The sequence below is a fragment of the Staphylococcus sp. Marseille-Q1834 genome (assembly GCF_916858875.1).
GTDB classification, from domain to species: Bacteria; Bacillota; Bacilli; order Staphylococcales; family Staphylococcaceae; genus Staphylococcus; species Staphylococcus pragensis.
The window spans coordinates 1,441,787-1,499,457 of sequence record NZ_CAKASN010000001.1 but is presented as its reverse complement, the minus strand read 5'-3'; the positions used below and the strand labels follow the sequence as shown (position 1 = coordinate 1,499,457).

General features: G+C 32.2%; 53 protein-coding genes and 3 pseudogenes (2 of these 56 running past the window's edge). 15 read left to right on the top strand and 41 right to left on the bottom strand.

Translation table 11 applies throughout. The features are described from left to right. A protein-coding gene (mqo, locus tag LIX58_RS07320; RefSeq protein WP_154837825.1) for a malate dehydrogenase (quinone) crosses the window boundary here: on the bottom strand, positions 1 to 368 show its 5' end (the start). 1,111 nt of this gene lie to the left of the window's left edge; only the first 368 of its 1,479 coding nucleotides appear in the window; the start codon lies at positions 366 to 368; its stop codon lies beyond the left edge, outside the window. Positions 369 to 694: 326 nt separating this feature from the next. Between mqo and LIX58_RS07315 the strand changes: the two genes are divergently transcribed. Further along, complete coding sequence (locus LIX58_RS07315) at positions 695 to 1,840, top strand: glycosyltransferase family 4 protein (protein WP_226386221.1); 1,146 nt, start codon at positions 695 to 697, stop codon at positions 1,838 to 1,840. A gap of 70 nt (positions 1,841 to 1,910) precedes the next feature. Here LIX58_RS07315 and LIX58_RS07310 read toward each other — a convergent pair whose 3' ends face one another. After that, positions 1,911 to 3,512, bottom strand: a complete 1,602-nt coding sequence (locus LIX58_RS07310) for an L-lactate permease (protein WP_154838434.1) — start codon at positions 3,510 to 3,512, stop codon at positions 1,911 to 1,913. Between the two features lie 401 nt (positions 3,513 to 3,913). Here LIX58_RS07310 and LIX58_RS07305 point away from each other — a divergent pair, with 401 nt between their 5' ends. Continuing rightward, positions 3,914 to 5,605, top strand: a complete 1,692-nt coding sequence (locus LIX58_RS07305) for a CDP-glycerol glycerophosphotransferase family protein (protein WP_154838435.1) — start codon at positions 3,914 to 3,916, stop codon at positions 5,603 to 5,605. Between the two features lie 67 nt (positions 5,606 to 5,672). On the opposite strand, the gene LIX58_RS07300 is transcribed toward LIX58_RS07305, so the two are convergent. Continuing rightward, entirely contained in the window at positions 5,673 to 6,188 is a 516-nt protein-coding gene (locus LIX58_RS07300) for a GNAT family N-acetyltransferase (RefSeq protein WP_154838436.1), read from the bottom strand. Between the two features lie 187 nt (positions 6,189 to 6,375). On the opposite strand from LIX58_RS07300, the gene LIX58_RS07295 reads away from it, so the two are divergent. Continuing rightward, positions 6,376 to 6,600: a twin-arginine translocase TatA/TatE family subunit gene (locus LIX58_RS07295; protein ID WP_103297060.1), complete on the top strand. Its 225-nt coding sequence runs from the start codon at positions 6,376 to 6,378 to the stop codon at positions 6,598 to 6,600. Further along, positions 6,545 to 7,297: a twin-arginine translocase subunit TatC gene (gene tatC, locus LIX58_RS07290; protein WP_226386220.1), complete on the top strand. Its 753-nt coding sequence runs from the start codon at positions 6,545 to 6,547 to the stop codon at positions 7,295 to 7,297. Before LIX58_RS07295 ends, tatC begins: the two co-directional genes overlap by 56 nt. 88 nt (positions 7,298 to 7,385) lie before the next feature. On the opposite strand, the gene LIX58_RS07285 is transcribed toward tatC, so the two are convergent. The 3 genes and pseudogenes from LIX58_RS07285 to efeO form a co-directional block, all read right to left on the bottom strand. Beyond that, entirely contained in the window at positions 7,386 to 9,116 is a 1,731-nt protein-coding gene (locus tag LIX58_RS07285) for an FTR1 family protein (protein ID WP_226386219.1), read from the bottom strand. After that, a pseudogene (gene efeB, locus LIX58_RS07280) lies at positions 9,097 to 10,323 on the bottom strand (iron uptake transporter deferrochelatase/peroxidase subunit). Before efeB ends, LIX58_RS07285 begins: the two are co-directional and overlap by 20 nt. After that, positions 10,320 to 11,189 (bottom strand): iron uptake system protein EfeO, encoded by an 870-nt coding sequence (gene efeO / locus LIX58_RS07275; protein WP_126565631.1) that lies wholly within the window; start codon positions 11,187 to 11,189, stop codon positions 10,320 to 10,322. The pseudogene efeB and the gene efeO overlap by 4 nt, the downstream one beginning before the upstream one ends. 346 nt (positions 11,190 to 11,535) lie before the next feature. On the opposite strand from efeO, the gene LIX58_RS07270 reads away from it, so the two are divergent. Next, entirely contained in the window at positions 11,536 to 12,534 is a 999-nt protein-coding gene (locus tag LIX58_RS07270; protein ID WP_154838439.1) for an acryloyl-CoA reductase, read from the top strand. A gap of 61 nt (positions 12,535 to 12,595) precedes the next feature. On the opposite strand, the gene LIX58_RS07265 is transcribed toward LIX58_RS07270, so the two are convergent. The 8 genes and pseudogenes from LIX58_RS07265 to LIX58_RS07230 form a co-directional block, all read right to left on the bottom strand. Then, positions 12,596 to 12,997, bottom strand: a complete 402-nt coding sequence (locus LIX58_RS07265; protein ID WP_154838440.1) for a GNAT family N-acetyltransferase — start codon at positions 12,995 to 12,997, stop codon at positions 12,596 to 12,598. Positions 12,998 to 13,017: 20 nt separating this feature from the next. After that, on the bottom strand, positions 13,018 to 14,049 hold the full coding sequence (locus tag LIX58_RS07260; RefSeq protein ID WP_154838441.1) for an NAD(P)/FAD-dependent oxidoreductase: 1,032 nt from the start codon (positions 14,047 to 14,049) through the stop codon (positions 13,018 to 13,020). Between the two features lie 199 nt (positions 14,050 to 14,248). Then, the gene (locus tag LIX58_RS07255) at positions 14,249 to 14,665 is read right to left on the bottom strand and encodes a DUF2871 domain-containing protein (protein ID WP_154838442.1); all 417 of its coding nucleotides are present in this window, start codon (positions 14,663 to 14,665) and stop codon (positions 14,249 to 14,251) included. A 151-nt stretch (positions 14,666 to 14,816) separates the two neighbouring features. After that, positions 14,817 to 15,434 carry a YcnI family protein gene (locus LIX58_RS07250; protein WP_226386218.1) on the bottom strand — a complete coding sequence of 206 codons (618 nt, stop codon included), beginning with the start codon at positions 15,432 to 15,434 and terminating at the stop codon, positions 14,817 to 14,819. Between the two features lie 15 nt (positions 15,435 to 15,449). Continuing rightward, positions 15,450 to 16,697: a copper resistance CopC/CopD family protein gene (locus tag LIX58_RS07245; RefSeq protein ID WP_154838453.1), complete on the bottom strand. Its 1,248-nt coding sequence runs from the start codon at positions 16,695 to 16,697 to the stop codon at positions 15,450 to 15,452. Between the two features lie 225 nt (positions 16,698 to 16,922). Next, entirely contained in the window at positions 16,923 to 18,278 is a 1,356-nt protein-coding gene (locus LIX58_RS07240; RefSeq protein WP_154838444.1) for an MATE family efflux transporter, read from the bottom strand. A 95-nt stretch (positions 18,279 to 18,373) separates the two neighbouring features. Continuing rightward, a complete protein-coding gene (locus LIX58_RS07235) occupies positions 18,374 to 18,802 on the bottom strand; it encodes a MarR family winged helix-turn-helix transcriptional regulator (RefSeq protein WP_126565624.1) in 429 nt (142 codons plus the stop codon). Between the two features lie 161 nt (positions 18,803 to 18,963). Then, positions 18,964 to 20,246 (bottom strand): annotated as a pseudogene (locus tag LIX58_RS07230) (ABC transporter permease). A gap of 163 nt (positions 20,247 to 20,409) precedes the next feature. Here LIX58_RS07230 and LIX58_RS07225 point away from each other — a divergent pair. Further along, complete coding sequence (locus tag LIX58_RS07225; protein WP_154838445.1) at positions 20,410 to 21,024, top strand: TetR/AcrR family transcriptional regulator; 615 nt, start codon at positions 20,410 to 20,412, stop codon at positions 21,022 to 21,024. Positions 21,025 to 21,054: 30 nt separating this feature from the next. Next, entirely contained in the window at positions 21,055 to 21,999 is a 945-nt protein-coding gene (locus LIX58_RS07220; protein ID WP_126565621.1) for a magnesium transporter CorA family protein, read from the top strand. Between the two features lie 61 nt (positions 22,000 to 22,060). On the opposite strand, the gene LIX58_RS07215 is transcribed toward LIX58_RS07220, so the two are convergent. After that, positions 22,061 to 23,503, bottom strand: coding sequence for a sucrose-specific PTS transporter subunit IIBC (locus tag LIX58_RS07215; protein ID WP_126565620.1), 1,443 nt, complete (start codon positions 23,501 to 23,503; stop codon positions 22,061 to 22,063). 194 nt (positions 23,504 to 23,697) lie between these two features. Here LIX58_RS07215 and LIX58_RS07210 point away from each other — a divergent pair, with 194 nt between their 5' ends. From LIX58_RS07210 to LIX58_RS07195, 4 genes are all read left to right on the top strand, one after another. Next, on the top strand, positions 23,698 to 24,072 hold the full coding sequence (locus LIX58_RS07210) for a YbgA family protein (RefSeq protein ID WP_154838446.1): 375 nt from the start codon (positions 23,698 to 23,700) through the stop codon (positions 24,070 to 24,072). 924 nt (positions 24,073 to 24,996) lie between these two features. Continuing rightward, positions 24,997 to 27,102: an AraC family transcriptional regulator Rsp gene (rsp, locus tag LIX58_RS07205; protein ID WP_154838447.1), complete on the top strand. Its 2,106-nt coding sequence runs from the start codon at positions 24,997 to 24,999 to the stop codon at positions 27,100 to 27,102. A 68-nt stretch (positions 27,103 to 27,170) separates the two neighbouring features. Then, the gene (locus tag LIX58_RS07200; protein ID WP_154838448.1) at positions 27,171 to 27,593 is read left to right on the top strand and encodes a pyridoxamine 5'-phosphate oxidase family protein; all 423 of its coding nucleotides are present in this window, start codon (positions 27,171 to 27,173) and stop codon (positions 27,591 to 27,593) included. Between the two features lie 171 nt (positions 27,594 to 27,764). Then, positions 27,765 to 28,118: a DUF4889 domain-containing protein gene (locus LIX58_RS07195; RefSeq protein WP_154838449.1), complete on the top strand. Its 354-nt coding sequence runs from the start codon at positions 27,765 to 27,767 to the stop codon at positions 28,116 to 28,118. A gap of 133 nt (positions 28,119 to 28,251) precedes the next feature. On the opposite strand, the gene LIX58_RS07190 is transcribed toward LIX58_RS07195, so the two are convergent. Together LIX58_RS07190 and LIX58_RS07185 are read right to left on the bottom strand one after the other, a co-directional pair. Then, positions 28,252 to 29,529, bottom strand: coding sequence for a cation:dicarboxylate symporter family transporter (locus LIX58_RS07190; protein ID WP_126565615.1), 1,278 nt, complete (start codon positions 29,527 to 29,529; stop codon positions 28,252 to 28,254). A gap of 180 nt (positions 29,530 to 29,709) precedes the next feature. Continuing rightward, a complete protein-coding gene (locus LIX58_RS07185) occupies positions 29,710 to 30,069 on the bottom strand; it encodes a DUF3139 domain-containing protein (protein WP_154838450.1) in 360 nt (119 codons plus the stop codon). Between the two features lie 280 nt (positions 30,070 to 30,349). On the opposite strand from LIX58_RS07185, the gene LIX58_RS07180 reads away from it, so the two are divergent. Next, on the top strand, positions 30,350 to 30,793 hold the full coding sequence (locus tag LIX58_RS07180) for a MarR family winged helix-turn-helix transcriptional regulator (protein ID WP_154838451.1): 444 nt from the start codon (positions 30,350 to 30,352) through the stop codon (positions 30,791 to 30,793). 230 nt (positions 30,794 to 31,023) lie between these two features. Beyond that, the gene (locus tag LIX58_RS07175; RefSeq protein ID WP_154838452.1) at positions 31,024 to 31,440 is read left to right on the top strand and encodes an Hsp20/alpha crystallin family protein; all 417 of its coding nucleotides are present in this window, start codon (positions 31,024 to 31,026) and stop codon (positions 31,438 to 31,440) included. Positions 31,441 to 31,512: 72 nt separating this feature from the next. On the opposite strand, the gene LIX58_RS07170 is transcribed toward LIX58_RS07175, so the two are convergent. The 19 genes from LIX58_RS07170 to LIX58_RS07080 all read right to left on the bottom strand — a co-directional run bounded on the left by LIX58_RS07170 (position 31,513) and on the right by LIX58_RS07080 (position 51,758). Next, positions 31,513 to 32,688, bottom strand: coding sequence for a nitrate/nitrite transporter (locus LIX58_RS07170; protein WP_154837141.1), 1,176 nt, complete (start codon positions 32,686 to 32,688; stop codon positions 31,513 to 31,515). A gap of 261 nt (positions 32,689 to 32,949) precedes the next feature. Next, on the bottom strand, positions 32,950 to 33,603 hold the full coding sequence (gene nreC, locus LIX58_RS07165; protein ID WP_103366357.1) for a nitrate respiration regulation response regulator NreC: 654 nt from the start codon (positions 33,601 to 33,603) through the stop codon (positions 32,950 to 32,952). 21 nt (positions 33,604 to 33,624) lie between these two features. Next, positions 33,625 to 34,647, bottom strand: a complete 1,023-nt coding sequence (nreB, locus tag LIX58_RS07160; protein WP_154837143.1) for a nitrate respiration regulation sensor histidine kinase NreB — start codon at positions 34,645 to 34,647, stop codon at positions 33,625 to 33,627. A gap of 9 nt (positions 34,648 to 34,656) precedes the next feature. Next, on the bottom strand, positions 34,657 to 35,106 hold the full coding sequence (nreA, locus tag LIX58_RS07155) for a nitrate respiration regulation accessory nitrate sensor NreA (protein WP_154837145.1): 450 nt from the start codon (positions 35,104 to 35,106) through the stop codon (positions 34,657 to 34,659). A gap of 20 nt (positions 35,107 to 35,126) precedes the next feature. Next, complete coding sequence (gene narI, locus LIX58_RS07150) at positions 35,127 to 35,810, bottom strand: respiratory nitrate reductase subunit gamma (RefSeq protein ID WP_226386217.1); 684 nt, start codon at positions 35,808 to 35,810, stop codon at positions 35,127 to 35,129. Then, positions 35,803 to 36,378: a nitrate reductase molybdenum cofactor assembly chaperone gene (narJ, locus tag LIX58_RS07145; protein ID WP_413470805.1), complete on the bottom strand. Its 576-nt coding sequence runs from the start codon at positions 36,376 to 36,378 to the stop codon at positions 35,803 to 35,805. The genes narI and narJ overlap by 8 nt, the downstream gene beginning before the upstream one ends. After that, the gene (narH, locus tag LIX58_RS07140; RefSeq protein WP_226386215.1) at positions 36,371 to 37,924 is read right to left on the bottom strand and encodes a nitrate reductase subunit beta; all 1,554 of its coding nucleotides are present in this window, start codon (positions 37,922 to 37,924) and stop codon (positions 36,371 to 36,373) included. The genes narJ and narH overlap by 8 nt, the downstream gene beginning before the upstream one ends. Then, positions 37,914 to 41,597, bottom strand: coding sequence for a nitrate reductase subunit alpha (locus LIX58_RS07135; protein WP_226386214.1), 3,684 nt, complete (start codon positions 41,595 to 41,597; stop codon positions 37,914 to 37,916). Before LIX58_RS07135 ends, narH begins: the two co-directional genes overlap by 11 nt. Before the next feature lie 250 nt (positions 41,598 to 41,847). Next, complete coding sequence (gene cobA, locus LIX58_RS07130) at positions 41,848 to 42,792, bottom strand: uroporphyrinogen-III C-methyltransferase (RefSeq protein ID WP_154837152.1); 945 nt, start codon at positions 42,790 to 42,792, stop codon at positions 41,848 to 41,850. Then, entirely contained in the window at positions 42,783 to 43,097 is a 315-nt protein-coding gene (nirD, locus tag LIX58_RS07125; protein ID WP_126565604.1) for a nitrite reductase small subunit NirD, read from the bottom strand. The genes cobA and nirD overlap by 10 nt, the downstream gene beginning before the upstream one ends. Positions 43,098 to 43,100: 3 nt before the next feature. Further along, the gene (gene nirB / locus LIX58_RS07120; protein ID WP_154837154.1) at positions 43,101 to 45,512 is read right to left on the bottom strand and encodes a nitrite reductase large subunit NirB; all 2,412 of its coding nucleotides are present in this window, start codon (positions 45,510 to 45,512) and stop codon (positions 43,101 to 43,103) included. Between the two features lie 234 nt (positions 45,513 to 45,746). Beyond that, positions 45,747 to 46,460, bottom strand: coding sequence for a sirohydrochlorin chelatase (locus tag LIX58_RS07115; RefSeq protein WP_186805188.1), 714 nt, complete (start codon positions 46,458 to 46,460; stop codon positions 45,747 to 45,749). Positions 46,461 to 46,625: 165 nt separating this feature from the next. After that, positions 46,626 to 47,447 carry a formate/nitrite transporter family protein gene (locus LIX58_RS07110; RefSeq protein WP_226386213.1) on the bottom strand — a complete coding sequence of 274 codons (822 nt, stop codon included), beginning with the start codon at positions 47,445 to 47,447 and terminating at the stop codon, positions 46,626 to 46,628. Positions 47,448 to 47,588: 141 nt separating this feature from the next. Next, a complete protein-coding gene (locus LIX58_RS07105; protein ID WP_154837158.1) occupies positions 47,589 to 47,771 on the bottom strand; it encodes a hypothetical protein in 183 nt (60 codons plus the stop codon). 70 nt (positions 47,772 to 47,841) lie between these two features. Further along, a complete protein-coding gene (locus LIX58_RS07100; protein ID WP_154837160.1) occupies positions 47,842 to 48,309 on the bottom strand; it encodes an SRPBCC family protein in 468 nt (155 codons plus the stop codon). A gap of 133 nt (positions 48,310 to 48,442) precedes the next feature. Next, positions 48,443 to 48,958: a YceI family protein gene (locus LIX58_RS07095; RefSeq protein ID WP_126565599.1), complete on the bottom strand. Its 516-nt coding sequence runs from the start codon at positions 48,956 to 48,958 to the stop codon at positions 48,443 to 48,445. A gap of 122 nt (positions 48,959 to 49,080) precedes the next feature. Then, complete coding sequence (gene adcA / locus LIX58_RS07090; RefSeq protein WP_154837162.1) at positions 49,081 to 50,640, bottom strand: zinc ABC transporter substrate-binding lipoprotein AdcA; 1,560 nt, start codon at positions 50,638 to 50,640, stop codon at positions 49,081 to 49,083. A 139-nt stretch (positions 50,641 to 50,779) separates the two neighbouring features. After that, positions 50,780 to 51,376, bottom strand: a complete 597-nt coding sequence (locus tag LIX58_RS07085; protein WP_126565597.1) for a thioredoxin domain-containing protein — start codon at positions 51,374 to 51,376, stop codon at positions 50,780 to 50,782. A 22-nt stretch (positions 51,377 to 51,398) separates the two neighbouring features. Next, positions 51,399 to 51,758 (bottom strand): DUF4467 domain-containing protein, encoded by a 360-nt coding sequence (locus LIX58_RS07080; RefSeq protein WP_126565596.1) that lies wholly within the window; start codon positions 51,756 to 51,758, stop codon positions 51,399 to 51,401. Between the two features lie 263 nt (positions 51,759 to 52,021). Between LIX58_RS07080 and LIX58_RS07075 the strand changes: the two genes are divergently transcribed. After that, complete coding sequence (locus tag LIX58_RS07075; protein ID WP_226386212.1) at positions 52,022 to 53,269, top strand: aminoacyltransferase; 1,248 nt, start codon at positions 52,022 to 52,024, stop codon at positions 53,267 to 53,269. Between the two features lie 76 nt (positions 53,270 to 53,345). Here the strand turns inward: LIX58_RS07075 and LIX58_RS07070 are convergent, their stop codons facing one another. From LIX58_RS07070 to LIX58_RS07055, 4 genes are all read right to left on the bottom strand, one after another. Beyond that, the gene (locus LIX58_RS07070; RefSeq protein ID WP_154837167.1) at positions 53,346 to 54,077 is read right to left on the bottom strand and encodes an amino acid ABC transporter ATP-binding protein; all 732 of its coding nucleotides are present in this window, start codon (positions 54,075 to 54,077) and stop codon (positions 53,346 to 53,348) included. Further along, the gene (locus tag LIX58_RS07065) at positions 54,074 to 54,793 is read right to left on the bottom strand and encodes an amino acid ABC transporter permease (protein ID WP_154837422.1); all 720 of its coding nucleotides are present in this window, start codon (positions 54,791 to 54,793) and stop codon (positions 54,074 to 54,076) included. The genes LIX58_RS07070 and LIX58_RS07065 overlap by 4 nt, the downstream gene beginning before the upstream one ends. After that, on the bottom strand, positions 54,774 to 55,574 hold the full coding sequence (locus LIX58_RS07060; protein WP_126565592.1) for a transporter substrate-binding domain-containing protein: 801 nt from the start codon (positions 55,572 to 55,574) through the stop codon (positions 54,774 to 54,776). The genes LIX58_RS07065 and LIX58_RS07060 overlap by 20 nt, the downstream gene beginning before the upstream one ends. 139 nt (positions 55,575 to 55,713) lie before the next feature. Further along, on the bottom strand, positions 55,714 to 57,159 hold the full coding sequence (locus LIX58_RS07055) for an MDR family MFS transporter (protein ID WP_126565591.1): 1,446 nt from the start codon (positions 57,157 to 57,159) through the stop codon (positions 55,714 to 55,716). 163 nt (positions 57,160 to 57,322) lie between these two features. On the opposite strand from LIX58_RS07055, the gene LIX58_RS07050 reads away from it, so the two are divergent. Further along, entirely contained in the window at positions 57,323 to 57,424 is a 102-nt protein-coding gene (locus LIX58_RS07050; protein ID WP_103298466.1) for a putative metal homeostasis protein, read from the top strand. 157 nt (positions 57,425 to 57,581) lie between these two features. Here the strand turns inward: LIX58_RS07050 and LIX58_RS07045 are convergent. Continuing rightward, positions 57,582 to 57,671: pseudogene (locus LIX58_RS07045) on the bottom strand (2,3-diphosphoglycerate-dependent phosphoglycerate mutase) (it continues 597 nt past the right edge of the window).

The following is a 57,671-nucleotide window of genomic DNA, read 5'->3' as shown; positions in this document are numbered from 1 at the left end:
ATACCTTTTACGAAACTCATATGTGGCACAGATTGAATAAAATTACCTGGGTTGTCTAATTGGCCTGTTCTTACTAAATGTGCCCAAAACTGTTTTGATACTTGGAATTGTTCATTAATCTTAATGGCTTTATTAATGTCTACAGAGCCATCTTTACCTTCTTTAGTATAGTTTAATTCGCATAATGCTGAATGTCCTGTACCAGCATTATTCCATACGTTAGAACTTTCTTCTCCTGATTGTTCTAACTTTTCAAAGATTTTGATTTCTTTGTCTGGAGATAATTCTTTTAACAATGTACCTAATGTTGCGCTCATAATTCCGCCACCAATTAAGATGACATCTGTTTTGCTATGTTGTGAACTCATAACAACACAGTCCCCCTTTTATAATCACATCTTTAGTCGATAAGTTAAGACCCTGGCCTAATTAATTAAAACGCTTTCTTTTTCTTATAAAAATTTTTAATATTAATTTTACGTAAAAACGTAAATCGACTTTTTAATAACTACTCTAATTATATACATAATTTCTCATTGAAAAAAGTGTTTATACTAATTATTACATTATTTAAGTTACTGTTTCCTATTTACACTAAATTTACTTTTATTAAGCAATGCGCTATTTAATAGCTATTACTCAGGAAGTCACACATGCTATAATCTTTTTAAATTAAGAAATTTGAGGTGTAACCATGAAATCATTTACTTTTTTAATGCATAATATTTATGCTTTAGGCGGTACTGTTAAAGCAGTGACTGAACTTGCTAATACACTATCAAATAAAGGACATCATGTAGAAATCATTTCTATCTTTAGGGCTGCAGATAAGCCTTACTTTGAATTAGATGACGCAATTCATGTTAAAACGCTAATCGATTATCGCTTGAAACCTCAAAATGTCGGCTCGATAGTAATGAATCGTTTAAATCGTTATACACCTTTTTTCAAGCCAACTCGGCTATCAAAATATGAGCCCGGCTTGAATCAATTTTCAAGCTATATAGAACGTAAGATAATCAAAGCGATTAAGCAGGTTAATACCGATGTGTTAGTTGGTACGAGAGCGAGTTTTAATATATTAATTGCCCAATACCATTCTGCAAATATTACGACTGTTGGTATGGAACATATGAATTTAGAGGCATATCCGAAAGCGTATCAAAGTGAAATTATCAGTGCTTATAACCAATTAGATGTGATTACTACCTTAACTGCAAATGATCAACAAAAATATAAAGAGCTTATAACTACGCCAGTTTTTACTGTACCTAATATTATTAATGTTCAATCACTTCCCATTGTCAAAGAAAATATTATTATGAGTGCTGGAAGATTAGAGTATGAAAAAGGCTTTGACATTTTAATAGAAAGTATTCAACGAATTCAAAATACAGTGCGTCAATCTCACTTTAAAGTTGAATTATATGGAGATGGTCAAGAACGTGCGAAGCTTCAACAATTAATTGATAATTATAAACTCACTGATATTATTACACTTCATCCTGCTACTCAACAGTTAAATGAGAAATTAGCACAAAGTAAAATCACTGTCGTACCTTCACGAAACGAAGGATTTGGGATGGTCATTTTAGAAGCGATGGCACAGGACAATATTGTGATTAGTTTCAAAGATACTTTAGGTCCTGCTAGTTTAATTAATCATGGCGTAAATGGTTATTTAGCTGATTATGCAGATGTTAATTCTCTAGCGAAATATATAGACCTTACAATCAACCATCTCGACCTTAATGACAATGTGATAACAGAAGGCCATCATACAGTTGAACAATATTCATCAGACAAAGTTTATGCCAAATTCGTATCTGCTATTTCATAAAAAATTTAAATTAAGACATAAAAAAATTGTAATTTGAGCAACATCGCTCAAATTACAATTTTTATTATGCTTATAAGAATAATGAAAGTAGGAATGTCCAAATACAGATAAAGATTAATAATCCAATACTATAACGTAAAGTCATTTTAAGTAATTCTGATTCTTTACCTACTTCTTTAACGGCTGCTGTAGCAATTGCAATTGATTGTGGTGAGATTAATTTAGCAGCTACCCCACCAACTGTATTAGAAGCTACAAGTAATGAACCGCTAGTACCAATTTGTTGCGCTACTGACGCTTGAATTGGAGCAAATAATGAGTTGTTATTTACTACTGATCCTGTCATAAATACGCCAATCCAACCTAAGATTGGTGATAATACTGGGAAGACATTTCCTGCTTTGGCAATACCTTGACCCATTGCAGCACTTAAACCACCGTATGTTGTAATTTTAGAGATAGCTAAGATGAAACAAATTGTAAGAACTGGTAACCATAATTCTTTAAATGTAACGCCAAATAAACGACCTGCATCACCAAAGCTTACTTTTTTCGCCATTAATACTGTAATGATAATAGTTAATAAGATCGCTGTACCAGTTTGACCAATAAAGTTAAATGTTAAGATAATTGGTTTATGTGCAACTTGGCTAAATGTACCTGGTAAATTAAAGTTGAACACTAATGAAGAAAGTGCGCCATTTGGTAAGAATAATTTTTTAAAGAATGAAGCACTCCAAATCATAACAATAACAGTTAAAATTATGAATGGACTCCATGCGTACATAATTTCTTTTACACTATGATGTTTAACCGGTTCAGGTTCGACATCTTTTTGTACACGATAAATATTTTTTGGTTGGAATTTTCTAGAGAATAAAGCTAAAGCTCCCATTGTAACTAAAGGTGGGATAATATCAGCTAATTCTGGACCACTGAATACTGTTAATAAACCTTGTAAAACTGTGTATGTGACTGAAACAACTAAGATAGCTGGTAATGTTTCTTTAATACCTTTAAAACCATCAATAATAAAAATTAATAAGAATGGAATAAAGAAGTTAATAATGGCTAAAGTTAATGTAGATGTTTGAGAAACGCCCATCGCATGTACACTACCTGGTAAATGTAAAGTATCAACTACACCTACTGGAATACCAATAGCACCAAAAGCCCCAGAAGCTGCGTTAGCAACTAAGCAAAGCATCGCTGCTTGTAATGGTCTAAATCCTAGTTGTGATAATAACAATGCACAGATAGCAATTGGTACACCAAATCCTGCTGCACCTTCTAAAAATGCGTTAAATGCAAAACCAATAAGTAAAAGTTGAATACGTTGGTCTTGTGAAATACTAGTAATACTATCTTGAATTGTATTAAATTGTCCTGATTCTTGAGTGATTTTGTATAATAGTACGGCCATCATAACAATGTAACCAATTGGAATGATACCTTGATAGAAACCTTCTACAACTGCTCCAGAAGCAATACCTACTGGTAATTTGAAGAATGGCACAGCAATAAGTAATGTCACTACTAAAGTAGTAATAGCAGCATAAATACCTTTCATTTTAAAAACAGTTAAACATAATAAGAATAAAATAATAGGAATTGCTGCAATTAAGCTAGATAACACTAAGTTATCGAAGGGGTTGAATGTTTGAACTAACATAATTTTGACTCTTCTTTCCTTATTTTTTTAATGAATCATCTAGAGCGTTCAGCTGGAAGAGGTCTGGACGTCCACTACGACTATTTCAACCTCGTACAGTTCACTACATAATTAATATTTTGTCGACAAATTAATCATGCTAGATTTCACAATTTTTATATTGTGAACTTTTTCACAATTAGAATATAACACCTTTTTATTTAATTGACAATACTATATAGCGTTTTTAACTAAAATTTTGTGATTTTTTTAACAAATACAATAAAATTAAAATTTTTCATTGATTTAAGTATTAGATGAATTACAACCATTCTCTTTTGCATGTCTTTGTAACTATGATTTTTTTTAATGCACGTGGTAAAATATATATATGAAATTTACGAGCAAAAGGATAATGTATGATGATTAAACAAATAAACATTTCTAATATGGCACATCTTGAGCTACAACTTAATAAAGCGAAATCGGCAGGGTTTTCACATTTTATTCCATATTCTAATGAAATTAAAATCAATCAAGATATGCTTGAAGCCGTGGCTTTATCAAATCACTCTATTGCAGTGGATTATACAATTGACGGCTTATATTTAAACGATTGTCGATATTTTGGTGACGATAAACTTACGTTTTTATCTTGGATGAAAAATATTAATCATTATCCCAATTTTATTTATAATATCGATGCAACACTTTTACACTTAGCTAAATATGATATTCACTCTATTATGGATTTAGCGGTTATTACTGCTTTGAAGAATGAAGTAGATATAGATGGTCATGTTGTTTTTGACTTCAACGATGAAATGCCAACTAGCAAAGCATTTTGGAAATCTTTAGATACGCGTGAAGTTAAATTGATTAATCATTTTGACTTAAATAAATTAGCTTATATACATGGCCATTCAGTTCCATTTAATAAATTTAGATTTCCTGGCAAAGAAGATGAAATGCGTTTTGCTGAAAGTTGGTTAGTGACTACTAAATTTAAATTACCTAAATGGATGTATCATAAAATGCATCAACGTGCTGTTAAAAATCATCGTAATTTGAGCTATGTTTATCAAAAAGATAAATCTCAAGTGAAAGATCATGTTGTTTTCTTAGGCTTTGATTATGGTTACAGAGGAAATTCAAAGTATTTATTTAATTATTTCGTTAAACGTAACCCTACTACTGAAGCATACTTTATAACGAACGATCGTCGTGGTCCTTATTTCGTACCTCCTGAAGCGGAAGGAAATAAAGAATTAATTGAGAGTGCTAAAATCGTAGTCATTGAGAGTTATATACCTGACGACTATAAACCAAATGGTACAGTTATCCAATTATGGCATGGCACGCCTATTAAAAAGCTATTTTTAGATAGTCATGAACCAGATCAAAATAAAAATATTTATAACTATAAAGCGCGTAAATATAATAAGTGGTTACAACAAGATTACTTTTTATTAGATTCTGCTAACTCACAAGGCTTGTTTGAAACAGCTTTTCCAAATCAAAATACGCAATTTATTACATATGGCTATCCAAGAATCAGTCACTTATTACATAATCTTAATGATCAAAGTCATCATAAAAAGGTCAAAGATGAACTTGGTATAGAACGTACAAAACCAGTATTATTATATGCGCCTACGTGGCATGCAACTGACAGAGAAGAGGCTACTTTGACAATTACACCTGAGCTACTAGAACAATATGATGTAGTTTATAAAGGTCATGTTGAAAGTAAGGCCCAAGTGCCAGAAGAAGTGATTGAAGCGCCTAGTCATATTGAAACTCAAGATTTATTATTAATTGCTGATGTAGTCTTAACAGATTATTCTTCAATTATTTTTGATGCTTTAACGATTGGGAAAAAGGTTTGCTTGTTCACACCTAATCATGAAGCTTACGAAGATGAACGCGGGGTATATGAGGATGTGATGCACAGTTTATCTAATGTATGGTATACAGATGAAGAGGCATTACTTAACGATTTAATTAATCACACGTTAGCTGATATCACTCACCACCCATTAGTGAATGAGAATAACCAATCTTTAAAAAAATTAACACAACTTATGCGTGATATTTTAAATGACGTTCACTAATAAAAAACGTTAAGATTCTAACTTACGAATCTTAACGTTTTTTTAGTTAACTATATCAAATACACCTTTAAACATTTCGTTCCATAATAAGGTCTGTATCTATAATATCGCCATTCACAAAATCATGCTCACCAGTCACTTCAAAGCCATGTCGTTTGTAAAATGCTAATGCATTATCATTGTATTCCCATACCCCTAACCATATTTTGGACTTGTGATGTTCATATGCTTTCTCAAGTGCTAATTTAATAAAAGCATTACCTCTTCCCCCACCTTGATGACCTTTATAAAAGTAGATACGTTGTATTTCTAAATAGTCAGCACCTTTGGGTTCAGTTTGAGCGTCATTAATATTTAACTTTAAATATCCAGCTATTTCGTTATCTACTTTATAAAAATAATGAAATGAATTGGGGTTATCTAATTCAGATAGTAATATTTCTTCATTATAAGTTTCCTCAAAGAATTTTTGAAAATTTTCTTGTGAATACTCTCCTTTAAACGTTTCGTAAAATGTCGTTTCTGCTATACGTCTTAACTCAGTTACTTCATTTTTGTGTATCTCTTCAATGTGTTCATTCATATTACTACGCCCTTTCCCCATCTATATTAGCTTTACAAGCATTGAAACACGACGTGCCTTGCACGCTGATTTTAATAAGAATAAATTATAATTAATTTGTGAACGTCTTAAATTACTATTGATAATATTTATCAATGAGTATAAAGTATAGTTGATATAAGTATAAATTAGAGTGAGGTTTTTTCAAATGTTTCAAGATTTATTTGTAGTAGGTATCACTGGACCAACAAGTCTAGTCGTTATCAGTATTATCGCTTTGATTATTTTTGGACCTAAAAAATTACCACAATTTGGGAGAGCAATTGGAAGCACTTTAAAAGAATTTAAATCTGCTGCTGAAAATTTAGATTCAGATGATGTACACGATACTCCCAGTAAAGAGTCAAAACAACAACGAGAACAATCAAAATAATTCGACATTGCTAGAACACTTTGATAAATTAAGAACACGAATCGTCAGAGTGTTTATTGCTTTTATTATCTCAACTATCATTGTTTATATTTCATCACACTGGTGGATGAAACCATTTATTCATTATATTAAAAGGGCACATGTAACACTGCATGCATTTTCATTCACTGAAATGATTCAAATATATATTATGATTATTTTCTTTGTGGCGCTATGTTTGATTATGCCTTTTATCTTTTATTATTTATGGGCATTTATCGCACCTGGCCTCCATCCACATGAACGTCGATTTATTTACAAATATAGTATTTGGTGTGCTGTATTATTTATTATTGGAGTAGCATTCGCATTTTTCATTGTCTTTCCACTAGTTATTAATTTCTCATTAACCCTTTCAACCGTTTTAAGCATTCAACCCGTGATAGGGTTTCAAGCCTATTTACACGAATTAATAAGATGGTTATTAATCTTTGGTGTTCTATTCCAACTACCCACATTATTTTTAGGCTTAGCCAAATTAGATTTAGTAGATGTTAATGAACTCAAAACATACCGCAAATATGTTTATTTTGGATGCTTTGTTGCAGCAAGTATTGTTGCGCCACCCGATTTAACTTTAAATTTATTGTTAACATTACCATTAATTATTTTATTTGAATTTAGTATGATTATTGCTAAAGTTACACAACGAAATTAATCTTTAAATCGGCATAACTATACAAAAATCCTCGAACATGGTCATTATTTTAATGCCTTGTTCGAGGATTCTTTATATTATTTATTTTTTATTTAACGCGTTGTGCTTTCTTATCTTTTCTATTTTTGAAAATGAAGAAAATAATTAACACAATGTAAATTAATTGAGCAACAATTGTTTCAACTGTTGGGTAAAAACCTATGAAACTAATTGTTGGTAAACCTTCAATACCATGATGTGGTACAGTACCTAATAATTGTAATTTTTGAATACTTACACCAAGCATCTTGAATGCCATAATAAAGATTAAAATTGAAAGCACTCTAAAGATATAATAAATTGGTATAAGTTTTACAATAAATCTAAATAGCAATGCAAATATAATTAAGATCACAATTGCTAAAGCGATACCAATTACAAAATCTGTAGTAGTAATGCTACCAATCATACCCATATAGAAGATAATAACTTCTACACCTTCACGTAAAACTGAAATTAAACCAATTGTTCCTAAAAGAACAAGGTTGCCATTACTAATAGCATTTTGGTACATATTTTGAATCATATCATTCCAACGTTTCACACTTGAACGACGATGCATCCAAATACCGACTACGTACATAAGAATAACTGCAATGATACCTAGCGTAGCTTCCATTCCTTCACGTAAGATACCGTTATTTCCTAATGTTTGAATGAACACAACTGCTAACGTGATACTTAGTATTAAACCAAGAATTGCACCACCAATAACACTTGTAGTACCTTTAACGTTACGTGTCATTGTAGTTAATGTCATGATAATTAAGAGTACTTCAAGACCTTCACGTAAGAAGATAATCATTACATCAACAAATGAATAACCTTCTTGACCTACTGTATCTTTAATATCTGAATTGATTTCTTGTAAGCCTTTTTTTACTCTATCTTTATTACTATTATCTAAAATACTTTGATAATATGGAATTTTATCTTCGATAGTTGTATATAATGAACCATTTTTTGTTTGAATTTTACCTTCAACATATGGCCATATTTGTACGAATTTAGATAATGCTTCATCAGCTTGATTTAAGTTATTATCATCAATACCTTTAATTGCTTTATCCAATTCATCATTTAATTGTGACGCTTTGTATTGACCAGATTCATCACTAGATTGTTTTTGATCTACAGTATCAATGCTAGATTTAAACGTATTCCAAGCATTTTCAACTTTCTTCGTATCTAATGGTTCTTTTTGCGTAGCTACACGAAGTTGCATTAAATTCACTTCGATTTGTCCATATTTACCTTCATCATAGTTACGAATTGCAGATTCATGACTTGTCCAAATTTGGTTTAAACTATTATTTACTGATTGTAATTCAGACGCATTTTTGGTTTTAATCGCTTTTTTAACTTGTGGATCTTTAGAATCAACTTGTTGTTTTAGCTCTTTAATTTCTCCTGAAATATCAGATGATGATTCTATATTTTCATAAGCAATCAATGATTTAGTTAACTCTGAAAGTTGATCAGCTTGTTTATCGGTCGAAGAAGTATGATCTAAATCTTTTAATTTAGATTTAACCTCTTTACCTTCTTTATTATTTTTAATATTTAAATCATTAACTTTAGATTTAATCTCTTCTACTGCTTTTTGTTTCTCTTTATCACTTTTACTCTTATCTTGTAGCGTTGACTTTGCATCTGTAATAGCCACATAAACATCACTAATTGAGTTATCATCTGCAGCGTATACCGGTGTTGTTGGAATTCTTAGCACTGTGAAAAGAAGTGCCGCTACTAAAAGGAGTTTAATCGAAAAGTGTTTCACCTAAATAGCCTCCTTTTTGAACACCTGGTAATACAAGAAATGATGCAGAACCTTTATGTGTAATATATTCATTTAATTTGTCATTATGACCTAAATTATGCTGAATATCGATGAATTGTTGCGTAGATTTTTGGAAACAAGTAAAGATTAACCCTACTTCTAAATTACCAGTCTTCGCATTAGTACCATCACTATAGTTATAAGCACGACGTTTAATAGATGTGTTAGCTTCACGTGCTAATCGTGCATGAGCATTTGGATCGATGATGTAATTACCACTCGCATCTTTCGCTTTTAAATCTAAATTATCAAATTCTTTTTTACCTGTTAAAGGTGCGCCAGTGTCACGTTTACGTCCGAATGTTGCCTCTTGTTCTTCTAAAGACGTGCGATCCCACGTTTCAATATGAATTTGAATACGTCTTACAATGCAATATGTACCGTTTTTAGCCCAACCGTCATCAATGAAGACATATTTTTTAAGTTCATCACTTTTAGTAGGGTTTACAGTACCATCTTTGAAAGCCATTAAGTTTCTAGGCGTTTCTTTTAATTTTCCTGAAACGAAACCGTTTTGAGATCATCTCATTTTGACTATATCTCTAAAAGGTCTAACTAGATTATGAACTGCGTGGAATGACACTTGTGGATCATTTGAACACGCTTGAATCATAATATCTCCATCACTATACTCATCTTCTAATTGATCATTTGGAAAATGAGGTAAATCTTTAAAATCTTTCGGAATTTTAGATGACATACCTAATTTTTTCAAAAATGATTTACTTACGCCATAGGTTAACGTCAATCTACTTGCGCCTAAACCAATAGATTCACCTGTATCAACTGGAGGTAATAACGCATTTTGACTGTCTTTTTCAGCTGGCGCACCATCTGTCATGTTGACAGACATGTCCGTCCATTTTTTAAACATTTCTTTAATTGCGCTTTTATCCTTACTTTTTAAATCTAAAGCTACAAAAGTACAATTCTTCTGTGTAGGTGTTGTAACTCCAGCTTGTACACGTCCATAAAACTCGAAAGCATCTTTACTCTCATCTTCTGGTGTATCGAACATCGATTTAAATGAAAAGATACTTCCAACGCCACTTGCACCAATTACTGCTCCTGCTCCACCAATTCCAAGCATTTTCAAAAATGAACGTCTTGAAACTTGTGTGGATTGTTGATCGTCTATTTTACTCATTCTGTAACCACAGCCATTTTACTTAACGGTTCACCAAGTGAGTTCACTGCATCTGATAATGCTTTTCTATCTTCTTTAGTTACAGCGCTGTAGTCTTTAAATCCGTCGCCGTCTTTATATTTATCTAATAAACTATTCACTTTATCAAAGTTCTTTTGAATATCATCGCTTAATTTTTTATCTTTCTTCACTAATTCAGGTTTGAATAATTCATAGATTTTTTGAGCACCTTCAATATTTGCTTTAAAGTCATATAAGTCAGTATGTGAATAAATTTCTTCTTCACCAGTTATTTTTGAAGTAGAAACTTCATTTAATAAGTCAACTGAACCTTGTAACATTAATTTAGGTGTAATATCTAAAGTATCAGCTTTAGCGTCCAACTCTTTAGCATCTTTTAATAATTGATCAGCATCTTTTTTTGTAGTGTCATCAATTTTGTTATCTTGGAAAAGTGATTTTTCAATTTTATGATAACCACTCCACTCGTCTTCTTTCTTTTCTTCTTTCATATCTGCTAAACGTGCATCAATCTTAGGATCTAAATCACCAAATGCTTCAGCAACTGGTTCTGAACGTTCATAGTACATACGTACTTTAGGATAAAGTTCTTTTGCTTTTTCCATATTGTCATTTTTAATTGCAGATACAAATTCTTCTGTACCTTCTAAGAATTTATCTAATTGATTATCTGTATATTTTTCGTATTCTTTCGTAGCTTTGTTTAAAGCCGCATTATTTTTACTACTACTAGAACTTTGTGACTGATTGTCTTTTTTACTATGGTCATTATCTCCATTATTACCGTTACCACATGCAGCTAATAATAATGATGATGCTAATAAGATAGTTGGTAATTTCTTCATAATCTTTCCACCTCAATAAAATATAGGTGATTATTCAACCGCTACTGATTTTTCATATTTATAATAATCATTTTATATAATATGTGTTATCTCAAAATCTCAATGATTATAGTAGGTTTTTCTTATCCAGTTTCAATTGATAATCATTATCAAAATAATTATATGTTTGTCTACATATTGTGTCAATAACAATTCTATTTTAAGTTTAATTACCATAAATTTTATCATTTGCCTTATTACTGATAATTAAAATATAATGATTCAATAAGATTTTCTTAGCATACTATCTCAATGAGATGGGTAAACAATTTATGTCTATTAATAACTATTAAAGGAGTCATAAGATATGAGTACAGAATTTAAAGCATTTTTAGTTGATAAAGACAAAGATGGCAACGTGAAGAGTGACTTTAAAAAGATGACAACCGATGATTTACCTGAAGGTGAAGTGTTAATTAAAGTCCATTATTCAGGTATTAATTATAAAGACGCATTAGCTACAACTGATAACAATAATATAGTCAAATCATATCCAATGATTCCTGGTATTGATTTAGCAGGAAAAGTAGTAGAGTCTAGTGATCCTACAATTGAAGAAGGCGAAGAAGTCATTGTTACAAGTTATGACTTAGGTGTAAGTCATTACGGTGGTTTCAGTGAATACGCACGTGTTAAATCTGAGTGGGTTGTAAAATTACCAAATAATTTAACTTTAGAAGAAGCTATGATTTATGGTACGGCTGGTTATACTGCTGGCTTAGCTATTGAAAAGCTAGAAAAAGCTGGCTTTATGACACTTGAAGGCGGTAAAGTGCTTGTACGTGGCGCTTCAGGCGGTGTTGGTTCACTTGCGGTACTAATGTTATCTAATTTAGGATACAAAGTGGTTGCAAGTACAGGCAATAAAGAAGCGGCTAAAAAAGTGGAAGACTTAGGCGCTAAAGAAATCATTGATCGCATTACTGAAAATGATGAGGCATTATTAAGTTCTCGTACTTGGCAAGCGGCTATCGACCCTATCGGTGGCGAAGGTACACCTTATGTTATCAATCGTATTGATAATAACGGTGGTGTAGCGCTAATTGGTATGACTGGAGGCGTCAAATTTAACGCGACAGTCTATCCATTTATTTTAAGAGGTGCAAGTCTTGTCGGCATCGACTCTGTCTTTACACCTATGAAATTACGTGAGCGCGTATGGCGACGTCTAGCCACAGATTTAAAAGCAGATAAATTACAAGAAATTAAGCGTTCAATTTCATTTGATGAATTACCTGAATCTATTGAAAAGGTATTAAATCATGAAAATACAGGTCGCATTGTTATAGATTTCAATGCTGAATAAATATTTGAAATAAAAAGAGCGAAATTCGCAAGTGTCTGCACTTCGAATTTCGCTCTTATTTTTAATATAAAGTATACATACCACCTGATTTAGGCTCTGTCGATTGAAAGCCAAACTTCTCATATAATTTATCGGCAGGATAATCAGCAATTAAACTAACATATGTTCCTTTTTCAGCTACTGAGTCAATATATGCCATAATCTTCTCTAAAATTTGTCTACCATATCCTTGTCCTTGATAATCTGGGTCAACGGCAATGTCTACAATTTGAAAGGCAGTGCCCCCATCACCAATCAATCTTCCCATACCGATTAACTTCTCATCATCATAAATCGTAATAGTAAAACACGCATTAGGCAGCCCTTTATGTGCCGCTTCTTGAGATTTAGGACTCATGCCCGCTTTTACTCTTAAGTCACAGTATGCCTTTGCTTCGGGTACTTCTGTAGAAAAATGAATCATTGTATATCCCCTTTTACTATTTATAAATATTTATTAATTACTGCTTTATTAGACTCTTTAAATATATCATTGTGACTTGATACATACCCTTCTTCAGATGCATCAGGTTCAATATAAGTTTTAGCTAAGTTAGCTGCATTTCCTGCGTCACTAAATGCACTTGCTATTAAATGTACTTTCGCATCATGATGGACCACATCTCCACATGCATAAATACCAGGTATATTCGTAGTTGTATTTCCTAAACCTTTAACACGATATTCATCATATAAATCAAGTTTCGAAGAACATTCAACTAGTAACGGATTCTCATGATCAAAGCCATGACTAATAATCACATCGTCAAATGATAATGTTTGCGCTTCTTGAGTTTCGATATTCTCAAGTTTAACTTCATGAATGCATTTATCTTCAGCATCACCAATCAATTCTTTTATTTGTGTTTTAGGCAATAGTTTAACGTTTAAATCTTGTAATACTTTAACCATCGCTTCATAACCACGTATTTCCGCCTTTCTATATATTAATGTGACCGACTTCGCGATATTAGCTAAATCTCGTGCCCAATCAAGCGCAGTATTGCCTCCGCCTGAAATAAGAATATCTTTATCCTTGAATTTTGAAAATGATTGAACCACATAATGCAAATTAGTCATATTATAACGTTCAGCGCCTTTAATATTGAGCGGCTTAGGATTAATAATACCGCCACCTACTGCAAATATCACAGCTTTAGATTCATAAACATGACCTTTATCCGTTTCTATCTGAAAATGTCTTTCCGCCACTTTGCGAATATCTATAACGCGTTCATTTAAGTTAACTTCAGGATTGAAATGTAGCCCTTGTGCAATTAAGTCTTTTATAATTTCATAACAAGGTTTCGGTGCTACACCACCAATATCCCAAATAATTTTTTCCGGGTAAATTTGCATTTTACCGCCTAATTTATCTTGTACATCAATGATTCTAACTGACATTCCTCTTAAACCAGAATAAAAACTCGCAAAGAGTCCAGCCGGTCCTCCTCCAATGATTGTTACATCTTGCATAAAAATTGCCTCCTAAAATCATTTCCCGTCTAAATGATAATTCTTATCATTAATTCTTGTACATTATACTACACGACTTAACAATGTTGAAGAAATCACTATATATATAAATTGAAAAATACCTCGCTATCATTCATTTTCCGAAATAAAAAAGAAAGTAAGACATTAAATTTCTGTCCCACTCTCTAATTCTCATATATTAATCTCTAGGTTCTTTCAAGATGGCTTGTCTCAATAAGAAAAATAGTAATAATAATCCGGCAAGCATCCCTGTATGACCTATCCCTGCAAAGCCAGCGAAAGCTTCAGGTGAAAAACTTTTACCTGTGACTTGATAAGTCCCTTTAGTAATCATCATACCTACAGTAATTACAACACCAATATTATAAACGATGAAGAACCAATTAAATAAATAATAGCTGCTTAATTTAAACACTTTTTCAAGTGGTAGCAATATTAAAAACATAAACATCCCTAAGATAAGGATATGCGTATGAACTAAAGCTAATTGCGTATCGCCCGTAAAATGATGCGCTTTTGTTAATTCTCTGTAGTAAAATCCACTAACTAGTCCAATAATCATATAGACTAAAAAAGCATATAATAATCTACGCATGTTAAAATCCTCCCTCACAAGACTATTATAATTGATTATCCTATAGTTTAAAGTAAGAATAAGTGACAATAAAAGGAAGAATGTGTTTGTAGTAAATAAAAGGACAACTTCTATTATTTACAAATAGAAATTGTCCTTAATCCATCTAATATTATTTATTTCTAGCGTGTTTGAATAATGCCACTAATGAAAGAATAATTGCAATAATAGAGATAATCCATAATGCAATTGAACCACCTGAAGATTGTTGTTCACTCACTTTTTTGTCATCTTCAGATTTATCTTCTTTCACAGCTACCGCATTTGCATCTTTTTTAACTTCTAATGTTGGAGCTGGGTGTTCGCTATCTTCTTTACCCACCCATTTTACTTTATCGCCGTTATCATAAGTTTGAATCGCTTTAAATGAATATTTACCTTCATCTTTAGGACTTGCTAAGATAACTGGTAAGTCGATAAATTCATCTGGACCAATACCTTTACCTTTTGCTGTCCAAGTAATTTTAGTGATATTACCTTTTTTATCTTTATCTAATTTATATTTATATTCCTCTACTGGTTGAATATTGACGACTTGTACCTCTTTAGGCACTTCTAATTCTACTTTTTCAGTGTGATCTTTTTGCTCAACTGGCACACGTACATCCACACGTTCATACGATTCTGGAGCCACTGCTTTAGGATTTAATGTTACGTGCGCATCTGCAAATTTAAAGAAACCTAATGAAAAGAAAAGTACTAAACTCGTGGCTAATAATTTTTTTAACATCTTATTATCTCCTTACTATGGAATACTGATTTGACTCATAACAACACCGGCTACGATAAGTAATACGCCAATGGTTACTTCTATAATTAATGAAACTTTATTGACTCTATAACGTTTATTTAATGCACGCGTCGTTTGCATGAAACCACATGCCATCATTATTAAAGTTCCTACTACTTTGATAATTAAGAACACTGTCCAAGGTTGCATATTATTCCAAATTGATAATATCTTCGTTTCATCGATAGACATTAATACACCTGACAGTATAATGACTGTTACGGCTGCAACATTAACTTTAAATAAGATTTCGCGCAGTAAATCTACGGCATCTCTTTTCCGAGTGAAAACAGAAGTCAGTAGATAAATAAGTGCCCCTAACCATAAACTAATACCTGTAAGATGTAAGGTTCTTAAAATAATTGACCATAATGGTACGCTTTGAGACCATGCGTGACCTGACATACTTAAGGCTAAAATCATTGCAATTGATACAATCCAATACCAAGATTTCTCCATATTTCTTAATACGAAGAGACCACTTAATATAATAAGTGCAATTGAAGTTAAAATGTATGGGAATTGCACGAGTGCACTTGGATTAAGTGACAATACATCATCTAATACGTCTGATGATAATGTCATTAAATATAATACTAGCGACATTAAATAGGCCATCATCATCATTAAAGATACGGCAATATGTCTTGGGAAGACATCAAACGTCGACAGGTTGTTACGACGTGCAATACCATTTAGCCAATAAAGGCCGACTAATATAATTGTGGCACCTTCAGCTATATATCGAAATACACCAAACCAGAAGTTAGGTGTCTCATAGAATGCTGGAGTAGTATCTACACCATTAGCTGTTTGCTTCCCTACTGAGAAGTTGAAGCGGTCGCTGATTTCATGTCCGTCAGCTGACACCGTATGCCATTCTATTTGATGCGTTCCGTGTCCTACTTTATCTGCAGGAAAAGTTAACGTCTGAGAATGACCCGATGTTGAAGGTTTGACTTCAGCAATTTCTTTACCTTTATCATTGAAAATGGTGATACCAGAATAGTCTGCATTGACTGGTTCATTAAAGGTTAATTCAATATTATCAGGATGCTTTGAGACTACTCCATTCTGTGAAGGTGTGGTTTTTTCTAAAGTAGCATGTGCTGATGCGATATGTTGAAAATTGGGTACCAACATAAATAAAAACATCATAAAGATGACTAAAGCTACTTTCGAACTTCGCTTTAATTTCACTATTGACATCCTCCTATAAAATTTTGCTCATTTAATAATGATAAAATAATGTCTGCTTTTTAACAATAATTATTCTAATTTGTCACTTTTTATCCAAAAAAAGAGTAGAATAGAAATCAATTTATGATTAAAAAAGATTTCGTCATTCTACTCCTATAAGATAGTACAAACTTATATTTGATTTATTCCGTTTTGCATTAGTTTGTGATTTTCATTTTCAAGAAATAATTATTCTTCAATTAATGATTGTTTATCTACAGTAAGCTGATTTCTTAATAAATAAACAATCAACATTGCTAATAACGCACATATTGTTTCAGCAATTAATAGTGACCAAATCACGCCTGTTAAACCGAATAATGTGTTAAGTACGAAGAGTACTGGGATAATAACAGTACCTTGCGCAATAGCCATGATTGTAGCGCCACTACCTTGACCTGTTGCTTGGAGCATCCCTGTAAATAAGAAGCCAATACCGTTTAATAGTAAAGAGGTCATCGTTACTTTCAAGATAAATGTAGCTAATGTCACGATTAGTGGATCAGTGCTAAATAATTGAACGATTGAATGGCCGAATAATAATACGATAGCCATACACACTACAAATATAACTGAAATAGATAAGATAACTGCTTTAATTGTGTCTTTCATACGTGTTTTATTAGAAACGAAGTTATATGCAATTAATGGAATAACACCTTCAGATAATCCCATAATAATTAATTCTGGGAATTGTACAAGTCTGAATGAAATACCATAACTTGCAATGGCATAGTTTCCATAACGTGCTAAGAATAAATTGACTACTAAACCAGTAACACCCATTAGTACAACCATTAAGAAGGCTGGAATACCTATTTTAAAGATTTCTTGTGCCATTGTTTTAGTTGGTTTAACGTGTTTAATATTTAGAGATAAAGTATCATCTTTAATTGCAATATAGATAATAAAGAATAATGTCGCTACTAAATTTGAAATTGCTGTACCTAATGCCGCCCCTACTACGTCTAAATGGAAGCCAAAGATTAAAATAGGGTCTAAAATCATGTTTAATACCACGCTTGAAATCATACCAATCATTGAAATAATTGGTTTGCCGATTGCACGTGCAAATTGTTCTAATACAAAGAATAGAATAACAAATGGTGTACTTAAAAATTGAACTTTTAAATAATCACTTGTGAATTTTAATGTTTGACCGCTCGCCCCTAATACGCTAGCAATTTGATCTGTGAAGGGCGTTGCAATAATAGCAATGATAATACCAAAGATAAAACTACTATAAATTGAAAAGCTACTTACATAATGACTTTTTGTGTAATCTTTAGCACCGAGTAAACGTGAAATATATGTTCCTCCACCTACACCGAATAAATTACCGAAAGCCATTAATACTGCAAATATAGGTAATGTAAGTGAAATTGCTGAAATCATATGGCTATTGTCTAAATATCCTATAAAGTAAACATTCAAAATTCCATAAATCACACTTAATAATGAACCAATCATCATTGGCAACGAGAAGTGCATCATCGCTTTTAATATTGGTGATTCTTCAAAATAATATAATTGCTCGTCTTTCATATCCTTAATCTCCTTTTATCTTAGATATCTAATAATTAGATATCTAACTATATTTCCAAAAATTTGAGTGCCTCTTTCCAGACACTCTTATAAAATTAATTCGATTGTCTAATATTTTCTATCATTCTATCGAAATATGCGTTTAATTGTTCTTTATCGTCTTCAGTAAAATCTTTTGTCACAATTGTTTCGATATCATCAAAAATGGTAACAAAGGATTCCACTAATTGATTGCCTTCATCAGTGAGTTTTAAATTCTTACGCCTTGAATCATTAGGATCAACCGTACGATAAATAAGACCTTTGTTCTCTAAACTTTTTAACGTAGAACTAACAGTGGACCCTTTACGTTGAAATGTATTTAATAATTCATTTTGTGTAATACCTCTGTCTTTATGTCGATACAAATAACCAAGCGTATGACTTTGTTCTTGAGTAACATTGTATTCATCGAGTTTACGGTCAGCGTACTTTTTCATCTCATGGGCTAACGTTCTGATTAAATATTGATACGTCGCTTCCATACCCTCACCTCATTTAGTTAGATATCTAACGAATATAATACTCCCTTTAAAAAAATAGTCAACCGATATATTAAAGTTTAAATTTTCTGATTTTATTACTTGAAAAATAAAACCTCAGCTTACCCAAAAATATGGATAAACTGAGGTTATTCAAATTCTTCTTATGATGGCACTTCAGTACGTTTTGTACTATGTTTTCTAACAAGTGCAGATGCAATAATTGAAATTACACCAAAGATCATGAATCCTACCATCATCCAAGTTGTTGTATTCATTGAAAGATGTTGATTCATATAGATAATTCTTCTTAAAGAATTAGCATAATGTGTGAATGGATCAATGCTATATACCCACGTTTGATAATTTTTTGGAAGCATTTCTTTAGGTAATGTAACAAGTTGCATGCTAAAGAACATAAGTAAAATGAAAATTGGTAAAGCTTTCATACCTAACCAAACCATAATTCCTAAAATTAAGCCAATGAATCCTAGCATTGAAATGGTTAAGAATAATGCCACACGATTAATATGACCTAAACCGAAGTCAAATCCTAATACACCGTGCATGAAATAAACAAAACTAAAGCTTGCTAATACTGCAGTAACGATTGCTACAGCAATTTGACCTAATGAAGCAATAATACGTTGTTTTCTTACTAAATTATTACTAGTTCTAAATGCAAAGAATAATAGTACAGATGATACTAATGAGCCCATCCATACTGGCATGAACATTAAGAATGCAGCATTACCTCCACCTTGATGACTAGAAATAGAATGTAAGTTTTGATTATCAACTTTAACAGGGTTTGTAATGTCTTTAATATCAGAAGCATCTACTTTTACATCTTGTTTAGATAACGTGTCGATACTTTGTTTTGTGATTTGATTATTCAAGTTATCGCCCATACCACTTAAAACATTTGAAACAATTTGAGAAGCTTGCATGCTAACTCCTTTGTTAACAATTGTTTTGAAAGTAGCTTGTTTTACATCAACACTTTGATTCCCCATTTTTTCTTGCATTTCTTTTGCTGCTTGAGGTGGAACCTCTCCTGATTCAACCTTTTGTTGCATTTCTGATTTTTTGCTATCCATAACTACTTTTTGCGTTTTGCTCATCGCATTTTTTGAGAAGTCTTCATTAAAAATAGCAACACCATAATATTTTTCATTTTCTATATCTTTTTGGATGTCTGATTCATCATCTACTTTAATCCATTTAATTGTTTCAGAACGACTAGTGTTAATTTATCTTCAATTTTATTACCAATATTTACTTTATGACCTTGGATATCTACGCCTTTATCGTTATTTACAATCGCAATTGGCATTTCTTTAGGTTTTGGATTGAATGCTGGATAAAAAGCTAAAGAAAAGATAACTAATAAAGCAATCGCAGCTAAAGGTGTAGCCCAAAGTAAATTACTTTTAAATATATTCACTTTATAATACCTCCTATTTTTATTGAACAATGTGTTGAATATTTAATACGTTGTAAATTATAATGAGGTAGTCGAAAATAAACAATAATCAATTTTACGGATAGCGTATGTTTTTGAACAGATTAGTTATTTTTGTCTAATAATTTCTTGGAGGTCGATATACATGAAAGAAGATAGGCGAATTAGAAAGACAAAGTCAGCAATTAAGAAAGCCTTTATACAACTATTAAAAGAAAAAGATCTCGATAAAATTACTGTTCAAGATATTTCAGACCAAGCGGATATTAATCGTGGTACATTTTACTTACATTATGAAGATAAATATACGCTATTATCAGATATGGAAGATGAATATATATCTGAAATATGGTCATTAACACAATTTAATCAATTTAACGCTAATTCACCTGAAACCATTGCAGATGAATTTATCAATAATACATTGACGAAGATTTTACAACATATTGCTGATAATATGGATTTCTACCATACTATTCTTCAATTAGATAGAAAAAGTAAGCTAGAAGATAAAATTTATTTCTTAATAAAAGAAAATATGCAAAAATATATAAGTGTTAACAATGAAATTGATGGTATACCTGAAATGTATTTTCATAGTTATGTAGCGGGTGCCACAATTTCTATTATTAAATACTGGGTACAGGATGAACACCGTATTTCGGTCGACGAATTGACGCAACACATTTTCAAAATCGTTTATAACGGTCCATTAAGAATTATGGCAGAAAATCATTACGCCCGTACTCAAACAACTTAGACTAATTGAATATGAAAGGAACCATTAACCATGCTAACTGCATATAAACATACATCGACTAATGAAATTGTTGAAACAACGCTGTTAGATCGCTCTGCATCATGGATTAATGTTGTAGAACCAGATAGAGAAGAAATAGAGGAATTGATGGAACAATATGATCTTCCTGAAGATTTTATTCGAGATCCTTTAGATTCTGAAGAAAGTGCACGTATTGAATATGATGAGGATACGGGTTACTCATTAATTATCGTCGATTTACCAATTGTGAGCTCTACGAACCGACGCGTACTTTCATTCGTAACAATTCCTTTAGGTATCGTTATCGGAAAAGGGATTATTCTAACTATTTGCGATGCTGAAAATGAATTCTTAGAAAATTATGCGCGCCAAGACAATGTTAATTTGAAATATCATAGCCGTTTTGCTTTAGATATTCTATTAACCATTTCTAACCACTACAACAGAAATTTACGACTTTTAAATAAATCACGAATTCGTATAGAACGTGAATTAAAAAACAATATTACAAATAGACAACTTTATAAATTGATGGAAGTTGAAAAAAGTTTAGTTTACTTCTTAGCCGCTTTAAAAGGTAACGATACAATTATTAAAAAATTGTTCCGTTTACCTGCGATAAAAAGGTTTGAAGAAGATGAAGATTTACTAGAAGACTTAGTAATTGAAAATAACCAAGCCATTGAGACCACTGAACTTTATACGAGTATCTTAGAAAGTATTACGACGTCTTATTCTTCATTATTATCTAATGAGATGAACAATATCATGAAGACATTGACATTATTTACCGTATTACTTACATTGCCAACGCTTGTCTTTAGTTTCTTTGGAATGAACGTCCCCCTTCCCATTGATGATAAAAGCTATCTCTCTTGGCTTATCGTGGTCGGCATTTCTCTCATACTTGTAATGATTGTAAGTGTCTTCTTATGGCGTAAACAGAAACTTTAACCCATTAAAAAAGGTCAAAATCCTAACATTCATAATAGGATTTTGACCTTTTTATTTTTAATTATTCTGCTGCTGCTTTATATGCATTTCGACGAGATAAGACGATAGTGATGACTACAGAAACGATAAATGCAATTAGCATTCCTATAAAGTAATGAAGCCAACCAGAATGAGCTGGATTAATTGAAATAAATCCAGGCAATCCTGCTGTTCCTAAGGCAATGGCTTTAACTTTGAAGAATGAGATATAAGCTGAGCCTATTGCTGAACCAATAATCGCACCAATAAATGGATATCTAAGTTTTAAGTTAACACCAAACATTGCTGGTTCTGTAATACCTAATAATGCTGAAATACCTGCTGCAGAAGCTACACCTTTTAATTTTTTATTATTCTTAATAATTAAGAATGCCGCTAATGCTGCCCCACCTTGTGCTACGTTTGACATTGTAGCAATTGGGAAGATGAATGAGCCACCTGTTTTTGCTTGATCAGCAATTAATGTTGTTTCAACTGCAATAAAACTATGATGCATACCTGTAATAACAATTGGCGCATAGAATAGACCAAATATGAAGCCACCTATCGCTCCACCAAATTCATATAACCAAGTTAATCCATCTGATAACCAATAACCTAATTGTCTTGTAATTGGCCCTACAAATGAGAATGTCAGAAATGCTGTAATTAAAATTGATAGTAACGGTGTAAGTAAATTATCTAACACTGTTGGAATAACTTTACGTAAAGCCTTTTCAATCGTAGCTAATATATATGCAGCTACTAACATAGGCAACACTTGACCTTGATAGCCCACTTGATTGATGTGCCAGCCAAATAAATCCCAATGAGGAATGGCTTTGCCCGCTTCTAACGCTTTAGGGAAATCATAAGCGCTCATCAACGCAGGATGCACTAAAATCATACCTAATGCTGCCCCAAGATATGGATTGCCTCCAAACCGCTTCGTTGCACTAAAGCCAATAAGTATAGGCAATAACGTAAATGGTGCATTGGCAAAGATATTAATCATATCTGCTAATCCAGCAAATTGGCTATGTACTTCTATAAAAGATTTATGATCATAAAATAAATCTGGAGCAGTTAACAGATTGTTAATACCCATTAATAAACCGCCTGCTACGATAGCCGGTATAATAGGTACGAAAATATCAGATAACATTTTAACGAAACGTTGTAACGGGTTCATATGTTTTGACGACTTATCTTTAACATCTGCAGTCGTTGAAGCTTCTTTACCTGTAATTTTTTCTAATTCGGCAAATACTTTGTTCACTGTACCTGAACCTATTATAATTTGATACTGGCCACCAGTTGAGAATGTTCCTTTTACAACATCCATCTTCGATAACTTCTCTTCATCTACTTTACTTTCATCATTTAGAACAAGACGTAATCGCGTCGCACAATGTGCCATCGCGTCTAAATTTTCTTCACCTCCAATCGCTTCTAAAATTTCTTCAGCCGATTGTTTATAACTCATTATTTCAACCTCCTTGTTAATGGTACCGGTTTCATTTATTAACTCTATTGTAATCGGTTCCAATTAATAAAGCAATATACTTTTACTCTTTTTAACCAAATATACATATGATTGTAGTCTGTTTATTCTGGGAAAAGATGTATATCAAATGGCGTGTAAATCATCATTTAGTTTTAATAATAAGGAGTGAGATGATGAAAGAACGTGGCTATATTGAAAAACTATGGCGTGAAGAAAAGTATCATGTGTTATTACACAGTCAACAATCCTATAATGAAATTCGTGAATTACTCAAATCTTCTCCTACTTTACAAGAAGTTCAATTAAAAATTGAGGAAGCATTGAGTTGTGAACCAACAAAAGGAACAGTCATTAATGCATATGACCATATGTGGGGATATTTTAAAAATAATGCTACTAAAGAAGAAAAAGAAAAAGCGCAAACTTTAAAAAGTGAGTTTCAAAACGATTCAGTTACTAGAAATGAGCTACTTATATTCCTAAAAGAACTAGCTCAAAAATATAATGTTACCTATCTTTTAGAAAGTCGCGTCTTACAAATTAAATAAAAGACTGAAGCTTCATAGTCATTTGCTTCAGTCTACATCGTATTAATTCTATTTTTTTCTTAAAGATGAATATTGTTCTTGGTGCTTAAAGCGTAGATGGTACCGTATATTTAGATAGATAAGTAAAACTGAAACACTTTATATAAACATTTAAAATAGTTGGGGAATTAAGGCTAGTTCTAAATATACATTGTTTAGCTACTGTTAGTACCTTGTGCTATATGTACATGAGTGTATTCTTATTCTGAGTTGTATAGGGAATCATAGTTGTGATGTCTGACTCATCTCATAAACTATTTCATACTCTGCATAGTTGTATAGGCCTGGTGTGATTAGAGTATGTTATTTCATTTCATACGAGAAGTTGATTCGTGTAGTTTCTTGGGTGTTGGATTATCTAGATGTTAGTCTATTAGTTTGAAATGAAATAAGTCGTATAAGATAAGCTGTTTACCTATGCACATGATGAGCACTTTGATGATCATGTAGTTGATTCTTAGTTGTTAGTCTAGTCGCTTATTTCTTGATGTGTAATATTCTTCGTGATGTTGTTCATTGGTGTAAAGACAGAACTAATACATAAATTATCGATTTCTAGCTTACTTATTTTTTAAAATAAACGCCAATCACGCTTACTTTGAAATAAATTAAGCTTGCTTTGAAATCTATATTTATTATGCAATAAAAAGAGTTGTCCCACACTATTAAAAATTTCCAAATCAATCACGCTATATTCTTAAAAATTTATTTATATTGTATGTAGATGAAAATTTTTAACGCTTTCATTAAAAAATACATAAAAAGTTTTTATTTTTCACTATTAATTTTTCCTAGTTTTTAATTTATAATAACGTTTATTATCCTCAAACATGTTGAACGATATTATTTTAAAAAACTATACTAACGACTTGGAGACCCACATATATGAGCAACAACCTTCTTTTACATGATCACATTACTTCTGCACCAACACGAAATATTAATTATGTGATTTTACTTTTTTCGTTAACCAATGAGTTAACTATTTCCATAAATGGAGAAAGTAAAGATTTACAAAATCACATTGCAATTATTAATCAAGGTGATTTATATCAAATAGAAATGGCTAAAAATTTAATAGAACTTAAAATTCCTGTCGCGTACTTTTATTTAGAAGATAACACATTCTTTAATTGCTATTTCGACCGTCACCTATTACAATCTAACCGCTTTATTAAATCCATCATTTTGCAAAGTATTACTCACTTTTCAAATAATGAACCTCAAGACGAAGAGGCAATATCAAAAATTATTCAAACACTTTATAAAGAAGCTGTAGTTAGAAATGAAACTAGCTATATTCCTAAAATGTCAGTGGATCATCAAATACTATCGAATATTTTGTTGTTCATCAATAAAAATATAACGAATACCATTTCTCTACTAGATTTAGCTCAATATGCGGTTATTTCTGAGTCTTACTGTTCAAATTTATTTGTTCGCTATTTAAATATGAACTTCAAGGATTTTTATACAAGTTTAAAAATTATACATGCCTTAAATTTATTAATATCTACAAATCAATCCATCACAACAATATCTGAATTATCTGGTTTTAGTAGTCATACGAATTTTACAAATCAATTTAAGAAATATTTAGGCTTTAATCCTAAACAATTTCGCTCAAAATTAAATGATTTATCACCTATGCCTAAAATTAAATTCAGACATCATATAGAAGAAAAACATTTAGATTTAATTTCAGAATTTGAATTTACCGACCATTTAACTACTGAAACAACTTATATCGATATTCAATCTATTGAAACCCAAAAACAAACTAAATCTTCGAAAGCATTTATTCATTTTCAAAATACTAATGAACTATTTCAATTTGTATTTAATGACTTTTACAACATCGAACTCACTTATTTACCGAAACCTGCTATATTAATTAATGATATAAGTGATATTCTTGGTCAACAAATTAATTTTAATTTGCTCAACAGATGTTTTGAAAAACTTTTCGAAAAGAAAATTAGTTTAGCAGTTACTATTAAAAATAAAAATGAATTTAAAGAAATTTATCGTCTAATTATTTCATTTTTACAAAGTAATCAAGATTATAAATGGAATAAAAAAATTGTTAAATTTATGCTCGTTTTTGATACTGAAACGATGTCTATTCAAGATATTCATCTTGCTCATCTAAAATTAAAAAATAAAAATCGCTCGATTAAATTTGGGTTAATTGTGGATGGTTTACTACATCAATGTGAGACCTTACAAGAAACTTACGATATTATGAATCGCATGAACTTTGATTATTATTTTGTAGATATTGAAAATATTAATACAAAAAATGTGTTGATAGATAAGCAACGTGGCTTTACTCATGCGAGTACACATTTTGAAAACTATATACATTTTATTGAAGCTTCTAACATTCCATCAACTAAATTTGTATATAGTAGCCTGTCATTACGCTGTTTCAAATATACAAATAATGGCGCTCACCCATTACAATTATCTGACTTAGTGTGCCATTTAACTGCTTTATTAAAGTACGGTGGTGGTATTTGTTATGAATTAATTGAAAATGATCCTATGTATATTTCATTATTCAATCATCATGGAAGTATTCTCCCAATTATGCATTTGTATCAATTTATCAACGCATTTGTAGATGAACCTATTACCATTGCGAATAATTACCTTATGAGCCGTAAAGATGGTAATTATCACTTTATTCTTTTTAATAAAATCAACGATCGCTATTTATCAGATAGCAAACAGCACTATCATTTTCAGAATGAATTAAGCGAAAATTCATTGTTTATCGTTAATACACTCAATAATGAGCATGGGTCTATTCAACATTTAATGCCACAGGACAAATTGCCTGTCTATATTGAAGAAAGCATTATGAAACAATTAGACCGCTCTAATCATCCAAAAACTGAATTATTTATTCAAGAAAAAAATCATGCAACATTTCAAATTACGTTACAACATGATGAGGTGAAATATATCTGTATTAAACCAGTTTAATCGATTATTATCTATAAGTTTAATATTACGTAATTAAGGTAATATTAATGAATAAGGAGATGATAAGTTTGGATAAACAACAAGCTACTCAAGCAATCGAAAAAGTTTTACAAGAATCTAAAGTTGGCGTATTATCAACTGCTTATAATAAAAAGCCTAATAGTCGATACATGGTATTTTATAATGATGGTTTAGATTTATATACAAAGACAAGTACGAAAACTGCTAAAGTTGATGAAATTGAAAACAATCCTAATGCTTATATTCTTTTAGGTTATAACGAAACAACAAATAATAGTTTTGTTGAAATCGAAGCAACAATGGAAATCGTAAAAGACCAAAAAGTAATTGATTGGTTATGGGAAACTCAAGATAAAACATTCTTTGATTCAAAAGAAGATCCAGATTTATGCGTCTTAAAAGTTAACCCAAAAACAATCACACTTATGAATGATGATGAAATCGATACACCTGTAACAATCGAACTATAAATTGCAATTCTATAATTAATAATATAATTGGGCCTATAGGTAATGTTATCTATAGGCTTGTTTTTGTTCGTAATAATAATGACACATTTGAATATATTGTTTTTAGTATTTTATTGCAATTTAATATTTTATTCTGTATAAATGAGATAGTACTTTTAAAGGAGCTACATAATGAAAAACAAAAAAGGCTTAGGATTAGGTATTGCTTTAAGTGCAATCATGCTTATCATATGTATCGTATTAGTTATCATGATGATGACTGGCGGTCAAAAAGAAACTTACTATGGTTACATGAAAGATAGCCATACCATTGAAAAGATGGTCAGTGAACAAACTGAAAAAGTTGAAAAAATTGTTCAATTGCCTTCAGACACAGATGTTGACGTTAAAAAAGGTGATTTTGTATTCCTTGTAAAAGAAAAAAGTTCAGATAAATTTTCAAGGGTATCTAAAGTGAAACATGATGATGTACCACATGGATTAATGATGAAAATTCATGAAATGCATGACATGAAAGGTATGTAATTAAAATAATACCTCCTTCTCATAAAGATAAAATTCTATCTTGTGAAGGAGGTATTTTTATATGCAAATTTTCCAAAATAAAAAAAGTACCGAGTACATAATGACTCGGTACAAAAAATGTCAGATTTCTTTTTTAAATTGATTCTAAATATTTTTTACCTTTTTCTTTATCGTAAACCTTTTCCCATTTAGAGATAACAATTGATGATAATGCGTTACCAATGACGTTAACACATGTACGTACCATGTCTAATAATCGGTCAACACCAATGATTAAAGCAAGTCCTTGAGCTGGTAAGCCCATTGCGCCTAATGTTGTAAGTAATACTACGATTGACACACCAGGTACACCGGCCATACCTTTAGAAGCTACCATCAATGTTACCATTAAAATAATTTGTTCAGAAATCGATAAATGGATACCATACATTTGAGCTACAAATAATGCAGCGATTGATTGGTATAAGGCTGAACCATCTAGGTTAAATGAATAACCAATCGGAATAACAAATGATGTGACATCTCTTGGTGCACCAAATTTTTCCATTTTATTCATCATAATTGGTAATACCGCTTCAGAACTTGAAGTTGAGAAAGCAAGTAATAATTCATCTTTCAATATTTTAATAATTGAGAAAATACTAATGCCAACCATTCTAGCAACTATGCCTAAAACTACAATTACGAAGAATACCATCGCGAACACTACGACAAGTACAAGTTTTAATAATGGTAGTAATGCTGACGCACCAAATGTCATAACTGTTGTACAAATAAATGCAAATACACCAATTGGCGCTAATTTTAAGATTTGGTTAATCATCCAAAATACTGCTTCTAACACACCATTTAAAAATCCTTTAACAGGATCTGCTTTTTCTCCTATTGCAGCTAATCCTAATCCAAAGAATACTGCAAAGAAGATAATAGGTAATAATTCACCTTTAGTTAATGCTTCAAATATGTTTGTTGGTACGATGTTTACAATGGTATCAATAAAGTGATTCCCATATGTAGATTGTTCTGCTGCTGACGCAGATGTTTGATATTTAGTAATGTCGCCTTTAGGCAATTTGTGAGGATCTAATCCAGCACCTGGTTTGAATAAGTTACCAATAATTAATCCTAAAGCGATTGCAATTGTTGTAATAATTTCAAAGTAAAGAATTGCTTTCCATCCATAGCTACCAATCTTTTTCGAATCCCCTAAATTTGAAATAGATAATGCTAATGCACAGAATACAATTGGAATGATGATCATTTTAATTAAATTTAAGAAAACGTCACCGAAAGGTTTAATATAATTTGCTACATTCGTTTGTCCAAACAATAATAAACCTACAACTACACCTAGCACCAAAGCAATTAAAACTTGCATTGGTAAACTAATCTTTCTCTTGAACAGAGTCATGTTGGAACCCCCTTCATCTGACATCGCTTAATTATATCAGATAATTCAAAATTGGGATATAAATTTTTTTATCCTATTTATTATCGTCAATATTTGATTTAGCCAAAATTATTAATTTAAATATAAAAAAGCTGTACATAGACTACTCCACTGAGTCTAAATACAGCTCAAATCTTAATATTAAGGTTTAAAATTCTGATTAAAGTAATTATATTTGGTACCTTTAATACTTTTTTTAGTTTCAGTATCAAATCCTTCTGAAAAAATACCTTTACGTGTACCAATAGGTTGAATAACATAAGTTAAGTTTGGCTCATCTTTAAAAACTACTTCTTTATAATAGACGCCCTTTTTAGCACTGTATAATGTTTTTTCCGATTTCACTTTATCTGTAAGATGCTTTTGTTCTAAATAACTATCAACTAATTTTATATTTCTGTGGCCTTGATATGTCTTCATACCAAAGAAAAATGCGATAGCTACAACTAAAGAAATAGCAAATATAATTACTACTCTTATAATTATTTGCTTTTTACTCATTTTGAAACTCCTTCTAATCTGCCTATCCCAAAAGTATATTTTTTATTATTTAAATTATTATGAATGAAATAACAATATTTTTAAAGCCTTTGCATATTTTTGTAACAAAATTTACTTAAATATATCTCTAATTCAAAATAAATCAACACTTTTTTATTATTTGTAGACGTATTTTTGATGTATTTTCAAAACTCTTGAAAACTCTGTAAAATACTATGGCAACAGTCTTGACATTAGTTTTAGTTCATACTATCTTTAAATAAGTTAAGGGGGGATAAATATGTATGTAAAGGACAGCTATTTAAGTAAACAATTATGTTTTTTATTATATGTAACTTCAAAAGAAGTTATTAAAAAGTATACTTACTATTTAAAAGAACATGATTTAACATATACAAGTTTTATGGTTGTTATGGCTATTGAAGATGATGAAAAAATAAATATAAAATCGCTTGGCCAACGCGTCTTTTTAGATTCTGGAACTCTTACACCTCTCTTAAAAAAATTAGAGAAGAAGGGCTATGTTGTACGTATGCGTGAAAAAGAAGATGAACGCAATTTACAAATTTCTTTAACTGAAAATGGTAAAAAGATTAAGCCCGTATTAGAATCTATTTCAGAACAAGTATTTGAAGACTTCAATTTTACTAAGGAAGAAGATGATGAACTTGTTCATAGATTACGACACGTCATTACTAACAATTTCGATAATGCACCAGAATAAATAATAATACATGACAAAAGCATACATCTTATATTTTCATTTTTATCTATATAAAAGACTTTATACATAATTTGCTAACTTTTGTCATGTTCTTTTCCAATCCACATTTTTACATACTACTTAATTAATTGCTTTTACTTTACGTAAGAATTTACTCTCTTTATAATGAAGTTGAAAATTTCCACTAAATAGTTATGATTTTAACTTTCATTTAAAGGAGAGAATATATAATGAATAACAGAGAATTCTTTGAGCAATCTATTTTTAAAAACAATCCTAAAGACGTATTTCGCGATTTAGGTGAGCAAGTATTTAATCAATTCTCATCAAAGACTTTCCCAACAAATATTTATAATCAATCTAGTCAATATATCCTAGAAGCTGAGTTACCAGGTGTTAATAAATCAGAGATTGAGTTGACTTATGAACATTCAACTTTAACTATCAAAGCACAAAAACATGTTTCTGATCAAACTGGTAAAGTTCAACTTAGCGAACGCGCTAACGGTGAACTTGTAAGACACTTTGATTTTGATGATATCGATAAAACACAAATTAAAGCAAGTTATAATAATGGTATTTTAGTGGTTATTCTACCTAAAGAAGCTACAGACGAAGATAATACTACTAAAATTACTATTGATTAGTAACATTTAAAATCAAATTTAATTAAAAAAAACGTAGGATTCATTTTCATCAATGTTTCCTACGTTTTTTTATTATTTTGAGGTCATTAAAGAGCTTTTATATTCTTTTATATATAAATGCCCCATTGTAATGAAGGCTAAAACGCCAAAAATTGCTAATAGAATAAATGCTAAATGGCTAGAACCTGTTAAGTTCGATACATATGTGATTACTAGTGGTGGGAAGAAACCTCCTAAACCACCCATCATTGAAACGATGCCATTAGCAGCTCCAGCTTCTTTTGCAAAATAAGAAGGAACTAATTTAAATACTAAGCCATTTCCTAAACCAGCGCATATACTAATAGTTAAACAACCTATTGTAAATAATGCGATATGATCAGATATACCTAATATAATTGCACCTATTATCATCACTATGAAATCAAACATTAATACTTTCACCGCATTAAATTTATCACCTAAGACGCCTCCAAGTGGTCTTAAAAACGTTGCTAAAGCAATAAATACGCCTGATCTAATGCCAGCATCAACTTTATCGATACCGAAATTATGTACTAAGTAGTTAGGTAAGAATAGACCAAACGCTACGAATGCACCGAAAGTGATAAAGTACCATAAACTTAAGTAATATAATTTATAATTTGAAGATAACTTTTTAATCTGCGACATTAGTGGCACTTTAACTTTAGGCTCTTTACTGTCACCTAAGATAAACATTAAAACCGCAAATATTGCAATGATAATTAAGTAACTTCTAACTGTGGTTTGCCAACCAATAATTCCTGCTATTGGTGGTGCTAAGAAAGAAGATACTGCCGTTCCTACATTCCCTACTCCATAGATACCATTAGCTAAGCCGACTTTATCTTTTGAAAAGTATTTAGGAACTGATGTTACACCAACAGAGAATACTGCTCCTCCAACGCCTAAAAAGAATCCTGCTAACATTAACATTCCAGGTGTTTGAGCTTGTCCTAATAAAAAGATTGGAAATAATAATACTATAAAACTACAAAAGAAGACCCATTTTGCCCCAACAATATTAGTTAAATATCCAAATGGAACTCGTAAAATAGAACCTAAAATGACTGGAATAGCTAGAATAATTGATAGCTGTTCTGGAGACACTTTAATATCTTGAGAAATATACGGCATTAGTGGAGAAATAATACTCCAAGCCATAAATCCCACTACAAGACTCAACGTTTGTAATGTAAGTTGAAAACCACCCTTATTTTTATTCATTTTTTCACCTTCACTATTTCTTTTTTCTTTATCAGTAATTGTTATATAAAAGAGGTCAAAAATTATATTTCAATCACATTACTGATTACACATTAATTTTAGTGAATTTGTGAAAAAATGAACATAAGGATTTTCCCTTATACTTATAAGGAATCCCCCTATATTTCCTTACTTATTTTTACATAAAAATATGCCATGAAGATTTATCAAATTATCGATTTTCTTCATGGCTATTTAACAGTTTCAATATTATATTTTAAATTAAAACTCTAATAATTTTTTCTTCAATGCGTACTCTACTAATTCTGGTTTAGACTTTAATCCTAATTTAGTCATAATATGTGTTTTGTGTGCTTCAACCGTTTTAACCGAAACAAACAATTTTTCCGCGATATCTTTATTACCATAACCTTTTGCAATTAATGGTAATATTTCTAGTTCACGTTTAGAAAGTATTTTAAAAGGATCATTCGTAGACGCCTCGTCTATATTTGTATGATTTACAAATTCATTGACCAACGATGTGGTTAATTTCATATCTACATATGTTTCACCTTTATATACTGTGCGTACTGCTAGTAATAACTGTTCATCTGGTGAATTTTTTAAAATATATCCTTTTGCCCCATTGCGAAGTACATGAAATAAATATTCTTCATCATCATACATTGTTAATATTAATATTTTGGTTTCAGGAAAACTTTCTGCAATTTTACTTGTCGCAATCAATCCAGATTCACCTGGTGGCATGCTTAAGTCCATAATAAGAACATCAGGTTTGTATTCCATCACTTTTTGATAGGCCTCTACTCCATCAGCAGCAGTCGCAACAACTTCCATGTCTTCCTGGAAATTTAATATCATTGAAAACCCAGTTCTAACAACTGCATGGTCATCTGCAATTATAATTCTCAATTCAAAATCCCCTTACGTACTCTAAAGTGGTATTTCTAATGTAATAATAGTCCCTTTTCCAATGTGTGTTTCAATATCCACTTTCCCTTTAACAAGTTCAGCTCTTTCATTCATCCCATATAATCCTAAGCCAGTCCCTTGTGGCTGTGAATTAGGATTAAATCCTGCTCCTCTGTCTACAATTTCGGCTATTAAATTATGCTCAGTTTGTTGTACTGAAACATCAACTGAATTGACACCAGCATATTTTAAAGCATTGAAAATAGCTTCTTGTACAACACGGTAAACGACAGTTTCTATTTCACTATTAAATCGATGATCTTTAATATTCGATTGATAAATAATTTCTAAGCCATAGTTTTCTTCAAATTGTTTAAAATACGATTTAAATGCCGCTTCCAATCCTAAATCATCTAAAGATGATGGTCTTAATTCTACAGATAAATTACGAATATCATTGATTAAATGAGACATCAAGCTTTCTATATGTTCTGATTTTTCTATAAGTTGTGACATCTCTTGTTGATATTTCAACAATCGTAATTCAACATCAATATTAAGCATTTCTTGAACTACGCTATCATGTAATTCCCTAGAAATTCGCTTTCTTTCATTCTCTTGGGCAGATATTGTTTTACGTAACATCTGACGTTGATACATCTTTTCTTGACGTTCAATTTGAGGTGAAATATCTTGTAACGTAAATGCATAAATTTGTTCATCTTCATCAATACATTGATAAGCAGCTGTAAAAGGTTGTACTTTATTATTCACTGTCTTCATAAACACTTGAAAGTTCTTATCATTAGGTGTTGAAGTACCTAAATAACAATTAATACAACTTTGTAAAGCAAATTCATTAGAATATCCTTCACAACGTCTACATATTGCATCCGTCATGACGCTATAATTATTTTCAATTGAAATAATTTCTTTTGCGGCTTCATTCATCGCAATCACTTTGCCCTCATTATTGATAAAGACAATTTTTTCATAATACTTTTTGAGTAAACGTTCGATAGTATTCTCTTGAATATTTAGCACTTTGATCACCTACATTTCTTCAGTAAATGCCCATAATTTGCCACTAATATTTAAATTATGATTATCAGGAAGTGGTTTTTCGTCACGTTGTCCTAATAATAACACTCCGCATACTTGTTGTTTGTGACATAGAGGTATCGCAATCACTGCTGTCAATTCTTCACTAACTAAGATAGGATATTTAATTTTCTCTCCAGGTGTCAAAGTCTCGGAAACTTGTGACATTACCATACGTTTCGCCGTTTTCATCACCATGCCAGCTAATCCACGACCTTTTCTCAAAATAATTAATTTATAACGATCATTTAAACTTCCAGATACATAACGCCATTTAATAGGGGAAGAAGTGGATGAATATTCATATAATGCCACCCCTGCAAAATCATATCCTTCCTCTATTCTTAAACGATTTAATTCGTCTTGAAAAGCCTCTTCTTGAATCAAAGGTTCAATGGGCACTTGCGTATCTCCTTTCATCATCATGAGCGTGTTTTATGTCTGCGGTAAATGATATATCTTCTATTCGTATAGGATAAAGGCACGCTCCACACATGTACTAATCGCGTAAATGGCCAACAAGCTAAAATCGTAAATCCAAGTAAAATATGAATCTTAAATGATAGCGGTACGTCAGTCATTAAACTCGCATTAGGTGAAAATGTGAAGAGATGTCTAAACCAAATAGAAATCGTTTGACGATAATCAAAATTACTTACCATCGCATTCGTCACTAAAGTTGAATAACAACCCATGAAAATAATTAATATTAATAAAAAGTTCACAAAAATATCTGAAGCTGAACTTAATCTTCGAACATTTTTGATAGTAATACGTCTTGCTGTTAAAAGTAACATACCAATAAATGTCATTATACCAAAGATACTACCGATATAAACAGCGCCGAAGTGATACATCTCTTCACTTACACCTAAGCCATCTATCCATTTAGCTGGAATAGCTAAACCTACCACGTGGCCAAAGAATACTGGAATGATACCTAAATGAAATAATAAACTTCCCCATTTAAGTTGTTTCTTCTCAATCAATTCACTTGATTTAGCTGTCCATGAGAATTGATCATATTTATAACGTGCAATATGCCCTACTACAAAAATAGCTACACATAGATATGGAAAGATAATCCATAAAAATTGATTAAGCATGAGACGTCACCTCACTTGGAATATTTAAACATGCTTTAAGTGTATTGCGCAGTGCACGAATCACGTATGCATATGGGTTATTATCTTGTGCCAATTGATTCGCCATTTCATACGTACCATCTTCAATAATCATAATGACGAGTTCAATATTTCCTTCAGCACGTGGATCATTTTGCCATTGTGCTACATGTAAAAATTGCAACATTAAAGGTAGATAATCTGATAACTCATTACTAGCCATCTCTAATCCAAACATTTCATATAAGACTTTCAATTTAGCCAACATTTGACCACGTTCTTTTTGCGTATCAAACTTGTTGTAAGTCATATAAAGCGGCGTTTTTTTATTAAAATCAAATGTATCTGTATAAATTGCTTTAATTTCTGATAACGAGAATTGATGCATAATTTCACGGTATTTTACTAAGTCTTCATAGCCTGGATGAGATTCATCAATTGTTTCGTTGAAAGTCTTTGGATGAAACGTCAGTTTTTCAGGAAAATTCAATTGTTGCGCAATGTAACCGAAACTTTCTTGATAATATAGAAATTGTTGTAAATTAATCACGGAAGATACCTCCATAGAAATTATCATTATAAATTTCTTGTCCTGTTTTTCCTGAACCTACTGCTACGCCACAACCTTCACAATTATCTCCGAAGTATTCTCCGCCATATCCTTGGCTGCCTTGTGCATGATACGTATCTAAATACGTTTCTTTATGAGATGTTGGAATGACGAAACGATCTTCATATTTTGCTAAACCTAATAAACGATACATTTCTTGAATTTGAATTTCTGACAAACCAAGTCGTTCAAGTTTATAACTATCATATTCTCTACCAGTGATTTGAGAACGCATATAACTTCTCATCATAGCCATTTTTTGAAGTGCTTCTTTAACAGGTTGTACATCACCTGCTGTGAATAAATTAGCTAAATACTCGATTGGTAAGCGCATTTCCTCAATCGCTGGGAAAATCATATCAGGATTTTGGCCAGCATTTTTCCCTTCAAAATAACTCATGATAGGACTAAGTGGTGGACAATACCAAACCATAGGCATTGTTCTATACTCTGGATGTAATGGGAATGCAATTTTATATTCAATTGCTAATTTATACACTGGTGAGTTTTGTGCTGCTTCAATCCATTCATAACTAATGCCATCTTTTTCAGCTTGTTCAATTACTTCTTCATCAAATGGGTTTAAGAATATATCTAATTGTTTTTCATATAAATCTTGTTCATTTTCAGCAGATGCAGCTTCATGTACTCTATCAGCATCATATAAAAGTACACCTAAGTATCTCATTCTACCTACACATGTTTCTGAACATACTGTAGGTAAACCTGCTTCAATTCTTGGGAAACAGAATGTACATTTCTCTGCTTTATTAGTCTTCCAGTTGAAGTAAACTTTTTTATAAGGGCAACCTGTCATACAGTAGCGCCAACCACGACAAGCATCTTGGTCCACTAAAACAATACCATCTTCATCACGTTTGTACATTGCACCTGAAGGACATGAAGCGACGCAACTAGGATTTAAACAATGTTCACATAAACGAGGTAAATACATCATAAATGTTTCATCGAATTGGAATTTAATATCTTCTTCGATTTTTTGAATATTAGGATCTTCTGGACCTGTGATATGCGCACCTGCTAAATCGTCTTCCCAGTTAGGACCCCATTCAAGATCCAATTTATCACCTGAGATGATTGAATGTGCTTTGGCTACCGGTGAATGTTTACCTTCTTTCGCAGTTGTTAAATGTTCATAGTTATATGTCCATGGTTCATAATAATCTTTAATAAGAGGCATATCAGGGTTATAAAAGATTTTACCTAAAGCAATTTTTGATAAACGACTCCCCGTTTTAAGTTCTAATTTTCCTTTTTTATTTAAGATCCATCCACCTTTATAATGTTCTTGGTCTTCCCATCGTTTTGGATATCCTACACCTGGTTTAGTTTCTACGTTGTTAAACCACATGTATTCTGCACCTGGACGGTTAGTCCAAGTGTTTTTACATGTTACGCTGCAAGTGTGGCAACCTATGCATTTATCTAAATTTAACACCATTGCAATCTGCGCTTTAATCTTCAAGCCAATTTACCTCCTTCATTTTTCTTACGGCTACATAAACATCTCTTTGATTTCCAATTGGACCATAGTAGTTAAAGTGATAACTAATTTGTGCATAACCACCTACAAGTTGTGTAGGTTTTAAGTGAATTCTTGTTGGTGCATTGTGTGAACCACCACGTGTATCAGTAATTTCTGATCCTGGTGTTTCAATATGTTTATCTTGTGCATGGTACATAAACATTGTGCCTTTAGGCATACGATGTGAGGTTACGGCTCTAGCAGTTACTACGCCATTACGGTTATAAACTTCTAGCCAATCATTATCATTGATGCCATGTTCTTCAACATCTTCATTTGATAACCACACTACTGGGCCACCTCTAAATAATGTCAACATACGTTCATTGTCTTGGTATGTTGAGTGAATATTCCATTTACCATGTGGTGTAAGGTAACGTAATACTAGAGCATCTTGTCCACCTTTCACTTTCTTATCTCTTGCTCCAAAGACCATAGGTGGCAATGTTGGTTTATATACCGGTAAACTTTCTCCAAATTGTTGGAAGACTTCATGATCGATGTAATAACTTTGTCTACCTGTTAATGTTCTAAATGGTACTAAACGTTCAATATTTGTTGTAAATGGAGAATATCGACGACCATTTTTATTTGAACCTGGAAATACAGCGGTTGGTATGACTTCACGTGGTTGAGATGTAATATTTAAGAATGAAATCTTTTCTGACGCACGTTCTTTAGAAATATCTTTTAATTCCATACCTGTTTGATTTTCTAAATCTTCATAAGATTTTTGTGATAATTTACCGTTCGTTGCTGATGAAATATTTAGTATTGCATCAGCTACTTTACGTGCAGTATCAATACGTGGACGATTATTTCTCACTGAGTTTTCATCTTCATCGTTCCATGTACCTACCATACTTTTCAGTTCATTGTATTCATCTTTGACTTCATAACTTACGCCATGTGCACCCACTTTTGCTTTTTCAAGTAAAGGTCCTAAAGTGACGTATTTATCATAAATTTTTGTATAATCACGCTCTACAATTGAGAAGTTTGGCATTGTTTTTCCTGGAATAGCTTCGACTTCACCTTTAGACCAATCTTTGACAATACCATATTCTGAGCCAAGTTCTTGTTTAGAGTCATGACCTAGTGGTGATGTCACAACATCTTTAAATGTGCCTGGTAAATAATCTTTAGCCATTTCAGAAACTGCTTTACTTAATGTTTTATAAATATCCCAGTCTGAACGTGATTCCCATAATGGATCGATTGCTGGATTGAAGGGATGCACAAATGGATGCATATCTGTTGATGATAAATCGTGTTTTTCATACCACGTCGCAGCCGGCAACACAATATCTGAATAAAGCGGTGTTGCTGTCATACGGAAATCTAATGATACGAGTAAATCTAATTTCCCTACTGTCTCTTCGCGCCATTTAATTTCTTCTGGTTTATCTTCTTCATTAGGTTCAGCCATTAAACCTGAACGTGTACCTAATAAATGTTTCATGAAGTATTCTTGACCTTTAGCTGAACTTGAAATGAGATTTGATCTCCATACAAACAATGTTTTAGGATGATTTTTTCTTAAATCAGGATCTTCAACTGCAAATTGAGTTTCTTTATTCTTAACAGAGTCAATTGCTCTTTTTAAAATTGCTTCATTAGAATCATCACCCGCGTCTTTAGCTTCTTCACCAAATAATAAGCTGTTTTTATTGAATTGTGGATATGAAGGTAACCATCCTAATCTAGCAGCTGTAACATTGTAATCAGCTGGATGTTGATGCTTAATATTTTGAGCTAATGGTGATTTTAATTTATCAACATTTGATTCTTCATATTTCCATTGGTCTGTTGCGAAGTAGAACCAACTTGTACCATTTTGTAAACGTGGTGGACCTTGCCAATCTTTGGCGAAAGCGACAGTATTCCAACCTTCAATAGGGCGACATTTCTCTTGTCCAACATAGTGCGCCCAACCGCCACCATTAACACCTTGGTAACCATATAATAGAACTAAGTTTAAAACGGCACGGTAAATCGTATCCGAATTGAACCAGTGGTTAATACCAGCACCCATGATAATCATTGAGCGTCCTTTAGTATCAATAGCGTTCTGTGCAAATTCCCTTGCTACTTGTGTGATTAATTCTGGTTTAATACCTGTCACACTTTCTTGCCAAGCTGGTGTATATTTAGATTCTTTATCATCATATGATTTTGCTTCTAATTCGTGATTGAAGCGTTTAATCCCATATTGGCTTGTCATTAAATCGTAGACTGTCGCTACATATACTTCTTTACCGTCTGCTAATGTTACTTTTCTTGTAGCAATCGGTCTTTCAAAGATGCCATCTCCTTTACTATCAAAGAATGGGAATTGAATTATTTTAAGTTCATAATCTTCCTCAGCCATTGACATTGCAGGATTTATTTTAGTGCCATCTTCTGTTTCTAATTTCAAATTCCATTTTTTGCCTTCTTCCCAACGTTGGCCCATTGTGCCATTTGGTACGACAAATTGATGGCTAATCGTGTCATGGATAACTGGTTTCCATTCACTATTGTCACTTTCCATTCCTAAGTCACTGGCACGTAAGAATCTTCCTGCTTTATAACCATTTTCATCTTCATCCAACATAATCACGAATGGCATATCTGAATATTGTTTAGAATAATTGATAAACATTTCACTTGGGTGATCTTCATAAAATTCTTGTAAGATAACGTGTGTCATGGCTTGTGCTACCGCAGCATCCGTTCCAGGATTTGGTGCTAACCAGTTATCTGCAAATTTAACGTTCTCTGCGTAGTCAGGTGCTACTGAAACAACTTTAGTTCCTTTGTATCTTACTTCTGTCATAAAATGAGCATCCGGTGTACGTGTTAATGGTACGTTAGAACCCCACATAATAATATAAGAAGCGTTGTACCAGTCACTTGATTCAGGCACATCTGTTTGTTCACCCCAAATTTGTGGAGATGCAGGAGGCAAGTCAGCATACCAGTCATAGAAACTAAGCATTTCACCACCTAGTAAATTAATGAATCTTGCCCCTGCTGCATAACTGATCATCGACATAGCTGGTATTGGTGTAAATCCAGCGATTCTATCTGGACCATCTTTTTTAATTGTATATAAGATTTGAGCAGCAATAATGTCCGTAACGTCTTTCCAATTAGAGCGTACATGACCACCCATACCACGTGCTTCTTTATATGCTTTAGCTTTATCTTCATCTTCAACAATTGAAGCCCAAGCCGCAATACGGTTACCATTATTTTCTTCTAAAGCTGTCGTCCATAATTCTAATAATTTACCTCTAATATATGGATATTTAACACGTAACGGGCTATATTCATACCATGAAAATGAGGCACCACGTGGACATCCACGAGGTTCAAATTCAGGCATATCTGGCCCACAACTAGGATAATCAATTTGTTGATTTTCCCATGTGATGACGTCGTTTTTAACAAAGACTTTCCATGAACATGAGCCTGTACAGTTCACACCATGTGTCGTTCTAACGACTTTGTCATGACTCCATCTTTCACGATACATTTTTTCCCATTCTCTACTTTTGCTTTCAAGTACTGACCAATTACCATTAAATTTTTCAGTTGGTTTAAAAAAATTTAATCCAAATTTTCCCATTTATATAAATCCTCCTACCGACCAAGGTATTTAGCTTGTTACGTTATATGTTAATTACTTATTAATTCAAGTTGATTGTACATTTTTTCACAAAGTAAATATATTAGGGAAATACCTATTTCATATAGAAGAATCCCTAAAAAAGACATGCAACGTCGATACATTTTCTATAAATAAAAAATAGTCATACAGAAGTGATAAATGATCACTGTTCTGTATGACTATGAATTAAGATATAAAGCTGAAATGCTTAATATGTCGTTTCGATAAATTTAAAATGATGTTTGTCTATTATACTTTGATATAACCATTGTTGTGATTTATGGTAACTATCATCATATGCGAGTAGACAATGTTTCCCCTTTTCCGAAAGGTCTTCAGCAGTTAACAATGCTTCATCTTTCGAACCATTAATGATATATAATGTTTCATCGTGTTGTGCTTCACTTTGTTCCACTTTGTCTTTATCAATATATTCAACCATCGCGCCAAGAATACAAATACCTGGTTCACTTTCTAAATTGAGCTGTTGTAACTGCGCTTCAATCGTACTAAGTTTGCCAATGATGACCTTCTGGTTATAGCAAGTCGCATTAAAGACAATCGCAATTGAATAATCTTCGTTGGTATAGACAGTAATTTGTCTAATAATATGATTCAGTCGTTTAATACCCATATAGATAGCTAATGTACCACCATTAATGAGATTGCGAATATCTGTTTCACGATTAATAGAATCTTTAAAATAACCGGTTGAGAACGTCACGCTTGGCGCAATACTTCGCATGGTTAGACCTATTTCCATGTTAGCTACGGCTGCGCTTGCTGACGTTACACCTGGAACGATTTCATACGAGATACCATGCGCTTTCAAAGTATCAATTTCTTCAGTGACGCGTCCAAAAATAGCTGGATCTCCACCTTTTAAACGAACAACGATACGATGTCTTTTCGTCGCTTCAACAATCTTTAAATTGATTTCTTCTTGTTGTATGTGTTTCGCATATGGCTTTTTACCGACATCTATCACTTCAGTTGAAGGTGATGCATACTGAATAATTAATGGATTGACGAGACGATCATAAAGTATCACATCTGCTTTACGAAGGATGCGCTCAGCTTTTTTAGTTAACAGATTAGGGTTACCTGGACCTGCCCCGATTAAATAGACTTTCGGTTCTGCATTTAAAGACATACGTAGACGTCTCCGTCATGTACTTCAACTTTATATGTTTCTACGCAACCTGTATCAGGTTCTTGAACCTCTCCGTTTCTCAAATCAATCTTTTGATCATGAAGAGGACAGTACACAAACTCGCCACTCACTGTCCCTTCTGATAAAGGTCCTTGCTTATGTGGACAGATATTATTGATAGCGTGGATTTCCCCACTCTCTGTTAGGAAAATGCCAATTTGTTTATCCTCAACGATGACTTTTTTCCCGATTAATGGCGTTAATTCTTCTAGTGTAGTCACTTTTACTTTTTCCATTGCTTTCATCCTTTACACCTTCTCAACTTCAAAGATTTTTTGTGCATCTTTATTTTCAACGATAGCTGACCAAGGTTCGCCATGACCATCAATTGCTTTTTTAGCATCCATAATTCTATCGAATAATTCTTTTTGTCGTTCTGGATCAAGTAAGACTTCTTTAACATTGTCAAAGCCTAAACGGTTAAGCCATGGTGCAGTTCTTTCAGCATAAATACCAGTTTCTCTATAATACTGCATTAAAGCGCCGCATAATTGAATTACTTCATCTTCTGTTTCAAAAGTAGTTAAAAGTTTACCTACTGTTACATCAGTACCACCGTTACCTCCAATATAAATTTGGTAACCATTTTCTACAGAAATAACACCGAAATCTTTAACACCTGATTCTACACAACTACGTGGGCAACCTGACACGCCCATTTTAAATTTATGAGGGGTATCGATATATTCAAATGTTTTTTCTAAGCGAATACCTAAACGTGTAGTATATTGGGTACCAAATCGACAGAATTCTTTACCTACACAACTTTTAACTGAACGTGTTTTCTTACCGTAAGCTGAAGCAGAACGCATGCCTAAGTCTGCCCATACTTTAGGCAGTTCTTCTTTTTTCAATCCATATAAACCAACACGTTGTGAGCCTGTCACTTTTACTAAAGGTACGTTATATTTTTTAGCTACTTCGCCTAATCGAATCAATTGATCCGCATCTGTCACACCCCCACGCATTTGTGGAATAACTGAGAATGTACCATCGTTTTGAATATTGGCATGGTATCGTTCATTCGCAAAGCGTGATTCTCTTTCATCTTGATGATCATGAGGGTAAACCATATTTAAATAATAGTTGATTGCTGGACGACATTTTGGACAACCATTTTTATCTTTAAAATCAAGGACGTGACGTACTTCTTTAGATGTTTTAAGTCCTTTAGCTCTGATTTGAGTAACAATTTGATCGCGTGTTAAATCGGTACAAGCACAAATACCTGTAGGTTTCGCTGCAACAAAGTCATCACCTAATGTACATTTTAAAAGTTCACCGATTTGACCTTTACATTTACCACAAGAATTACCTGCTTTCGTCGCCTTAGTCACTTCGTCAACAGATGTTAATCCTTTAGTAGTAATCGCATTAACAATGGTTCCTTTATCGACACCATTACAACCACATATTGTTTCATCATCAGCCATATCAGCAATTGAAGTTGTTGCCTCTTCGCCCTCTTTATGAAGTAAAGAGACTAACGTATAATCTTCTAAAGATTCGTGTTTCTTCATCATGCTGTAAAATCTTGAACCATCATCAGTATCACCGTATAATACTGCGCCGACTACTTCTCCGTTGCTTAAATATACTTTTTTATAAATATTATCTACGCTATTAAAGATTTCGATACCTTGGACATCTTCATTTTCAACAATTTGACCCGCACTAAATAAATCACAGCCAGAGACTTTTAATGAAGTAAATGTAGTAGAACCTTTATAACCTTCTGTCTCTTTACCAGTTAAAAAGTCTGCAAGCACTTTACCTTGCTCATATAGTGGTGCTACTAAACCATATACTTTACCAGCATGTTCCGCACACTCACCTACAGCATAAATGTTTGGATCAGATGTTTGTAAATAATCATTTACGACAATTCCTCTATTCACTTCTAATCCTGCTGATTTTGCAACGTTAGTGAATGGACGAATACCAACCGCCATGACTACTAAATCCGTTTTAATCACGCGACCATCAGCTAATTTAATCGCTTCAACATCTTCATTACCAATGATTTCTTTCGAATTTGCTTGTAATTCAATATTCATACCTTGACGCTCTAAATCTGCTTTTAGCATTTCGCCGGCTTTACGATCAAGTTGCATTTCCATTAACCATTCCGCTAAATGTAAAACAGTGACATCCATGCCTTGGTCCATTAAACCACGTGCACATTCTAAACCGAGTAAGCCACCACCGATAACAACTGCACGTTTTTTAGTTTTAGCTATTTCAATCATACGTTCAGTATCTTCAATTGTGCGCCATCCGATAACACTAGGTAAATCTGAACCTGGGATAGGTAATACAAACGCGCTTGAACCTGTCGCAAAAATGCAAATATCATATTGAACTTCTACACCCTTAGAAGTTGTCACAGTTTGATTTGCTTTATCAACTGCTTCTACCGGGTCGTCCACAATTAATCGAATATTATTTTCCTCATACCATTCATAAGGATTCATAATGGTTTCTTCGACTGTCATTTTCTTTTGTAAAATGTTAGACAACATAATTCTGTTATAGTTTGGATAAGGTTCTTTGCCGATGATTGTAATATCAAACATTGAGTCTGAGCGTTCTAATATTTCTTCTATTGTTCTAAGGCCTGCCATACCATTACCAATCATTACAAGCTTTTGTTTAGTCATAAAATATGCCCCTTTTACCACTTAATATTTAGTCATTTATAATGATGAAAATTATAAATTTATTATTATTGCGAATTTGCAACTACTTTCTTCACTGCTATTTTATAACAATTTTAGTTAATTTTGTGATTTTTTTCACATATTTTTAAAAAATAGGGAATTCCCTAATACTTTATTTTTTGCTTGAAACATGAAAAAACTCCCCTACTTTTTCAGTAAGAGAGTCTTAAAAATTTATATATACAGTTGGTCTAAACGTTCACTAATAATAAGTTTAAGTATGTTATCGAAATTAATGGATGGTGTAATATGTAGTGTGCCTTCAATATCCATTTCTGAAATCAGGCGTTTTACTTTATTTACTAATCGTCCATCATATAAAAACATCGGCACGACAATGAGTTCATCATAGTCACGTGATAGTTGGTCGAGGTCATTTCTAAATGTGATATCCCCGTACAACGTACGACAATAAATTGGTGCTGTTTGTGTTAACTTTTCACTAAATTCTTTAAGTTCATCATGCGCTTTAGTATATGAGAAGCTACCATGCGCGATTAATACAATCGCGTAGTTAGTTGTACCATCAATATGTACGTCATTAATACGCTTTTCAACTAAATCCACCATGTAATCATGTGTTCCGAGAGGCTCACTTATTTCATAACGAATATGAGGATACGCTTGCTTAATACTTTCTAAAATATTTGGCACATCGACAATATAATGCATCGCTGAAAAAATTAATAAAGGAACTACTTTAAATTCTGTTTCTCCTTGATCAATCAATCGGCCAATAGTATTCTCGATACTTTTTTCTTCACTTTCAATATACGCCAATTCATAATTATATGTTTCATCACTTAATAGACGTTCTAGGAAGTCACCTAGTGCTTTATTTTGGTCTCCTTTGCGCATACCGTGTGCTACTAAAATATTTGCTACCAATCCCCTCATCCCTTTCTTTTTTGAAAATGAATCACTAAACCACAATATTTTAATGAATCATGTTAATGTTGATTAAAATGATATGTTTTTTAGAGAATTAAGTCAACCTATAAAAAAACGAGACAATTTTCAATATAGCTAAATTATCTCGTTAAATTTGTCTATTTATTTTGTATTAAAACTATCGCGTTTACCATTTAAATAAGCGTATACAAGACCTACAAAGATACCTCCACCGATGTAGTTACCGATAAATGCAAAGACGACATTTTTTAATACGTCTAACCATGATAATGCATCAATGTTATAGAACATCATTCCTGCATATAAACCGGCATTGAAAACAACGTGTTCATATCCCATAAATACAAAGACAATAACACCGACAGCAATAAAGAATGCTCTTGCAAGTCCCTCTTTAAATAACATTGAAACGTAAATGCCAATGTTTATAAAGAAGTTACAGAATATCGCTTTAACTAAAATGTTTAACCATGATGATTCTACTGTTTTAGCATGCACTGTTTTGCTTAAAGCTGCAATCATCTCTGGCGTCATGACGTGTGTACCTTTCATTAAGAAGAATAAAATGAATCCGCCAATAATATTTCCTAAGAAACAGAATAAGAAAATAATAATCATTTTATTCACTGTAATTGCTTTATAGTACCAGCCCACTGTCAAATACATAAAATTACTTGTAAGTAACTCTGAATTGGTTAGAACGATTAATACTAATGCTAAGCTAAATGAAATAGCACCTAACAAATTCACTAAACCCTCATTTGTCCCCGCAAATTGAGTTTTAACAGCTAACATAAATACGGTCACGATTGCCAATAAAAATCCTGACATCATTGCTTTTAACAAATATCTTCCAGGTGTTTTCTTAGCCATGACTTGTTTCATTTGAACTTGGTCTACTGCAGCTTCAACGATATGTCTTGTTGCATATGTATCCTCTACATGTTTGTGATTTTCCAACATTGATTACTTAACCCCCTACAATATATAATTGTATATTTTACAATTATATATAAATTATTTATAAAGAGATAGATAAAATTAAATTTTCTTATAAACAAAAAACGAGATGCAGTTTCAATTAAACTACATCTCGATAAATGTTTAGCGTGTGCGTTTGAATTTAGATAAATAATGTAAACCACTCGCAAAAATGCCATACCCTAATGCTGTTCTTAGAACATATTTAATCGCACCATTATTTAGGCATTTTGAATGAAATAATAATGTAGGAATTAATGTACTTACTGAAAATAATGCAAGTACTTTTAAATAGCGTTGTTTCATCGTATCATCCTCTTTTCCCCTACATTATAACTTAAAATTGCTTATAAAAATTGACATCCTAGTGACGTTTTTATGATTCCAACAATTTCTCTAATTGGTCAAGTGTCGAATTCATTCCCGCTTCAACACCCATGTTAATTGCTTGTTGCGCCGCTTCTTTTGTTGGAAATTCAGAAGTAGATGTCACAGTAGTACGATTGCCTTCGTCTTCGAAATCCATAAAGATATGCATACCAGGCAGGCGTGTATCTTTCTCACCTTGAGGTGTCGCAAAGAAATCAAAGTATTCGATGTGATATGGTTTGTTCACTTTTTTATATTCTGTAAGTGTGTGACTCGTATGTTCAGGCGTTTCGATTGCAAAAAATGCTTGCCCGCCAGTTACAGCATTAAACGTGAATACTTTCGTTGTCGCCCCTTGTGGATGAAACCATTGTTCAAATAATTCTTTCTTTGTGTAAGCATCAAATACTTGTTCAACTGGTGCATCAAATGTTCTTGAGAATATAATCTTGTTATCTTTTATTTTAATTGTCATTATTTACTTCCCTCATTTTCAAAAAGCTTTATTCTTACAAAATTTAACAATTTATCTCTATAAATATAACAAAAAAACAGATAAGGTAAACACCTCATCTGTTTAAATCTGCATAGATAGATTGTCAGAAATATTATTCTTCAATAGGAAATTCTAAATCAAATTCAACATCTAATGATTTGCCTAATAAGAAACCACCAGTCTCTAATTGTTGGTTGAAAGTGATACCGTATTGTTCACGGTCGATTTTACCAGTAATGACTAAACCAGCTGTGTTTTTACCGTTTAATGGATTTAAGCTAATACCTTTGAAGTCTAAGTCAAATGTTTCTTCTTGCGTATGGTCTTTCATAGTCAAGTTACCAGTTACTGAGTGGTCATCGACTTTAGTAATTTCAAATTTAATTTCTGGATATTGTTCAACATCTAAGAAATCCGCGCCTTTAAGATGGTTATCGCGATCTTCTACTTTAGTATCGATTGAGTTGGCTTGTACTGTAAAAGTCCCTTGTAATGAACTTAAGTCATTGAAATCGCCTGTAATGTCAGCATCAAAGTCATTAAAACGACCTTTAACATTTGATACTACTAAGTGTTGAATTGAAAAGTTAACCCCTGAATGCACTGGATCTAAATTAAAATTAGCCATGTTAGCATACCTCCAATAGTTAAATTATGAAACTACTAAATCATGTTTCATTTTTTGTATACTTATTATACTTAGTATAATAAATTAACTTCATGAAAAATACAAGTAAAATGAATTCTATTTTAGTGTTCTAACATTTCATGTTCAATTTCTTCTTTGTTTAAATGAGCTGGATAATATGTTGGCCAATGATTCATCTCTTTCAACAATTTATTGTTATCATTTCCCATGAAAATATGGAAATGTTCTGCTTTCTTAGGATAAATATTATGATCGCTAAATTGTACATAAGTAGGAAGCGCGTTATTTTTATCTTCGTTATCTACTAATTTAAAGATATATCTTACACCACGATTTCCTTTTTTATAATCTAAAATTTTGTAGCCAATATATTCGTATTCTCCAGTTTCTGTTTTCCCATTTTTAGTAAAACTAATGTGATTTCCTTCAATATTTATATTTGAAATATCTGTTTTATAACCATTTTCATAATACTTTTTATATTCTTGAGCAGATTTAGATGAGTCCTCTTCAGCTTTATGTTTCATTACCTCATCTAAATCACCATTTTTTAAATATGGATAAACTGATTGCCACTTACCCGCATAATCAGATAATTGACGGTCTTTCACTTGATTATCTTTGAAATAGCCTTCTGAAATGGCTTTATCATATTTATGTTCCGCTTTAGAATCCTTAAGTTTCATATTAGTATTTAAAGCTTTATCTAACGCTTTAATATTGTCATGCATTAGTTTTTGATAACTTATACTTTTATCTTTAAGTTGTTCTTTATTTAATGACTCCATATTATAGAATTTTAACGGTTCTGCATTAGTTTCTTTGCGAATCGTCTCTGTAACTTTATTTGCTACATTATCTTCATACAGTATGTATTTCACATTATTATCTTTAATTTCTTTTACTAATTTTATCAGTTCTTTTTGTGATGGATCTTCTGCATTCATATTTTGAATACCTTTTTGAACAAAGCCATAACGATTTGCAATATAGCCTAGTGATTCATGAGAAATAAATACGGCATTTCCTTGTTTATCTTTAGTAATTTCTTTCATTGATGCATCAATATTATTTAAATCACTCATTAATTTTTTATAATTTTTTTCATACTCAGCTTTATGTTGAGGGTCTTTTTTAATTAACTGCTCTTTGATTTCCTTAGCAAAGACTTCGTCCATTTTTGGATCTAACCAAACATGCGGATCATAGCCACCGTGATGGTGATGTTCATGCCCCTTTTCATGTTCATGCTCTTCGTCACCATGTTCATGTTGATCCGTTAATAATTTTGATTTATCTAATCCTTTTTGAAGATATAATTTCTTTTTATCTTCTTTGATTGTGCCAGCAATTTTCTTTGCCACTGGATCTAAATCATCACCAGTATATACAAACAAATCAGATTTATTTGCATTTAAAATGTCTTTTTGTGTAGGTTCATAATCATGTAAATCTGTACCAGCTGGATAAATTGAAGATACATTCACATGGTCCCCACCAATTTGTTGAATAAACGATTGTAATGGATAAACTGTTGTAGACACATTGATTTTTCCATCTTTACTACTACTTGTGTCTTTTGACTGATCTGACTTTCCACAAGCTACTAAGCTTAGGACTAAAATCGTAACTAATACAGTGATACTTATAATTTTTCTCATGTCGCTCCTCATAAATAGGAATGATTACGGTTTAAAAGTATAGACGTTATTTTCTCAAATAGCAAGTACATAATAAAAAAACAGAGTACATTAAATTCATTTTTGAATTTAATGCACTCTGTTTATAACAGTCATATAACTATAAATATTTTTTCCAGTTTTCTAATTTGTATGGATCGTCTACTTTTTTACCATTAATAAATACTGTTGGTACAGATTTGATGTGATTTTCTTTCGTTTGTTTTTTCTGCTCATCTGCTTTTTTCCATGCGTCGCTGTTTTTTGTTTTATATTCTTCTTTAATACGCGCTTTATCATTTTGTGCAATATCTAATTTATCTATTTCTTTATCTAAGAAGTCCTCAGTTAACCACTTTTTATCTTCATCTTGTTGTTGAGCATAAATGTTATGTTGAAAAGTTAAATATTCTTTAGGTGCAATTTTTTCTACTGCATTGCCAGCTCTTGAGCCTACTAAAGAATCTTGCGCTAAAAATCCAGCATTCACAAATTGATATTCCACTTTATTCGTATCAATATATTCTTTTTTAATGGTAGGCATCACTTTTTCTTCCACTTTTTTACAATACGGACATTTAAAATCTCCATATTCTACTATTAATATTTTGCCATTTTTAGTTTTAGGCGGTGTTTGTTCTTTCTTATTATTTGAGCATGCACCAATAACAAGAAGTAATACGATAAATGCACCACCCGCTAATAATATCTTTTTCATAGATGCTCCTTTAGTCATGATATTAATTCATATTTTCTTCTTTATAGTCTGGATCGTGACCATCAATATATTTTTTGGTATCAAAATCCTCTAAATATGTCGCCTTCTTACCATCAAATTGATATGTATAGTAATGCACTTCTTCATTGTTACTCAAAGGCTTATACGCTAATACTACGTACTTCCCTTTTTCAAATACGTAGATATTGGCGTCTTTTTTATCAAAGTGTTTGACCACATCGCCTTGGTCATTCTTTGCAAGTCGCTCTTGTTTCTGATCTTGTAACTTCACCGCTTTATCTATTTTATCAGTGTATTTATCATTGCCACACCCTACTAATAGCAGTGCACATACACTTATCGTTACAATTAATTTCTTCAATTAAATTCACTCCTACAACTCAGTTCGGTATATTATCAACTTCCAATAATACTATTACTGCAAATTCTATCATACAACGCTTTTGACGTGAGCGCTAGATGATTAAAAATCAATTTTTTATAATTTTTCAAGTTATTATTTTAAAAAAATAATTCAATATACTACTAAAGTATGACTAAATATAATAATAAATTATGTGTAATAATACGGTTATTTTGATAGAATAGATTAGAACTCTTAAAAAGACAGAGGAGTAGATATGTATGAAATTCGTTAATTTAACACCTGAAGAATTTGGAAAATTTACATCAGAAAATTTTTCACATTACACTCAATCACGTATTCATTATGACAATAGAAGTGAAATGAAACATGATGTCCATATTGTAGGTGTCAAAGATGAGGAAGGCAACGTTATTGCTGGAACTTTAATGACTGAAGCCCGTGCTTTAAAAATCTATAAATATTTCTATACTCACCGCGGTCCAGTAATGGATTATAGTGATATTAAATTAGTTCATTTTTTCTTTAAATCATTAACAGACTATTTAAAAAAACAAAATTGCTTATTCGTCTTAGTTGATCCTTATATTTTAGAAAATTTAAGAAATGCAGACGGCGAAATTTTAGAAAGCTATGATAATCGTGCCGTTATTAAAACGTTAGAAGATTTAGGCTATAAACATCAAGGTTGGTCCGTAGGTTATAGTACAATGAGTCAAATCCGTTGGCTATCTGTTCTTGACCTTAAAGATAAATCTGAAGATCAATTATTAAAAGAAATGGATTATCAAACACGCCGTAATATTAAAAAGACATATGAAATGGGCGTTAAAGTTAGAACATTACCTATGGAAGAAACAGATACATTCTTTGAATTGTTCCAAATGGCAGAAGAAAAGCACGGTTTCAAATTTAGAGATAAACCTTATTTCTATGAAATGCAAAAGACTTACCAAGACCATGCAATTTTAAAACTTGCTTATATCGATTTAAAAGACTATTTATCTACTCTTCAACAAAAACATGATGATTTAACAAAACAATTGGCTGATGTCGATGAAGCATTAAAAGAAAGTCCTAATTCTAAGAAGAATAAAAATAAGAAAACACAAGTTGAGCAACAATTAAATAGTAATGAACGTAAGCTCAATGAAACAAAAGAAAAAATTGCTGCAGAAGGCGAAATATTAAATCTGGCAGCTGCACTTTATATTTATAACGATCACGAAGTTTATTACTTATCAAGTGGCTCTAACCCTAAATACAATGCATATATGGGTGCTTACCGTTTACAATGGGAAATGATTAAATTCGCTAAAGAACATAATATTGATCGCTATAACTTCTACGGTATCACAGGAGACTTCAATGAAGATGCCGAGGACTATGGTGTACAACAATTTAAAAAAGGCTTCAATGCTAATGTATATGAATACATTGGAGACTTTATTAAACCAATTAAACCATTCGCTTATCGCGCTCAAAAATTATTAGAACGCAGAAGATAATTTCATTTTAAATAGATTCAATAAAAAACCACGTTATAGAGAATTTTCACTTCTCTATAACGTGGTTATATTTTTACTATTCTTCATTAATTACATTTAAGAATCTGCGAAGTTCTTCTGTTTTAGGATGATTAAACACCTCATCTGGAGAACCTTGTTCACCAATTCTACCTTCATGAATGAAGACGATTTTATTTGAAACTTCTCTCGCAAAGCGCATTTCATGTGTCACAATAACCATGGTCATGCCTTCTTCTGCTAATTCTTTAATTACTCTCAATACGTCATTGACCAATTCAGGATCTAATGCAGATGTTGGTTCATCAAACAACATGACCTTGGGATTCATAGCTAGTGCTCTTGCAATCGCCACACGTTGTTGTTGACCACCTGATAAAGCATGAGGACGTTGATCTTTAACGCTTGTTAATCCAACTTTTTCTAATAAACTCATCGCTCTCTCTTTAGCATCCGCTTTATTCATTTTCTTAACAGTTACTAAACCTTCCATCACATTCTCTAATACTGATTTATGCGGGAAGAGATTGTAACTTTGGAAAACCATACCTGATTGTTTACGAACATTAATTTGAGACTTCTTGTTGTCAGCTGTATAGCTTTCTCCGTTAACTGTTACATTACCTTCAGTTGGAATCTCTAAGGCATTAATCATACGTAGTAACGTTGTTTTACCAGAACCTGATCGGCCAATAAGCGTCACAACTTCCCCTTTACCAACGTTTAAATCAATGCCTTTAATGACTTCTTTATCATTGAATGATTTATGGATATCACTTAATTCAATCATGAGCTATACCCTCTTTCAATATATGATTCATAGAAGCTTTGAATCACTGAAATAATGAAACATACTACCCAATACATTACTGCTACTAGAATATAAATTGTGAAATATTCATATGTTGTAGAAGCAACTTCTTGAGCTTTACGGAACATTTCAGCTACTAAGATAAATCCTAAAAGAGATGTATCTTTAATTAATCCTAAGAACGTATTACCTAAAGCTGGAATCGATACACGAATTGCTTGAGGTAAAATAATACGTTGAATAGTTTGACGATAATTCATACCAATAGAATACGCCGCTTCCGTTTGTCCTTTAGGAATAGACATAATACCGCCACGGATAATTTCAGATGCATACGCACCTACGTTAAGAGATAAACCAATGATAGCTGATAATACAGAAGATAATGTCCATTGTTCATCAGCGTTACCTGTAAGTAATCGACCTAATTCAGGTATACCATAGAAGATGATAAACAATTGTACAATCATTGGTGTACCACGGATGATTGAAACATAGACACGTGAAATTCCTCTTAATATCTTACTATTTGAAATACGCATTAACGCTGTAAATAAAGCAATGATTAAACCTAAGATAAACGTAACGATAGTAATTGGAATAGAATATTTTACTAATCCTTCCAACATCGGTCCAAATGCTTGCCCTGCTGCATCAAGTGCGTGTTGTTGTTGACTATTTAGGCTCAGAAACATTTTCACCGAACCATTTCTTACCGATTTCTTCTAATTTACCGTTTTCTTTAAGTTTATCAAGGCCTTTATTAAAGTCAGAAACTACTTTGTCATCTACGCTTTTATTAAATGTAAATGCTGATTTACTTTGTTCTGCGTCACCTTTAATTGCTTTGATTTTAGCATTAGGTTTTTGTTTTTTATAATCTAAGTAAGATAAGCTATCGTTAAATGTACCGTCAACACGGTTAGATAATAATAAGTCCATTGCTTGGTTGAAGCCATCAACTTTAGTGATATTAGCACCTTTATCTTTAGCTAATTTACCGTAGTTAGATGTGAATGTTTGTGCTAATTTTTTACTTCTAACATCATTAAATGATTTAATATTTTTTTCATTTTCACGTACTACTAATACTGCACTTGAATAAGTGTAAGGTTTAGAGAATTTGTATTTTTCTTCTCTTTCTTTGTTAATACCAACTTGGTTAGCAATAACGTCGAAACGTTTAGCGTCTAAACCAGCAAACATTGAATCCCATGATGTTTCATTGAATTTAAGTTTGTAACCTTCTTCTTTAGCTACTGCTTTGATGACATCAATATCATAACCAGTTAATTCGTCTTTTTTGTTGTGGAACGTGAATGGTGCATATGTACCTTCAGTACCTACTCTTAAAGTTTTTTTGTCGCTACTGCTGTCACTAGATTTTGAATCACTGTTTTTATCAGATGACCCACTATTACCACAAGCAGCTAACACGAAGATAAGTGCTAAAGCTACAAATAAAAGTCTTTTCATTTCTATATTTCCTCCATATTCCTATTAAATTAGTCAGAATAAATTAATTCTAATCTCAACGGTAGGAATAGTCAATAATAATTTGCGTCATATCAAGTGTTCAGAATGTTTGGATATTATCAACTATCACTCAACACGCTTAATGATTTTGCGCCTCAGCTTTGACTTTCTTTTTACTTTTAATGAGAAAAGTTAACAACAAACTGATAACGGTAATACCTACTGCGAATAAGAAACCAGCATGATAACCATGCAACGTTGCATCAAGTTGTATTTGATGCATCATGTCTTGCTTATTCATCCCTTGATAGTCACTCATCGTTGGCTTAAAACTTTTACTAGCTGAACTTAGAATAGTAATTAAGCCCGCAGTACCAATGGAACCAGAAATTTGTTGAAGCGTATTTGTCATCGAAGAACCATGAGCATTTAATTCCGGTGTCAATTGATTCATAGTATGGGTCATGACTGGCATTAATCCTAAAGCAATACCAATCATACGAACCGCATAAATCGTTGCGAGCATGATGGTCGAAGTATGTTCATCCATAAAGACAAAGTAAGATGTCGTGACAATAACAATTAACATACCGATAATAGCTAATATTTTAGCGCCGAAGGTTTCATATAACCATCCAGATATCATCGACATTATGGCCATAACAATCGCACCTGGAAGTAATATTAATCCTGAATCTACAGGTGTGCGATTTAAGACGTTTTGCACAAACATGGGTAACACTGTTTCAGAGCCAATCATTGAAATCATAGTCGCTGCCATGATTGATAAACCGACCGCAAATTCCTTATTTTTAAACACTTTAAAGCTAAGCAAAGGTGTTTCAAGACGTTGTTGTCTCCAAATAAATAATCCTACTAAGATGATGCCACCTATAACCGTTAATAGAACAATCGGATTATTCCAGCCATCATGTGAAATTGAACTTACACCATATAGTAATCCGCCAAATCCTAGAATAGATAAGATAATTGAAATGATATCAATTGGTGCTTTAACGTTTGTGCCCACATTTTTAACAATTTTCAGAGCAAGAATAAATGTAATTGCTGAAATTGGAGCTACGACATGGAATAGTGATCTCCAGTTAAAATATTCAACTAAATAACCAGATAATGTTGGTCCTATAGCTGGCGCTAGACCGATAACCAAACCAAAGAAGCCCATATATTTACCACGTTCATGTGGTTCAAAAATATCAAGTATCGTGGTCATCATCAGTGGCATCATGATACCTGAGCCTAACGCTTGGATGACGCGCGCAATTAATAAGATTGTAAAGTTCGGGCTAAAACCGCCTAATAACGTTCCTATTAAGAAGATCACGATGCCTGTTAAGAACACTTGTCTCGTCGTATAACGTTGAATAATGAACGCCGATAACGGGACAACTACCCCATTAGTTAATAGAAAAGCCGTCGTGAGCCATTGCACTTGCGAATATTCTATCTTAAAATCTTTCATAATTCGTGGCAACGCAGTCGTTAGTAAAGTTTCATTTAATAATCCAAAGAAACCGCCTAACAACATTGTATAAATCATTGCCAATTTTCTTTTATGCGACATTGTTTTCCTCCATTCTCAAGAAGCTAAGTGTCAGATACTGTTGCTTATTATACAGATTTAGGTTTAATTTTCACATCAATAGTTGTAAATTTTCTAAATCGTAATTATTACTATTTACAAAGAACGTAATTTCCTTTATTCTTTTAGAAAAGGAGGCCCAAATATGAAACAAGATTTACAGACGGCACGCCGCAATTTAAACAGTCCCAACATTAAAACGCGTAAACGTGCTTTAAAAATAATTAAGCAACATAAACGTAAATAAGTGACTTTTCATACAGTCATTTAAAAATCACTTTATTGTAGTTCATAAAACTTAATTGCAAACTACACGCATTTTTAACATTTAACTCCTAAAAAAAGAGTGGATTGGAAATCTTTCTAATTATAAAGAATTCCAATCCACTCTTTTCAATAGAAAATTATAAATAATAATGATCTGTAACGTTTAATTGTTCATCTAATTCATAAATTAATGGTGCACCTGTTTTAATTTCATAGCCGACAATATC

Coding starts and splice junctions, on each gene's coding strand:
- LIX58_RS07105 (WP_154837158.1), bottom strand. CDS start 47,771: ATGAAACAACGCTATTTAAAAGTACTTGCATTATTTTCAGTAAGTACA.
- LIX58_RS07255 (WP_154838442.1), bottom strand. CDS start 14,665: ATGCGTAGATTATTATATGCTTTTTTAGTCTATATGATTATTGGACTA.
- LIX58_RS07315 (WP_226386221.1), top strand. CDS start 695: ATGAAATCATTTACTTTTTTAATGCATAATATTTATGCTTTAGGCGGT.
- LIX58_RS07055 (WP_126565591.1), bottom strand. CDS start 57,159: ATGTCGCATAAAAGAAAATTGGCAATGATTTATACAATGTTGTTAGGC.
- LIX58_RS07070 (WP_154837167.1), bottom strand. CDS start 54,077: ATGATTGAATTAAGTGATATCCATAAATCATTCAATGATAAAGAAGTC.
- LIX58_RS07235 (WP_126565624.1), bottom strand. CDS start 18,802: ATGGAAGCGACGTATCAATATTTAATCAGAACGTTAGCCCATGAGATG.
- LIX58_RS07195 (WP_154838449.1), top strand. CDS start 27,765: ATGAAAAACAAAAAAGGCTTAGGATTAGGTATTGCTTTAAGTGCAATC.
- LIX58_RS07110 (WP_226386213.1), bottom strand. CDS start 47,447: ATGTTGGAAAATCACAAACATGTAGAGGATACATATGCAACAAGACAT.
- LIX58_RS07190 (WP_126565615.1), bottom strand. CDS start 29,529: ATGACTCTGTTCAAGAGAAAGATTAGTTTACCAATGCAAGTTTTAATT.
- cobA (WP_154837152.1), bottom strand. CDS start 42,792: ATGTCTTTAAATGCAGAACCGAAAGTCTATTTAATCGGGGCAGGTCCA.
- LIX58_RS07240 (WP_154838444.1), bottom strand. CDS start 18,278: ATGAAAGACGAGCAATTATATTATTTTGAAGAATCACCAATATTAAAA.
- LIX58_RS07220 (WP_126565621.1), top strand. CDS start 21,055: ATGCTAACTGCATATAAACATACATCGACTAATGAAATTGTTGAAACA.
- LIX58_RS07225 (WP_154838445.1), top strand. CDS start 20,410: ATGAAAGAAGATAGGCGAATTAGAAAGACAAAGTCAGCAATTAAGAAA.
- LIX58_RS07085 (WP_126565597.1), bottom strand. CDS start 51,376: ATGAAAAAGATATTATTAGCGGGTGGTGCATTTATCGTATTACTTCTT.
- LIX58_RS07100 (WP_154837160.1), bottom strand. CDS start 48,309: ATGACAATTAAAATAAAAGATAACAAGATTATATTCTCAAGAACATTT.
- nirD (WP_126565604.1), bottom strand. CDS start 43,097: ATGAAAGCAATGGAAAAAGTAAAAGTGACTACACTAGAAGAATTAACG.
- LIX58_RS07250 (WP_226386218.1), bottom strand. CDS start 15,434: ATGTTAAAAAAATTATTAGCCACGAGTTTAGTACTTTTCTTTTCATTA.
- LIX58_RS07300 (WP_154838436.1), bottom strand. CDS start 6,188: ATGAATGAACACATTGAAGAGATACACAAAAATGAAGTAACTGAGTTA.
- LIX58_RS07265 (WP_154838440.1), bottom strand. CDS start 12,997: ATGATTCATTTTTCTACAGAAGTACCCGAAGCAAAGGCATACTGTGAC.
- efeO (WP_126565631.1), bottom strand. CDS start 11,189: ATGAAGAAATTACCAACTATCTTATTAGCATCATCATTATTATTAGCT.
- LIX58_RS07295 (WP_103297060.1), top strand. CDS start 6,376: ATGTTTCAAGATTTATTTGTAGTAGGTATCACTGGACCAACAAGTCTA.
- nirB (WP_154837154.1), bottom strand. CDS start 45,512: ATGACTAAACAAAAGCTTGTAATGATTGGTAATGGTATGGCAGGCCTT.
- LIX58_RS07210 (WP_154838446.1), top strand. CDS start 23,698: ATGAAAGAACGTGGCTATATTGAAAAACTATGGCGTGAAGAAAAGTAT.
- LIX58_RS07185 (WP_154838450.1), bottom strand. CDS start 30,069: ATGAGTAAAAAGCAAATAATTATAAGAGTAGTAATTATATTTGCTATT.
- adcA (WP_154837162.1), bottom strand. CDS start 50,640: ATGAGAAAAATTATAAGTATCACTGTATTAGTTACGATTTTAGTCCTA.
- LIX58_RS07050 (WP_103298466.1), top strand. CDS start 57,323: ATGAAACAAGATTTACAGACGGCACGCCGCAATTTAAACAGTCCCAAC.
- LIX58_RS07135 (WP_226386214.1), bottom strand. CDS start 41,597: ATGGGAAAATTTGGATTAAATTTTTTTAAACCAACTGAAAAATTTAAT.
- LIX58_RS07170 (WP_154837141.1), bottom strand. CDS start 32,688: ATGAATAAAAATAAGGGTGGTTTTCAACTTACATTACAAACGTTGAGT.
- LIX58_RS07180 (WP_154838451.1), top strand. CDS start 30,350: ATGTATGTAAAGGACAGCTATTTAAGTAAACAATTATGTTTTTTATTA.
- LIX58_RS07065 (WP_154837422.1), bottom strand. CDS start 54,793: ATGTTTCTGAGCCTAAATAGTCAACAACAACACGCACTTGATGCAGCA.
- rsp (WP_154838447.1), top strand. CDS start 24,997: ATGAGCAACAACCTTCTTTTACATGATCACATTACTTCTGCACCAACA.
- LIX58_RS07095 (WP_126565599.1), bottom strand. CDS start 48,958: ATGGCTAATTTTAATTTAGATCCAGTGCATTCAGGGGTTAACTTTTCA.
- LIX58_RS07215 (WP_126565620.1), bottom strand. CDS start 23,503: ATGAGTTATAAACAATCGGCTGAAGAAATTTTAGAAGCGATTGGAGGT.
- LIX58_RS07310 (WP_154838434.1), bottom strand. CDS start 3,512: ATGTTAGTTCAAACATTCAACCCCTTCGATAACTTAGTGTTATCTAGC.
- LIX58_RS07060 (WP_126565592.1), bottom strand. CDS start 55,574: ATGAAAAGACTTTTATTTGTAGCTTTAGCACTTATCTTCGTGTTAGCT.
- LIX58_RS07260 (WP_154838441.1), bottom strand. CDS start 14,049: ATGCAAGATGTAACAATCATTGGAGGAGGACCGGCTGGACTCTTTGCG.
- LIX58_RS07075 (WP_226386212.1), top strand. CDS start 52,022: ATGAAATTCGTTAATTTAACACCTGAAGAATTTGGAAAATTTACATCA.
- LIX58_RS07270 (WP_154838439.1), top strand. CDS start 11,536: ATGAGTACAGAATTTAAAGCATTTTTAGTTGATAAAGACAAAGATGGC.
- LIX58_RS07175 (WP_154838452.1), top strand. CDS start 31,024: ATGAATAACAGAGAATTCTTTGAGCAATCTATTTTTAAAAACAATCCT.
- LIX58_RS07305 (WP_154838435.1), top strand. CDS start 3,914: ATGATTAAACAAATAAACATTTCTAATATGGCACATCTTGAGCTACAA.
- narI (WP_226386217.1), bottom strand. CDS start 35,810: ATGCTTAATCAATTTTTATGGATTATCTTTCCATATCTATGTGTAGCT.
- tatC (WP_226386220.1), top strand. CDS start 6,545: ATGTACACGATACTCCCAGTAAAGAGTCAAAACAACAACGAGAACAAT.